Source organism: Neorhizobium sp. PAMB6630 (genome assembly GCF_058242775.1).
The window spans coordinates 2701059-2755399 of record NZ_CM177836.1 but is presented as its reverse complement, the minus strand read 5'-3'; the positions used below and the strand labels follow the sequence as shown (position 1 = coordinate 2755399).

The 54341-nt window shown below is 60.8% G+C and carries 56 protein-coding genes and 2 pseudogenes (1 of these 58 only partly in view); 35 read left to right on the top strand and 23 right to left on the bottom strand.

The features are described 5' to 3' along the window. The 5 genes from AC4CWF_RS13215 to AC4CWF_RS13195 all read right to left on the bottom strand — a co-directional run. Positions 1-558 carry the beginning of a GGDEF domain-containing protein gene (locus AC4CWF_RS13215; protein ID WP_491282107.1) on the bottom strand. The gene continues 1137 nt to the left of window position 1, outside the view, so only the first 558 of its 1695 coding nucleotides appear in the window; the start codon lies at positions 556-558; the stop codon falls past the left edge of the window. A 218-nt stretch (positions 559-776) separates the two neighbouring features. Then, positions 777-2039: a DUF2254 domain-containing protein gene (locus AC4CWF_RS13210; protein ID WP_491282106.1), complete on the bottom strand. Its 1263-nt coding sequence runs from the start codon at positions 2037-2039 to the stop codon at positions 777-779. Positions 2040-2129: 90 nt separating this feature from the next. Then, a complete protein-coding gene (locus tag AC4CWF_RS13205; protein ID WP_491282105.1) occupies positions 2130-4235 on the bottom strand; it encodes a S9 family peptidase in 2106 nt (701 codons plus the stop codon). 83 nt (positions 4236-4318) lie between these two features. Next, positions 4319-4651, bottom strand: a complete 333-nt coding sequence (locus tag AC4CWF_RS13200; RefSeq protein WP_491282104.1) for a type II toxin-antitoxin system YafQ family toxin — start codon at positions 4649-4651, stop codon at positions 4319-4321. Beyond that, positions 4641-4934, bottom strand: a complete 294-nt coding sequence (locus AC4CWF_RS13195; protein ID WP_491282103.1) for a type II toxin-antitoxin system RelB/DinJ family antitoxin — start codon at positions 4932-4934, stop codon at positions 4641-4643. Before AC4CWF_RS13195 ends, AC4CWF_RS13200 begins: the two co-directional genes overlap by 11 nt. A gap of 199 nt (positions 4935-5133) precedes the next feature. Here AC4CWF_RS13195 and AC4CWF_RS13190 point away from each other — a divergent pair, with 199 nt between their 5' ends. Further along, a complete protein-coding gene (locus tag AC4CWF_RS13190) occupies positions 5134-5523 on the top strand; it encodes a DUF930 domain-containing protein (RefSeq protein ID WP_491285396.1) in 390 nt (129 codons plus the stop codon). A 76-nt stretch (positions 5524-5599) separates the two neighbouring features. Here the strand turns inward: AC4CWF_RS13190 and AC4CWF_RS13185 are convergent, their stop codons facing one another. Both AC4CWF_RS13185 and AC4CWF_RS13180 read right to left on the bottom strand, forming a co-directional pair. Next, entirely contained in the window at positions 5600-6766 is a 1167-nt protein-coding gene (locus tag AC4CWF_RS13185; RefSeq protein ID WP_491282102.1) for an AI-2E family transporter, read from the bottom strand. Between the two features lie 67 nt (positions 6767-6833). Beyond that, the gene (locus AC4CWF_RS13180; protein WP_491285395.1) at positions 6834-7703 is read right to left on the bottom strand and encodes a VOC family protein; all 870 of its coding nucleotides are present in this window, start codon (positions 7701-7703) and stop codon (positions 6834-6836) included. Between the two features lie 200 nt (positions 7704-7903). Here AC4CWF_RS13180 and AC4CWF_RS13175 point away from each other — a divergent pair, with 200 nt between their 5' ends. The 5 genes from AC4CWF_RS13175 (at position 7904) to AC4CWF_RS13155 (ending at position 10420) form a co-directional block, all read left to right on the top strand. Further along, positions 7904-8314, top strand: a complete 411-nt coding sequence (locus tag AC4CWF_RS13175; protein ID WP_491282101.1) for a universal stress protein — start codon at positions 7904-7906, stop codon at positions 8312-8314. A 175-nt stretch (positions 8315-8489) separates the two neighbouring features. Next, positions 8490-9158, top strand: a complete 669-nt coding sequence (gene trhA / locus AC4CWF_RS13170; RefSeq protein ID WP_491282100.1) for a PAQR family membrane homeostasis protein TrhA — start codon at positions 8490-8492, stop codon at positions 9156-9158. A gap of 88 nt (positions 9159-9246) precedes the next feature. After that, on the top strand, positions 9247-9750 hold the full coding sequence (locus tag AC4CWF_RS13165) for a GNAT family N-acetyltransferase (protein WP_491282099.1): 504 nt from the start codon (positions 9247-9249) through the stop codon (positions 9748-9750). A 104-nt stretch (positions 9751-9854) separates the two neighbouring features. After that, positions 9855-10121, top strand: a complete 267-nt coding sequence (locus AC4CWF_RS13160) for a type II toxin-antitoxin system ParD family antitoxin (protein ID WP_491282098.1) — start codon at positions 9855-9857, stop codon at positions 10119-10121. Then, on the top strand, positions 10118-10420 hold the full coding sequence (locus AC4CWF_RS13155; RefSeq protein ID WP_491282097.1) for a type II toxin-antitoxin system RelE/ParE family toxin: 303 nt from the start codon (positions 10118-10120) through the stop codon (positions 10418-10420). The genes AC4CWF_RS13160 and AC4CWF_RS13155 overlap by 4 nt, the downstream gene beginning before the upstream one ends. Positions 10421-10439: 19 nt before the next feature. Here the strand turns inward: AC4CWF_RS13155 and msrB are convergent, their stop codons facing one another. Then, positions 10440-10847: a peptide-methionine (R)-S-oxide reductase MsrB gene (msrB, locus tag AC4CWF_RS13150; protein ID WP_491282096.1), complete on the bottom strand. Its 408-nt coding sequence runs from the start codon at positions 10845-10847 to the stop codon at positions 10440-10442. Positions 10848-11038: 191 nt separating this feature from the next. Between msrB and AC4CWF_RS13145 the strand changes: the two genes are divergently transcribed. The 10 genes from AC4CWF_RS13145 to AC4CWF_RS13100 all read left to right on the top strand — a co-directional run bounded on the left by AC4CWF_RS13145 (position 11039) and on the right by AC4CWF_RS13100 (position 19906). After that, the gene (locus AC4CWF_RS13145; protein ID WP_491282095.1) at positions 11039-13426 is read left to right on the top strand and encodes a putative monovalent cation/H+ antiporter subunit A; all 2388 of its coding nucleotides are present in this window, start codon (positions 11039-11041) and stop codon (positions 13424-13426) included. Continuing rightward, positions 13423-13842, top strand: coding sequence for a Na+/H+ antiporter subunit B (locus tag AC4CWF_RS13140; RefSeq protein ID WP_491282094.1), 420 nt, complete (start codon positions 13423-13425; stop codon positions 13840-13842). Before AC4CWF_RS13145 ends, AC4CWF_RS13140 begins: the two co-directional genes overlap by 4 nt. Then, the gene (locus AC4CWF_RS13135) at positions 13842-14219 is read left to right on the top strand and encodes a Na+/H+ antiporter subunit C (RefSeq protein ID WP_491282093.1); all 378 of its coding nucleotides are present in this window, start codon (positions 13842-13844) and stop codon (positions 14217-14219) included. Before AC4CWF_RS13140 ends, AC4CWF_RS13135 begins: the two co-directional genes overlap by 1 nt. An 18-nt stretch (positions 14220-14237) precedes the next feature. Continuing rightward, the gene (locus AC4CWF_RS13130; protein ID WP_491282092.1) at positions 14238-15803 is read left to right on the top strand and encodes a Na+/H+ antiporter subunit D; all 1566 of its coding nucleotides are present in this window, start codon (positions 14238-14240) and stop codon (positions 15801-15803) included. Continuing rightward, complete coding sequence (locus AC4CWF_RS13125) at positions 15800-16273, top strand: Na+/H+ antiporter subunit E (RefSeq protein WP_491282091.1); 474 nt, start codon at positions 15800-15802, stop codon at positions 16271-16273. Before AC4CWF_RS13130 ends, AC4CWF_RS13125 begins: the two co-directional genes overlap by 4 nt. Next, a complete protein-coding gene (locus AC4CWF_RS13120) occupies positions 16273-16650 on the top strand; it encodes a cation:proton antiporter (RefSeq protein ID WP_491282090.1) in 378 nt (125 codons plus the stop codon). The genes AC4CWF_RS13125 and AC4CWF_RS13120 overlap by 1 nt, the downstream gene beginning before the upstream one ends. After that, positions 16647-16982 (top strand): monovalent cation/H(+) antiporter subunit G, encoded by a 336-nt coding sequence (gene mnhG / locus AC4CWF_RS13115; protein WP_491282089.1) that lies wholly within the window; start codon positions 16647-16649, stop codon positions 16980-16982. Before AC4CWF_RS13120 ends, mnhG begins: the two co-directional genes overlap by 4 nt. Positions 16983-17399: 417 nt before the next feature. After that, positions 17400-17828: a Ros/MucR family transcriptional regulator gene (locus AC4CWF_RS13110; RefSeq protein ID WP_491282088.1), complete on the top strand. Its 429-nt coding sequence runs from the start codon at positions 17400-17402 to the stop codon at positions 17826-17828. A gap of 655 nt (positions 17829-18483) precedes the next feature. After that, complete coding sequence (locus tag AC4CWF_RS13105; RefSeq protein WP_491282087.1) at positions 18484-19011, top strand: helix-turn-helix domain-containing protein; 528 nt, start codon at positions 18484-18486, stop codon at positions 19009-19011. Continuing rightward, positions 19004-19906 carry a DUF6456 domain-containing protein gene (locus AC4CWF_RS13100; protein WP_491282086.1) on the top strand — a complete coding sequence of 301 codons (903 nt, stop codon included), beginning with the start codon at positions 19004-19006 and terminating at the stop codon, positions 19904-19906. The genes AC4CWF_RS13105 and AC4CWF_RS13100 overlap by 8 nt, the downstream gene beginning before the upstream one ends. Before the next feature lie 4 nt (positions 19907-19910). Here the strand turns inward: AC4CWF_RS13100 and AC4CWF_RS13095 are convergent, their stop codons facing one another. Continuing rightward, complete coding sequence (locus AC4CWF_RS13095) at positions 19911-20345, bottom strand: SufE family protein (RefSeq protein WP_491282085.1); 435 nt, start codon at positions 20343-20345, stop codon at positions 19911-19913. A 179-nt stretch (positions 20346-20524) separates the two neighbouring features. Next, entirely contained in the window at positions 20525-20950 is a 426-nt protein-coding gene (locus AC4CWF_RS13090; protein WP_491282084.1) for a DUF5330 domain-containing protein, read from the bottom strand. Between the two features lie 447 nt (positions 20951-21397). Between AC4CWF_RS13090 and AC4CWF_RS13085 the strand changes: the two genes are divergently transcribed. Both AC4CWF_RS13085 and AC4CWF_RS13080 read left to right on the top strand, forming a co-directional pair. Then, positions 21398-22981, top strand: coding sequence for a sensor histidine kinase (locus AC4CWF_RS13085; RefSeq protein ID WP_491282083.1), 1584 nt, complete (start codon positions 21398-21400; stop codon positions 22979-22981). Next, positions 22953-23864, top strand: a complete 912-nt coding sequence (locus AC4CWF_RS13080; protein WP_491282082.1) for a peptidoglycan-binding domain-containing protein — start codon at positions 22953-22955, stop codon at positions 23862-23864. The genes AC4CWF_RS13085 and AC4CWF_RS13080 overlap by 29 nt, the downstream gene beginning before the upstream one ends. Before the next feature lie 28 nt (positions 23865-23892). Here AC4CWF_RS13080 and AC4CWF_RS13075 read toward each other — a convergent pair whose 3' ends face one another. Further along, positions 23893-24126, bottom strand: a complete 234-nt coding sequence (locus tag AC4CWF_RS13075) for a hypothetical protein (RefSeq protein WP_491282081.1) — start codon at positions 24124-24126, stop codon at positions 23893-23895. A gap of 148 nt (positions 24127-24274) precedes the next feature. Between AC4CWF_RS13075 and AC4CWF_RS13070 the strand changes: the two genes are divergently transcribed. Next, on the top strand, positions 24275-24613 hold the full coding sequence (locus AC4CWF_RS13070; RefSeq protein ID WP_491282080.1) for a DUF1491 family protein: 339 nt from the start codon (positions 24275-24277) through the stop codon (positions 24611-24613). Here the strand turns inward: AC4CWF_RS13070 and AC4CWF_RS13065 are convergent, their stop codons facing one another. Further along, positions 24614-25648, bottom strand: a complete 1035-nt coding sequence (locus AC4CWF_RS13065) for a DUF2336 domain-containing protein (protein ID WP_491282079.1) — start codon at positions 25646-25648, stop codon at positions 24614-24616. Positions 25649-26372: 724 nt separating this feature from the next. Here AC4CWF_RS13065 and AC4CWF_RS13060 point away from each other — a divergent pair. Continuing rightward, on the top strand, positions 26373-26570 hold the full coding sequence (locus tag AC4CWF_RS13060; RefSeq protein WP_491282078.1) for a hypothetical protein: 198 nt from the start codon (positions 26373-26375) through the stop codon (positions 26568-26570). A 15-nt stretch (positions 26571-26585) separates the two neighbouring features. Here the strand turns inward: AC4CWF_RS13060 and AC4CWF_RS13055 are convergent, their stop codons facing one another. Both AC4CWF_RS13055 and AC4CWF_RS13050 read right to left on the bottom strand, forming a co-directional pair. Beyond that, complete coding sequence (locus AC4CWF_RS13055; protein ID WP_491282077.1) at positions 26586-27134, bottom strand: DUF1254 domain-containing protein; 549 nt, start codon at positions 27132-27134, stop codon at positions 26586-26588. Next, complete coding sequence (locus AC4CWF_RS13050; protein WP_491282076.1) at positions 27127-27714, bottom strand: DUF1214 domain-containing protein; 588 nt, start codon at positions 27712-27714, stop codon at positions 27127-27129. Before AC4CWF_RS13050 ends, AC4CWF_RS13055 begins: the two co-directional genes overlap by 8 nt. 129 nt (positions 27715-27843) lie before the next feature. Here AC4CWF_RS13050 and AC4CWF_RS13045 point away from each other — a divergent pair. Then, positions 27844-28182: pseudogene (locus AC4CWF_RS13045) on the top strand (HigA family addiction module antitoxin). A 17-nt stretch (positions 28183-28199) separates the two neighbouring features. On the opposite strand, the gene AC4CWF_RS13040 reads toward AC4CWF_RS13045, so the two are convergent. From AC4CWF_RS13040 to AC4CWF_RS13030, 3 genes and pseudogenes are all read right to left on the bottom strand, one after another. Beyond that, on the bottom strand, positions 28200-28496 hold the full coding sequence (locus AC4CWF_RS13040; protein ID WP_491282075.1) for a BrnA antitoxin family protein: 297 nt from the start codon (positions 28494-28496) through the stop codon (positions 28200-28202). Between the two features lie 32 nt (positions 28497-28528). After that, positions 28529-28809, bottom strand: a pseudogene (locus tag AC4CWF_RS13035) (BrnT family toxin). A 76-nt stretch (positions 28810-28885) separates the two neighbouring features. Then, positions 28886-31084: a transglycosylase domain-containing protein gene (locus tag AC4CWF_RS13030; protein WP_491282074.1), complete on the bottom strand. Its 2199-nt coding sequence runs from the start codon at positions 31082-31084 to the stop codon at positions 28886-28888. A 182-nt stretch (positions 31085-31266) separates the two neighbouring features. Between AC4CWF_RS13030 and AC4CWF_RS13025 the strand changes: the two genes are divergently transcribed. The 11 genes from AC4CWF_RS13025 to AC4CWF_RS12975 all read left to right on the top strand — a co-directional run bounded on the left by AC4CWF_RS13025 (position 31267) and on the right by AC4CWF_RS12975 (position 43669). Next, positions 31267-31737, top strand: a complete 471-nt coding sequence (locus AC4CWF_RS13025) for a YcgN family cysteine cluster protein (protein ID WP_491282073.1) — start codon at positions 31267-31269, stop codon at positions 31735-31737. Positions 31738-31859: 122 nt separating this feature from the next. Then, positions 31860-32045 carry a hypothetical protein gene (locus AC4CWF_RS13020; RefSeq protein ID WP_491282072.1) on the top strand — a complete coding sequence of 62 codons (186 nt, stop codon included), beginning with the start codon at positions 31860-31862 and terminating at the stop codon, positions 32043-32045. Next, positions 32046-32471 (top strand): type II toxin-antitoxin system VapC family toxin, encoded by a 426-nt coding sequence (locus AC4CWF_RS13015; RefSeq protein WP_491282071.1) that lies wholly within the window; start codon positions 32046-32048, stop codon positions 32469-32471. Between the two features lie 307 nt (positions 32472-32778). Beyond that, the gene (locus AC4CWF_RS13010) at positions 32779-36420 is read left to right on the top strand and encodes a hypothetical protein (RefSeq protein WP_491282070.1); all 3642 of its coding nucleotides are present in this window, start codon (positions 32779-32781) and stop codon (positions 36418-36420) included. A 206-nt stretch (positions 36421-36626) separates the two neighbouring features. Next, on the top strand, positions 36627-37520 hold the full coding sequence (locus AC4CWF_RS13005; RefSeq protein ID WP_491282069.1) for an NAD-dependent epimerase/dehydratase family protein: 894 nt from the start codon (positions 36627-36629) through the stop codon (positions 37518-37520). Positions 37521-37824: 304 nt separating this feature from the next. Further along, a complete protein-coding gene (locus AC4CWF_RS13000; RefSeq protein WP_491282068.1) occupies positions 37825-37977 on the top strand; it encodes a hypothetical protein in 153 nt (50 codons plus the stop codon). 323 nt (positions 37978-38300) lie between these two features. After that, positions 38301-39062, top strand: a complete 762-nt coding sequence (locus AC4CWF_RS12995; RefSeq protein WP_491282067.1) for a class I SAM-dependent methyltransferase — start codon at positions 38301-38303, stop codon at positions 39060-39062. Positions 39063-39138: 76 nt separating this feature from the next. Continuing rightward, positions 39139-41688 (top strand): heavy metal translocating P-type ATPase, encoded by a 2550-nt coding sequence (locus tag AC4CWF_RS12990; protein ID WP_491282066.1) that lies wholly within the window; start codon positions 39139-39141, stop codon positions 41686-41688. Then, entirely contained in the window at positions 41685-42119 is a 435-nt protein-coding gene (gene cueR, locus AC4CWF_RS12985) for a Cu(I)-responsive transcriptional regulator (RefSeq protein ID WP_491282065.1), read from the top strand. Before AC4CWF_RS12990 ends, cueR begins: the two co-directional genes overlap by 4 nt. 62 nt (positions 42120-42181) lie before the next feature. Further along, positions 42182-42388 carry a heavy-metal-associated domain-containing protein gene (locus AC4CWF_RS12980; protein ID WP_491282064.1) on the top strand — a complete coding sequence of 69 codons (207 nt, stop codon included), beginning with the start codon at positions 42182-42184 and terminating at the stop codon, positions 42386-42388. A 459-nt stretch (positions 42389-42847) separates the two neighbouring features. Continuing rightward, positions 42848-43669, top strand: coding sequence for a galactosyl transferase (locus AC4CWF_RS12975; RefSeq protein ID WP_491285394.1), 822 nt, complete (start codon positions 42848-42850; stop codon positions 43667-43669). Positions 43670-43749: 80 nt separating this feature from the next. Here the strand turns inward: AC4CWF_RS12975 and AC4CWF_RS12970 are convergent, their stop codons facing one another. Continuing rightward, a complete protein-coding gene (locus tag AC4CWF_RS12970; protein WP_491282063.1) occupies positions 43750-44385 on the bottom strand; it encodes an outer membrane protein in 636 nt (211 codons plus the stop codon). A gap of 235 nt (positions 44386-44620) precedes the next feature. Here AC4CWF_RS12970 and AC4CWF_RS12965 point away from each other — a divergent pair, with 235 nt between their 5' ends. Continuing rightward, positions 44621-46111 carry a protein adenylyltransferase SelO gene (locus AC4CWF_RS12965; RefSeq protein ID WP_491282062.1) on the top strand — a complete coding sequence of 497 codons (1491 nt, stop codon included), beginning with the start codon at positions 44621-44623 and terminating at the stop codon, positions 46109-46111. A 97-nt stretch (positions 46112-46208) separates the two neighbouring features. Here AC4CWF_RS12965 and AC4CWF_RS12960 read toward each other — a convergent pair whose 3' ends face one another. From AC4CWF_RS12960 to AC4CWF_RS12945, 4 genes are read right to left on the bottom strand one after another with little or no spacing between them, the layout of a single operon-like run. Continuing rightward, positions 46209-47360, bottom strand: coding sequence for a catalase family protein (locus AC4CWF_RS12960; RefSeq protein ID WP_491282061.1), 1152 nt, complete (start codon positions 47358-47360; stop codon positions 46209-46211). Then, complete coding sequence (locus tag AC4CWF_RS12955) at positions 47357-49642, bottom strand: xanthine dehydrogenase family protein molybdopterin-binding subunit (protein ID WP_491282060.1); 2286 nt, start codon at positions 49640-49642, stop codon at positions 47357-47359. Before AC4CWF_RS12955 ends, AC4CWF_RS12960 begins: the two co-directional genes overlap by 4 nt. An 11-nt stretch (positions 49643-49653) precedes the next feature. After that, on the bottom strand, positions 49654-50670 hold the full coding sequence (locus AC4CWF_RS12950; protein ID WP_491282059.1) for an FAD binding domain-containing protein: 1017 nt from the start codon (positions 50668-50670) through the stop codon (positions 49654-49656). Continuing rightward, a complete protein-coding gene (locus AC4CWF_RS12945) occupies positions 50667-51191 on the bottom strand; it encodes a (2Fe-2S)-binding protein (RefSeq protein WP_491282058.1) in 525 nt (174 codons plus the stop codon). The genes AC4CWF_RS12950 and AC4CWF_RS12945 overlap by 4 nt, the downstream gene beginning before the upstream one ends. 283 nt (positions 51192-51474) lie before the next feature. Here AC4CWF_RS12945 and AC4CWF_RS12940 point away from each other — a divergent pair, with 283 nt between their 5' ends. Together AC4CWF_RS12940 and AC4CWF_RS12935 are read left to right on the top strand one after the other, a co-directional pair. Further along, positions 51475-52143 carry a hypothetical protein gene (locus AC4CWF_RS12940; RefSeq protein ID WP_491282057.1) on the top strand — a complete coding sequence of 223 codons (669 nt, stop codon included), beginning with the start codon at positions 51475-51477 and terminating at the stop codon, positions 52141-52143. 322 nt (positions 52144-52465) lie between these two features. Then, positions 52466-53842: a DNA-packaging protein gene (locus tag AC4CWF_RS12935; protein WP_491285393.1), complete on the top strand. Its 1377-nt coding sequence runs from the start codon at positions 52466-52468 to the stop codon at positions 53840-53842. Between the two features lie 75 nt (positions 53843-53917). Here AC4CWF_RS12935 and AC4CWF_RS12930 read toward each other — a convergent pair whose 3' ends face one another. Next, the gene (locus tag AC4CWF_RS12930; RefSeq protein WP_491282056.1) at positions 53918-54058 is read right to left on the bottom strand and encodes a hypothetical protein; all 141 of its coding nucleotides are present in this window, start codon (positions 54056-54058) and stop codon (positions 53918-53920) included. Positions 54059-54341: the final 283 nt, after the last annotated feature.

Genomic DNA, 54341 nt, shown 5'->3' with positions numbered 1-54341 from the left:
GATATTGGCAGCAAGCGGCAAAAGTGCCGATACCAGCAGCGCCCAAAGCTGCCACTGGTGAATGCCGCGCGACCGCAGGGTCAGCACAATGCCGGAACAGCAGGAAATCGCCATGGCCGTATAGGCCAGCGCTTTCGCGACCGAATAGAGCCAGCCATGGCGAAACAGCATGGTTTTGGGGTCGAGCAGCTCGATATAGAGGCCGTGGTGCCAGTCGTTGGTCAGCGCCATGATGCCGAAGAACGCGCTGATCGCGCCAAGCGCGATGAGGTGCCAGCCCTTTTCCGATTCACGGCCGCGTGCATAACTTAAAAAACTCAAGGACCAGAAGAGTGGCGTGCCCATGATGCCGAACCAGGCAAGCTTGGAGGCCAGGATATGGGCCGCAAGATCTTCACTGCCGTGCCGGTATAGCACACATCCGGTCCACCACAGGGCCATCAGGATGGACAGGGCAAAGGCCTTGCGTCCGGGCGCATTGGGCGCCCGCACCGTGCCGATCATGATCAGCACGCCCATGACGATCACTGCTGCCAGCAGTCCGATCGATACACTCAAAGCTTCAAACCCCTGCCCTTGCACCAGTCCTGCTTCGGACGATGCGTTCCTGCGCTATACCACGGCATGCTGAATCGTGCATGTCTTCTTGCGCTTTTGCCAATAGAAACATCGGCCTTACGGATGGAAAATGGCACAGTCTGTTCCGCAACGGCACAAGGAAAGCGCTGTTGTCGGGGCGTCAGGAGGATTGTGGGCGGGTGCGGCGCGAAGGGCGCTCAGTTGTGGTTGAAAAGCCGCGCGTATTCGTCCTCGATCCTCTTTCGATCCTCGCCGAAAGTCAGCGATTCGCGCGCCCGGGCAAGGGCGGAGGCGGCCATGCGGCGGGCGGCGGCGCTGGCCTGCGCCGAGGAATGGGCAGAAATTGCCGCCAGCGATTTCTGCAGGCGGATTGCCACTTCGAGAAGTCCCGCGCCATCACGCGATATCGGCATGAACGCGGCCTCCATGAGGTCGTCTTCGGCAATATCACGGAGATAGATGCGCTCATGGAGAATTTTGGACGGTTCTTCGGGGCCGGTGTCGGCGGCCATCAGCCGTGTCAGCGTGGCCAGCACATCGATGGCCGTGCCGGGATCGTTGATGCCAGGAGATAGCGCCTTCGAGCCGATTTCCGAGAGCGCGATCAGGGCAAACCGCGGGTCCTGGTCAAAGGAGCGGCGGTTGCCGATGGTGAAGGCGGAGGCGATGCGGCCGGGCACGGTGTCTTCCAGCGTGCGGCTTTTGTCGCTGAGCGTCAGGTAGGCGATGGGCACCGTCGGGTCGCAATGGCTGCCGGGCCGGCGCTCCACGTGAAGGGTCGCATCGAGTTCCCCGGCAATATCCGAGAGGGTCGCGATGTCGAGATGCTGGAGATAACCGATGCGCGGATGGTAGATGGCAATTGCACCGACAGCGGGCGGTGTCCACGGATTGGCGCCAAAAATCAGGGCGGCACGATAGGCGCTGAACGCCTTCTGCGCGGCTTCCTCGACGCGCGAAATGGTTTCGCCCATGCGCCCGAGGCCTGCCAGATGATCGATCCAGCGCAGAAGCGTCACGACGATCAGCGCCACCATGATGAGCGTTGCGATAAACAGCACAAAACGGCCGCGCTCGCCGTAAAGTTCTGTATTCAGCGCAATCAGCCCGACCAGTGAAAACAGGAAGGCGCCGAGAAAGGTGGAGAGCGCCCGCTGCGCCGTGCGGTCTTCCAGAAGCAGGCTGGTGGCGCGGGGCGTTGCGGCATCGGCGGCCGCACTCGTTGCCGAGACAAGTGTCGTCAGCGAGAACGTCGTGACGGCCAGCATGCTGGACGCGATGATCGACAAAATGCTGTCGACGGCGCTGGAACCGAAGGTTCGCGGCAGTTCATCCGGCAGGTAAGGCGCGATCCAGATGGCGGCAAGCGCCGAGACCACGCCGAACAGGCAATAAAGCGTTGCGGTGAACCACAGCCGCCGCATCATGTGCGAGATGAACCACCACTGCCTGGAAAACATCGGATCTCCTCGCCGCCTCAGCCGTCTCGGCCGACTATCGCGATGGCGAAGATTTGCCGCCATCGCGAGGTCTTGATCATCATGCCGCCCTTACATGCGGCCCGCCATCTTGATGGCGAAGGCATATTCGAAGGCGATTTCCTCCAGCCGCTGGAAACGGCCGGACTTTCCGCCATGACCCGCCGCCATATTCGTCTTCAACAGGTAAGGGCCGGCGTCGGGTGCCTTGTCACGCAGTTTCGCCACCCATTTCGTCGGTTCCCAATAGGTGACGCGGGGGTCGGTCAGGCCGGAAATGGCGAGGATAGGCGGGTAGGATTTTGTTCCTACGTTGTCATAAGGCGAATAGGCGGCAATCCATTGATACTCTTCGGCCGAGTCGAGCGGGTTACCCCATTCCGGCCATTCCGGCGGCGTCAGCGGCAGCGTATCGTCGAGCATGGTGGTGAGCACGTCGACAAAGGGGACGGCTGCGATAATGCCGGCAAACTTTTCCGGCGCCATATTGGCAATTGCGCCCATCAGCATGCCGCCGGCCGAACCGCCCTCGGCAATGATGTTGTCGTAGGCAGTAAAGCCTTCCGCCACCAGATGATCGGCCGCCGCGATGAAATCCTTGAAGGTGTTTTCCTTCATTTCCATCTTGCCGTCTTCGTACCAGGAAAAGCCCTTGTCCTTGCCGCCGCGCACATGGGCGATGGCATAGATGAAGCCGCGGTCGGCCAGCGACAGGTTGGTTGTCGAAAACGATGCGGGAATGCTGATGCCATAGGCGCCGTAGCCGTAGAGCAGGCAGGGCGCGGAGCCGTCGAGCTTTACGTCCTTGCGATAAAGCAGCGAGATCGGCACCAGCGCGCCATCATGCGACACTGCCATGACGCGGCGCGTGACGTAATCGTCCGGGTTATGGCCGGAGGGAACCTCCTGCGTTTTCAACAAGGTACGCTCGCGCGTTGCCATGTTGTAATCGTAAAGCTGCGAGGGTGTCGTCATCGAAGAATAGGAAAAACGGATGACGTCGGTGTCATATTCGGCAGCGCCGGAAAGGCCGAGCGAATAGGCTTCTTCGGCAAAGGCGATCGAATGTTCCTCGCCGCTTTTGCGGTCGCGGACGACGATGCGCGGCAGGCCGTCGCGCCGTTCCAGCCAGACGAGATGGCGGGCAAAGGCCATATGGTTGAGGATGAGGCGGCCCGGCTCGTGGGCCACCAGATCCGTCCAGTTTTCCTTGCCCGGCGCATCAAACGGGGCCTCGACGATCTTGAAATCCTTGGCGCCATCGGCGTTGGTGAGGATGTAGAAGACATCGCCGCCCTCGGTCATCGAATATTCGATACCCTCTTCGCGCTCGGCCACCAGAACAGGCTCGGCGGTCAGATCCTTGGTGGAGAGAATGCGGTATTCAGACGTCTCGTGGTCGTGGATGTCGATATAGATGACATCATCGAGCAGCGAGCCGCCAACGCCCATGAAGAAGCCCGGATCGGTTTCCTCAAACACCAGCCGGTCGGCCGATTGCGGTTCGCCGACGATGTGGTGGAAGACTTTTGACGGACGGTGGTTCTCGTCCTGCAGCGTATAAAAGAAGCTCTTGCCATCGGGCGCCCAGACGCCGCCGCCGGCGGTGTTTTCGATGACATCGGGCAGATCCTCTCCGCTCGAGAGATCGCGCACCCGCAGGGTAAAATATTCAGAACCCTTGTCGTCATAACCCCAGATGCCGAAGGCATGGTTGGAGGAATGGTCAATGCCGGACAGGCGGAAATAATCCTTGCCCGTGGCCTCACGGTCGCCGTCGAGCAGCAGTTCGCGGTCGCCGCCGTCGCGCGGCGTGCGGAAATAATGCGCCTGCTCGCCGCCGGTGACATAAAGCGTGCCATAGGCAAACGGCCCGTCCTTCATCGGAACCGACGAATCGTCTTCCTTGATGCGGCCCTTCATCTCCGCAAACAGCGTCTTCTGCAGGTCTTTCGTATCGCCAAGGGCCGCCTCCATATAGGCGTTTTCCGCCTCCAGATGAGCGCGGATCTCCGGGTCGAGCAGGCTCGGATCCTTGAACATCGCCTGCCAGTTGTCGGCGCGCATCCAGGCATAATCATCCGTGCGGGTCATGCCATGGTGGGTATCGCTCACCGGCTTCTTCGGCGCAATCGGAGGGGAAGGGAGGTTCTGGAAAACGGCTTTGGAACGGGCCAAGGGACACTCCGGCATCTGGGGAACAGGAGAGCCAGAGATAGGCGGGGCGGGGGCGAAGGGCAAGGCGCGATCGTGGGACACGACTATTCGAAGAGTTCCGCATGGCTTCCGGCACGCGTAAACACGACAAGATTTTTTGTCTCGTCAATGGTGTAGATCAGAAGGAAGTCGCCGCCCACATGACATTCGCGGTGATCGGCGAAATTGCCGGTCAGCGCGTGATCCTTCCACTCGGCCGGCAATGGTGCAGCATTGGCGATAATCAGCAGCATGACCTCGCGAAGCTGTGCCATGTTATAGCGCCCCGTTCGCTCCAGCCTCAGCCAGTCTTTCTCGAAGCTTCTGGTGAAATCGGATCTTCGCGGGATCCGCGCCCGCCGGGATTTAGGACCCCCACTTTGCGGATCAGGTGGCATTTTCGCCGTTTTCGGTGGAAGCCTTGAGAGACGCGAACAACTGATCGTCGCTCGTAAAACCGGCACTGCCGGATGCCTTGATGGCCCGTGCCTCTTCCATTGCCGCGATGGTCTGCGGATTGGGGCGAGCAAGCTCAAGGGGAAGCGCCTTTTCCCGAGCAATCCGGGTCAGCGTCATGCGCATCACATCGGAAATCGTCAGCCCGAGACTGTCGAGTACAAGCGCTGCCTCTTCTTTCAGCGAGGGATCGATCCGGGCTCGGACATAGGCATTGGCAGCCATGATAGCCTCCTTGTGAATAGAGGCCATATGTAGCTCAATTGAGCATCATATTCAATCGATGATCCCGCCGTTGCCATGAGTCGGCGGCGGGGCGGGTGAACAAAAACAGGGTAATTCTCGTCATGGTGGGTGGTCAATCGGCCCTACCTTTCCTAGTTTCCCCCACGTCCGACCTCTATTGGATGAGAATGCCATGACAATGACCGCGAGGATCGTCGCTCTGACGATCGTATTTTTTCCCGCCCTTCAAGCCCATGCCATCGATAGCAGCATCGTGCGCCAGCTGGATGCGCTGACACCAGAGGAGCGGCGCGAGCAGCGTTGCGACATCGAGGCGATGAACCGGATCGCCAAGGAAGCGGACGGTTTCAAGCCCGACAAGGTGATCGCCTATACGTTTGGCGATACGATCGAAAAGGGTGACCTGATCCGGGCGCCGGGTGCCGTCTTTCGCAGCGGCGGCAACTGGTATCGCCTGAAATACAAGTGCCAGACGGCCAATGATGGTCTTGCCATCACCACGTTCGACTACAAGCTGGGCTCAAAAATTCCGCGCGAGCAGTGGCCGGAATATTATCTCTACGATTGAGATTTTCCGACCGAATACGAAAGCCCGAGGATCCGGTCGGATCCTCGGGCTTTTCTGTTTCTGTCGTCTGCGCCGCTCAGTCCGGCAGTTGCGGCACGGTCTTGCGGTCTGGAAACATCTCGTGGAACATCGTCATGACAATCAGCGACAGCGGCAGCGCCAGCATGGCGCCAACGGCCCCCCACATCCATGTCCAGAACAGGATGGCGACAAAAACCACGAAAGGATTGATTTCCCACTGGCGGCCCATCACGGCGGGAAAAGCAAGGTTTTCCATGATGAGATGGACCATGAAGAAGCAGATCGCCGGCAACAACCCGATCATCAGCGTATCATGCACGAGGATGCCGGCAACCGCGACGGAAAACGTCATGACGGTGATGCCGAGAAAGGGGATGAAGCTGGACAGAAAGGCAAACACGCCCCAGAGAATGGGCATGGGCAGGCCGCCGGCATAGGCGATCAACGTCATCACCACGCCGAGGCCGAGATACATCAGGCTGGCGGTTGCGAAATAATAACCGAGCACTTCTTCCACCGCATTGAAGATGCGGATGGACAAAAGCCTCTGGCGACGGGTCGGGAAGGCCATGATGATGGTGCGGCGCAGTTTCAGGCGCCCATAGAGGAAGAGCAGCAGGGCTGCAAAGAAGATCAACCCCTGCACGATTGCCGGCGTCAGGTTTGCCGAGACAACACTCAGCACGTTGCCGCTGTTTTCCAGGAGCTTTTCCATCGACATCGGCCCGCTGTTGAACGTGGCCGGCGTGATGTTCAGCCAGTGGTGTTTTTCGAGGAAGGGCGTGATGCGGGCAAAGGTCTCCTCCACCACGCGCGGCCCCTCGCCAATCAGCGTCGCCACCGGTTCGGCGAGCGCATTGACGAGCAGGAAGAGGCAGGCCATCACCAAGGTTGACAGGATGAGCGCAATGCCGAAACGGGGAATGCCGAATTCCCCCATGCGCTCGGCCACCATGCCAAGGATCATGCCGATGACGATGGCAAGCGCCACGGGCTTCAGGATCAGTGACAGCTGATGAACCACGGCAAAACCGATGATGAGGAAAATCCCGATCACCGCCCAGGCCTTGGCCACTTCCAGCGCATCTCGGCCCAGCGGCATAAATTCGGTTGCATCGGCGCTGTAGCCGGCAATCTCGTCCTGTCGCGCACCTTCATGCTCGATCGTGCGTCGCTTGGCTTTGCCGTTTTGCCTGGCCACGCGGGCCGCTGTGGTTGTCATATTCGCTATCCCCTTTGCGCGGCATCAACGCGCGAGGGTTGCAGCGGTTCCAGCGGGAAATGATGCGTCAGGCGGCAAGTGTCAGGCCGATGCCCCAGGGATCGGAAAGCGTGATGCCAGCGGCAGTCCGGGAGGTGGCGATCTCCAGCTTTTCCAGGCCCTGCAGCGCCGTTTCAAGCGCTGCCGCATCGGTAAATTTCAGCGTGTAATCGGAAAGGCCGCTCATGCTCTTCTGGCGCATCCCGGCACCCCGGCTGTTCCAGATGTTGGCGGCGAGGTGATGGTGATAACCGCCGGTCGCGAAAAAGCTGGCGCCCGGATAACGTGCCATGATCTTCAGGCCGAGCACATCGCGGTAAAAGGCATCGGCGTCTGCCACATTGCCCACCTGAAGGTGGATATGGCCGATGGCAGTGCCGGGCGCCATTCCGCTCCAGCTTTCCTTTTTGGCGCTGTCGTAGAGCGCCTGCAGGTCCAGCCGCTCGGTCGCCATCGCAACCATGCCATCCGGCTGATAGTTCCATTCGAGCGGCGAGCGATCGCGGTAGATCTCGATGCCGTTGCCTTCGGGGTCGGAGAGATAGATCGCCTCGCTCACCAGATGGTCGGAAGCGCCTTCGAGCCTGATACCTCGGTGGACGGCATGGGCAAGCCAGGCGGCAAGTTCTGCCCGGTTGGGCACCAGGAAAGCGGTGTGGAAAAGGCCGGCAGCTGTTCGTGGCGCACGGGCAATGCCGGTGCCGGTGGAAAGCGTCAGAAGCGGCACGCCATCGACACCCAGAACCAGGCCGCTTGGGCGTTCCTCCAGCAGCGAAAGCCCGATGATGTCGCGGTAGAAGGCGCCAGTGCCGGCAAGATCGGTCACCACCAGATGCGCGCCCTCCACATGGGCGGGGCGGGTGAGGGCAAAGGAGGGCGTTGCTGCGGCAGTCGTCATCTTGCGGATCTCGCTATTCTCAATCATTGCCACCACTATGCACGCGCCGTATCGTTCACGAAAGATCCGGATATGGCGACATCCCGTTCGCAAAAAGAGAACGATCTTCTGAAACCCGCAATCCTTGACGATTTGACCTGCCTCAAGGCGCCCGCACGTGTGGCGTGAGAAACATCCTGGCACACTCCAGGGAGAATGCCATGTACAGTTCCATCATCGTTGCCATCGATGTCGCACAGTTGGACAAGGCCGAGCGCCTTGCGGCAAAGGCCGCCATGCTCGCGGATGCCGGCGCAAAGATCACCCTTGTCAACGTGGTCGAGGAAGTGCCGGGTTATCTCACCATCGATATCCCCACCGACCTGATGGGGCAGGCGCGTGCCGATAGCCAGGCAAAGCTCGGCGCGCTGCGTGACAAACTGGGGCTCGATGCGCAGATCGAGATACGCCAGGGGGCACCGGCGCACGAGATTCTGGCCTCTGCCTCCGCCAATAAGGCCGATCTCATCATGCTCGCATCGCATGTCCCGGATTTTTCCAATTATCTGATCGGCGCCACCGCCGACCGCGTCGTGCGTCATGCCAAATGTTCGGTTCTGGTCGAGCGCTGAACGTAGCAGATGATCCGTCCGTGACGCCTGTATGAAGGAAATCTGAACAGGCTGTCATGCGGATTTGAAAAGTCGTAAACGCTCATAACGGAATGTGATGGCGCCGATGGCGCCGACCCGGTTGCGTCTTTTTGCCCTTACCTTCATGGTGGGCGGCAAAGGAGACCGGGCATTTATGAGCGACCTGCTGCGATTCGGACGAGCCTATGATTTTCACGAGATCGTCGCCGATGGTGTCGTGCACGGCGTTGGCATCGTGTTTGCGCTGATCGGCGCAACCGCGCTCATCTTCTACGCGACGCTCTGGTCAAGCCATGGCGAACTGTTTGCCGCCTGGACCTATGGCATCGGGCTGGTGCTCTGCCTCTCGGTGTCGTTCACCTATAATATCTGGCCGCATTCGCGCACCAAATGGCTGCTGCGACGGTTCGATCATTCGGCGATCTTTGTGCTGATTGCCGCGACCTATACGCCGTTTCTTGAGCGTGGCTCGTCGGATCCGCTGGTCTTTGCCATGCTGATCTTCGTCTGGGCGGTGGCGCTGTTCGGCATCACGCTGAAATGCGTCTTTCCCGGTCGTTTCGATCGGCTGACCATCCTGCTTTATCTCGGCATGGGCTGGAGCGGCGTGGTGGTCATTTCGCCGCTGTCGCAGCAACTGCCCTCGATCACGCTGTGGCTGATCGTTGCCGGCGGCATCATTTATTCGCTCGGCGTGATCTTTCACGTCTGGGAACGGTTGCGCTTCCAGAATGCCATCTGGCACGCCTTCGTCATTGCCGCCGCCGCCGTGCATTATTCGGCCGTCGTCACCTGTTTCAGCCTGCCGTCGCCCAGCATCTGACCGAGCTTGCGCGGCAGGAGACGGCACTGGACGTCTGCGCCGACTGTCTGCTATGGAAGACGATACGTTTATTATAGTGGATTTTCAAATGGCAGCCGAACTCCTTCTGCGGGACGCTGAAGACGCGGATCTTCCCGCGATCCGCGACATCTATAATGATGCAGTGGCGAATACGACGGCGATCTGGAACGACAATCTTGTCGATCTTGCCAACCGACAGGACTGGTATGCGGCGCGCCTCGCCCGCGGCTTTCCGGTTCTGGTGGCAGAGGTGGACGGGCAGATTGCCGGCTACGCCTCCTATGGCGACTGGCGCGCGTTCGAAGGTTTTCGACACACGGTGGAACATTCGGTCTATGTCCATAGGGATCATCGCGGTGCAGGCCTTGGCAAGCAGTTGATGCAGGCGCTTGTGGCGCGGGCGGAAGCGGGCGGCATTCACGTGATGGTCGCCTGTATCGAAGCGCAAAACAGCGCCTCCATCCGCCTGCACGAAGCCTTGGGCTTTCGCACCGCCGGCACGTTTTCCGAGGTGGGCACCAAGTTCGGCCGTTGGCTGGATCTCACCTGCATGGAAAAGCGGCTGGGGTGATCAGGCGGGTCGGGGCAGCGACGGGAACAGGTCCGTTCTGTCCCGGCGTTACAGCGCTTTGCCAGCCTTGTTTTGAGTGTTATCGTGTCCGTCAGGAGCATCCGATGAGCATCAAGGCAGACCTTGGCCAACCTCTGGAAGACTATGTCGCGTCCCTCGTCAGCGAAGGGCGTTTTCGATCGCGTGACGAAGCGCTTCAGGAGGGTGTCCGGTTGCTGGAGATGCAGGAAAAGCGTCTTTCAGAGCTTGATTCTGCAATCGCAGAAGGCCTTGCCGACGCCGATGCCGGGCGCGTGACATCCTCTGCGGATATGCGGGCGCATTTTCGCGCGAAACTGCATCCGGGCTCTCGATCCACGACATCGCGATGAAGGTCGTCTTTTCAGATCGTGCCAGGGACGATCTGGACGCGATCTGGCAGGCTATTGCGGCAGAAAATTCGGTCCGTGCGACAAGTTTTGTCGAAGAACTGATCGATCTCGGTGAATGCCTCGCCACCATGCCCTATCGCTTTGCCTTGGTGAGGCGCTATTCGGCAAAAGGCATCCGCCGCGCTGCCCATGGCAATTACCTGATGTTTTACCGGGTGCTCGATAACCGTATCGAGATCATCCACGTGCTGCATGCGGCCCGCGATATCGACCGCATGCTGTTTGGGGAAGGCGAGTGAGCCTCTTCGTGAGCCGGCATCACACCGGCTCGAACACCATCGAATAACCGTTGATGCAGTAGCGCAGGCCGGTCGGGGGCGGGCCGTCGGTGAAGACGTGGCCGAGATGGCCGTCGCAGGAGGCGCAGCGGATTTCGGTGCGCACCATGCCATGGCTGATGTCGCGCAGTTCCACCACGGCATCCGGCGTCACCGGCTCGAAATAACTCGGCCAGCCGCAGCCGGAATCAAACTTGGTGTCGGAGATGAACAGGGGCTCGTTGCAGCCGGCGCAGCGGTAAAGCCCCTTGTCCTTGCTGTTCCAATAAGGGCCGGTGAAGGCCCGTTCCGTGCCATGTTCGCGCAGGATGCGGTATTGTTCCGGGCTCAACTGTTCGCGCCAGTCCCGATCGCTCTTGATAACCTTCGGCGTTTTGATATCCGACATGGAGCACTCCTTTGTTTCCCCGGATATAGGCGTTCACATTGTCATCAAAAAGGGTGGGCGGATGTCGTTTTTCGACAACAAAGCGTTGAGACTGACAAACCCATGCCTTAAGTAGGGCTCTCTTGTCTCGGCCTGGGTGCGGAGATGTATAACGGGTGCGAAGGCGCCGACAGGAGGATGATATCGCCGCAATGACCTTGGTATGTCTGTTCCTGCCATTCATCGCGGCTGTTGCTGCACCTCCTCTGACGCGCGCTCTTGGCGCAAATGCCGCCTGGCTACTGGCGCTGGCGCCGGCTTTATCTTTTTTCTACTTTGCCGGCTATCTGCCGGAAATTGCGGCCGGTGAGGTGGTCACGGGCGGTTATGCCTGGGTGCCCAGCCTCAATCTGTCATTTTCCTGGTTTCTCGACGGGCTGTCGCTGACATTTGCCCTTCTCATCACCGGCATCGGCACGCTGATCGTGCTTTATTCCGGCGGTTACATGAAGGGCCACCCGCAGCAGGGGCGGTTTTTCGCTTTCATCCTTCTCTTCATGGGCGCCATGCTCGGCGTCGTCGTCTCCGACAGTTTCCTGATGCTCTTCGTCTATTGGGAGCTGACCTCGATCACCTCCTTCCTGCTGATCGGTTTCGATCACACGCGGGAAGCCGCGCGCCGCTCGGCGTTGCAGGCGCTGGTGGTGACAGGCGGCGGCGGGCTCTGCCTGCTCGCCGGTCTCATCTTCATCTGGAACATCACCGGCGTCACCCAGCTGTCGCTCGTCGTCCACCAGGGCGAGCTGATGCGCCAAAGCCCGTTTTATCTGGCAGCGCTGCTGCTTGTGCTCGGTGGCTGCTTTACCAAGTCGGCGCAGTTTCCCTTCCATTTCTGGCTGCCGAACGCCATGGAAGCGCCAACGCCCGTTTCGGCCTACCTGCATTCCGCCACCATGGTGAAGGCCGGCGTCTATCTGCTGATGCGGCTCAACCCGACACTTGGGGGCACACCCGCCTGGGAAATTCTGCTGCCCTTCTTCGGCGGCGTGACGCTCATCGTCGGTACGGTTCTCGGGCTTCGCCAGACGGACCTGAAGCTGATGCTCGCCTATACGACGCTCGCCTCGCTCGGGCTTCTGGTGATGCTGACCGGCTTTGATTCCGAACACGCGATTTCCGCGGCCGTGCTTTATCTGGTGGCGCATTCGCTGTTTAAAGGTGCGCTGTTCATGGTGGCGGGCCTCATCGACCACGAGGCCGGCACGCGCGACGTGACCAAACTGTCAGGTCTTGCGAAAGCCATGCCGATCACCTTTGCGGCCGCCCTTCTGGCGGCGCTGTCCATGGGTGGCCTGCCGCTGTTCTTCGGTTTTCTGGCCAAGGAAGAGATCTATTATGCGCTGGCCGGTGGCGATTTGCGCTCGATCCTCTTCACCACGGTCGCCGTTGTCGGCAACGGGTTGATGTTTGCGCTGGCCTTTGCCGTGGCGCTGAAACCCTTTCTCGGCAAAAAGGTGGAAACGCCTAGACATGCCCATGAAGGCCCGGTTCTGCTGTGGCTTGGCCCGCTGGTGCTGGCCGTTCTCGGCCTTGTCAGTGGCGTGTTTTCAACCATTGCGCATCGCTTCATCTCCTCGCCGATGGCGAGCGCCGTGGAAGGTGCTGCAACGCAAGTGACGATTTCCACCATCCCCCATTGGGGCGCACCACTTGCCCTGTCGCTGGTCACGGTCGCCTTCGGTCTCCTTACCTATCTTCAGCTTTCGCGTATTCGCGCCCTGATGGTGCGCTTCATCGATGCGCTGGGCCCGGGGCCGGATCGTGGTTTTGATGCAGCGATTGCCGGGCTCGTCAAGTTTTCGGTTGCCGTCTCGCGTTTCGTCCAGCCCGGTCGGCTGGAAGTCTATGTGACCGCGACCTTCATTCTTCTGGCGCTGACGCTTCTCGTGCCGCCCTTCGTTTACGATGAACTGCCGGCAATGCCGTCTTTCCCCGCCGATGTGATGGTGCAGGAATGGGCGTTCTTTGCCATCGCCCTTATCGGCCTTGTCGCCGTGCTGCGCGCCAGCAACCGGCTGACGGCGATCGTCTCGCTCGGCATCCAGGGCTTTGCGGTGGCCGTTATCTTCCTGCTGTTTGGCGCGCCGGACCTGTCGTTTACGCAGTTCATGGTGGAAACGCTGTCGGTGGTCATCCTCGCGCTTGCCATGACGCGGCTTCGTGTGCTGCCAACCGACCACCGGCCGGTCCGCCAGATGCTGGGCGACGCGGTGATCGCCATTTCCTGTGGCATTGGCTTCATGCTGCTGTTGATGAAATCCGTCGAAGGCGTTTTTGACACGCGGCTCACCGATTTCTTCAATACCTATTCCAAGGTCATCGCCCACGGCGCCAATGTGGTGAATGTCATCATCGTCGATTTCCGCGGCACGGACACGCTGGGCGAAATCGCCGTGGTGATGGTGACCGGCCTTGCGATCCTTGCCCTCATTCGTGTCCGCGTCGGGGCGATAAAACCTGCCGATAACGATCCGGATGCTCCCGATCCGACACCCAAGCCGGCCGGCACCGTTGCGATGAACGAAGGAGCGCGCCCATGAACACGCTGATCTTTCGCACCGTCGCTCCTTTCCTCACCGCGCTGATGCTGGTCTTTTCGGTTTTCGTGCTCTTGCGTGGCCATAACGAACCGGGCGGCGGCTTTATCGGCGGGCTGATTGCAGCCTCCGCCTTTGCCATTTACGGCATTGCCTATGGCGTGGCCGCCGTGCGCCGCGCCATCTGGTTTCATCCGATGTCGGTTGCCGGTTTCGGCCTTCTTGTCTCGACGCTGTCCGGTTTCCTGTCGATCTTTGCCGGCGTGCCGTTCATGACCGGTCTCTGGATCTATCCGCATTTCTTCGGCGTCGAAATCGCGCTGTCGAGCGTCATGTCCTTCGATATCGGGGTTTATCTCGTTGTGGTCGGGGCCATCACCTCCATTGCGCTGGCACTGGAAGAAAAGGAGAGCGACTGATGGAGTTTCTTGCCGCAATCCTCGTCGGTGCGTTCTTTTCGGCCGCCATCTATCTGATGTTGTCAAAACATTCGGTGCGCATGCTGCTCGGCATCGCCATTCTCGGCAATGCCGTCAACCTCTTGCTGTTTACCGGCGGACGGCTGACGCGCGAAGTGCCGCCGATCATCGGGGCAGGCATGGATACGCTGCCGGCCGGTGCCGCCAACCCGCTGCCGCAGGCGCTCATCCTCACGGCCATCGTCATTTCGTTTTCGTTCTTCGCCTTCCTCTTGGTGCTGACCTACCGCGCCTATCAGGAACTCGGCACCGACAATACCGACGAGATGCGGCTTGCCGAGCCGAAGGATGATCCCATGCCGCCCATCGGCTACTGAGGAGGTTTTCAGACACCCATGGCCTCCACCACCTCGACGCCTGTCGATCTTTCCCTCGCCTTTGTCATGACACCGCCTCCGCTCGGTGACTGGCTGGTCATTCTGCCGCCGGCCCTGATGATCGGGCTTGGCGCCGTGCTGATGATGATGCGCCATTCGGTGCGTCTGCATGGTTTTGTCGCCGTGCCGGGTCTGACACTTCTGGTGCTGCTCGATGCCCTTCTGTTGTGGAAGGTGTCGGTGGAAGGGCCTGTGACCATGGTGATGGGCCGCTGGCTGCCGCCCTTCGGCATCGCTTTTACCGTCGATGTCTTCGGCGCGCTGATGGCACTGGTCTCTGCCGTCGCCGCCCTTGCCGCAGGCATTGCAGCACTTTCCGATATCAGCGCGACGGGCCGCCGTTACGGTTTCTTTCCCTTCCTGATGCTGCTGATGGCCGGTGTCTCCGGCGCCTTCCTGACGGGGGACCTGTTTAACCTCTATGTCTGGTTCGAGGTGCTGCTGATCTCCTCCTTCGGCCTGCTGATCTTAGGCTCCGAGCGGGAGCAGATCGATGGCGCGCTGAAATATGCCGTCTTGAACCTTCTCGGCACCACGTTCTTCCTGATTGCCGTCGGTTATACCTATGCCATCTTCGGCACGCTCAACATGGCAGACCTGACGCTGCGGGCGCGGGACATTTCCGGCGCGCCGCTGATGACGCTGGGTGGCCTGTTCATTCTGGCCTTTGCCATGAAGGCTGCCGCCTTTCCGGTTAATTTCTGGCTGCCGGCCTCTTATCACACGCCGCGCATCACAGTGTCGGCGCTGTTCGGCGGTCTTTTGACCAAGGTCGGAATTTATGCGCTGATGCGGGTGATGATCATGCTGTTTCCGGTGCAGCATGAGGAGTGGAGCCTCGTCGTCGGCATGGTGGCGCTTCTGACCATGGTCTTGGCAAGCCTTGGCATGCTGGCGCAAAACGACCTGCGCCGTCTTGCCGGGTATGCCGTCATTCTCGGTATCGGCAATATGCTGGCCGGTATTGCGACGGGCACGGTGGCCGGTCTTGCCGGCGCCGTGCTTTACGCGCTGCATTCGATCCTGGCGATGACGGCGCTTTATCTGGTTGTCGGCCGTGCCGCCGCGCTGTCTGGGCATTTCACGCTGCAATCGATCGGCGGGATTTACCGGCGGGCGCCGGGTTTTGCCTTTGTCTCTCTCGCGCTCCTGCTGGCGGTTGCCGGCCTGCCGCCGTTTTCCGGCCTCTGGCCAAAGATCATGCTTGTGAAGGCCTCGATCGATATCGGTGCCTGGTGGCTGGCGGCGGGCATTCTCGTCTCCGGATTTCTCTCCACCATCGCGCTTGGCCGTGTGTTCCTCTTGGCCTATTGGCGCCCGGCGCCGGGTGGGGATGTCCCTGATGGGGCAGCGGAGCCGACCGGCTGGACATCCTTCGGCCCGATCCTTGGCCTTACCGCCATCGTCACGCTGTTCGGGCTCTTTCCGGAATGGCCGCTGGTGTTGTCGCAGGCAGCCGCCATCGGGCTGATGGAACCGGCTGCCTATATCGGCTCGGTCTTTCAGGGAGGTGTTGCCCCATGACGGCTTTTTCCATGAACGTGCTGTTTGCCGTCGTCTGGGTGGCGGTGAGCGGCAGCGCCACCTTTCTCAACTTCCTCTTCGGTTTCGTGATTTCCGCCTTTGCCATCGGCCTCATCCGCGAGCAGGCGCATGGCGTGAGTTATCTCGGGCGCATAAGGCGCATCCTGTCGCTGCTGATGCTGTTCTTCAAGGAACTGGCGCTCTCGGCGTGGAAGGTTGCGGTCCTTGTTACCCGGCCGAAGCTTGACGCCAAGCCCGGCATTTTTGCCTTTCCGCTGACGGTGGACCGCGATTTCGAGATCGCGCTTCTCGCCAACATGATCACGCTGACGCCGGGCACGCTTTCCATCGATGTCTCCGAGGATCGTCGTTTCCTCTATGTCCATGCCATCGACTGTTCCGACATCGAGGGCACCAAGCGCGATATCCGCGAAGGTTTTGAGGCCAAGATCATGGAGGCGTTCCGCTGATGACCGAACAGGCTCTGCTTGCCGTGGCGATCTGGATCGCCAATGCGCTGCTCGCGATCTCCTTCCTGCTGACGGTGGCGCGCGTGGTGCGCGGCCCGACCCTTGCCGACCGGGTGGTGGCGCTCGACATGCTTGTCGGCATCGCCATCGGTTTTATCGCGCTCATCGCCATCAAGACCGGCTTTGTTCTTTACATCGATGTTGCCATTGCGCTTGGGCTGGTCGGTTTCCTTGCTACGGTCGCATTTGCGCGGTTTATCCTCTCGCGCCGCACGGCCGACGAGGAGGGCGAGGCGGATAATCGGTCGATGGATGTCGATTCGGCGGGGTTTGATGTCAGTCGGCGTACCAAAACGACACAGGAAGGTCGCGGATGAGCTGGTTGTTTACGCTTCTGACAGTCATTCTGATTATTACTGGCAGTTTATTCGCGCTGATTGCGTCTGTGGGCCTGCTGCGGCTGCCCGACGTATTCTCCCGTATGCATGCGGCCTCCAAGGCCGGCACCGTCGGATCCGGCCTGCTGTTGATTGCGGTTGGCATTCATTCCGGGGATATATCCATATTTGTCAGGGCCTTGGCGGGTGGGGTGTTCTTCATTCTCACGGCCCCCATTTCCGCGCATCTGCTGGCGCGGGCGGCGCATAAGGTGGGATACGTGCTGCATCACTCAACCGTCGTGGACGAGATGAGAAACGGTCCCCCTTGAATATCAGAGGTCCTGACACATCTACTTCGCCGCCTTGAGGGCTGTCCGATAATCAATCAGTAAGTGTGGAAATAGCTCGCGCATCTCCACAATAGAACAAATACTTAAAGATTGTATTTGGACTTTGCGCCAAACAATGTTAATCGCATTTCAGTAGAGCACGAATATCGATGGCATTCGTTGTGTCTCTCGTGGCGAAAACGGCATCGTACGTGATGTCGGGAAGCAACCGGGAGGCCTTCGGGTGGTTGATGTTGCCGAAAACGTGGGAAAGTCCGCCGTATCTGTGGGGATCTAGGGGTGGATCCTTCTTCGTTCGCGAAGTGCGGATCACGGATCAGGGCTTTCCGGCGTCGCTTTACGGAGTTTGTGTGTCAAGGTGATACATGCTCCAGTGAATCGAACAGGAGATATGAAATGACAGAAACACTCGCAGTTAAGGGGTCGGATCTTCTCGTTGAACTGACCGCCGATATCGTTGCCGCCTATGTCAGCAACCACGTTGTGCCCGTCGGCGATCTCGCCGGCCTGATTTCCGACGTTCATGGCGCACTGAACAACACCGCATCGCCGGTTCAGGTTCCCGCCGCCGTCGAAAAGCCGAAGCCGCCCGTGCCGATCCGCAAGTCGATCGAAGACGACTACCTGATCTGCCTGGAAGACGGCCAGAAGTTCAAGTCGCTGAAGCGCCACCTGATGACCCATTACAACATGACGCCCGAGGAATATCGCGAGAAGTGGGGCCTGCCGTCCGACTATCCGATGGTTGCTCCGGCCTATGCGGAAGCCCGTTCGCGGCTTGCCAAGGAAATGGGCCTCGGCCAGCGCCGCAAGCGCGCCAAATAACTGCGCCCCAAATAACTGCGCCCCAAGTAACTTCGTCCCAGGTCACTGCGGGCAAAGTCACTGCAGGCCAGGGTTTTCAGGTCAAGTTCCTGCAGGACATGTGCTTGCGGGACAAGTCACGCGAGACGGCGTGACGGAAGGTGAGGGCGTGCCAAGGCCGCCACATCTGAACCGGCCTGGATCTTGCCGCCACATCAAGGTCACCGGCGCTGAACATGCGCGGTGATTGAAAACCATGCAGCGTGCGAAGTTTTTCGCACGTTTCGCACGTCTTCGGCCCATCTGCCTTAAGGCGCATGATGGGTGCGAAGCCAGCGGCCAGACTTTTCGACGGTCGTCCGTGCGGCACTCCTTCCCGCGTCCCACGCTTCCAGCCACCATATGTCTGCCGGCACCAGACGCCTGAACAATATCCAACCGGCGTTCGCGGCCTTATCCCCTCCCGCATATCCAGCCCCGCCTTCCGCGCATCTCGCCTCCCGGGATATTTTTGCGCGTGATTGTTTCATCAGGGGTGAGGAAAATAATCCCAGAATTTTTGCGCGTAACATCAAAAAACACACCAAAAACAAGTGGAAGTGTCCGTGTTGGGCTTTCGCTCATCCCCCATCTGCGCATAGGGTGTATGAATTAATTCCTATTAGAGGAGTTGTTCATGTCTTTTGAAACCAAAAGCGGGCCTTCCCCCGCAATCATCCCAGCCGGGCCCGGCCGTTATCCGGCCTCTTCGCCCAATGACGCGGGTGCCGCCCTGTCGGCCGCTGTGCATCAGCCGGACGGCCATTGCGGCGATCCGGCAGCTGCCGCCGACAGCCCGGCACCGCATCCGGCATCGCAGCTCGCATCGCCTTCCGGCATGTCGCCGGTTCAGGCCTGCGGCATCGTGCGCCATCTCGTCGACGAGTTGCTGATGCTGATCGGCGACCGCGTGCAGATGCGGCGCGACCGTCGTCGGGCGCTCTGCCACATCCGCCAGATCGCCATGTATGTCTGCCACGTCTCGCTTGGCATAGCCCAGAGCGATATTGGCGAGGCGTTCGGGCGGGACCGCACCACGGTCGGCCATGCCTGCGGCGTGGTGGAGGAGAGGCGCGAAAATGCCGCTTTCGACGATTTCGTCTCCACCGTCGAGCGGATCGCCAACACCGTGTTTGGCCGCAGCGAGGTGCCGCGGCATGACTAAGGTGATTGCACGAACCACCGGGCAGATCCTGCCGGCAACCCGCCCGCTGCTGCGCCTGTTGCGCCAGCTTTCGCGCGGGTCCTGCGCCATCGAACCGGGCGAGACGCCGGCGCAGATTTTCCTCTGCGGCAACGGCGTCCGCCATGGCCATTCCCTTGACATCATTGAGGCGGCCGCCACCGCCGGTCTTGTGCAGAAGAAAGGGGAAAAACTTCTTGCGCGTCCGGAAACGCTGTCCTTCCTGCGGCGGCATCTGGGCGTTGGCGAGTCCGAAAACGTCGACGGGCGGGCAAAAACGACGGCGGGAAAATCGGCAGCGCGCGACAAGGGGATCGGCGGTCCTGCCGACGGCATGGATTTTGCCGGTCAGCATCGCGCCATCGTGTCCGATACGGTCGAGTTTGAGGGGGGCCGCGAAAGGGTGCGGCGCAACCTTCTGGAATCGCCACTCTCGGGCCTTGCGCGCTTGAAGGATCGCGAGGGCCGGCCGTTTCTTCCCCAAGAGGCCATCGAGGCGGGGGAGCGGCTGGCAGGCGATTTCGAGCGCGGCCATCTGCAACCGAAGATCACCGCCAGTTGGGAGCCGCGTTTGTCTCAACGTGGCAGGGGCGAGGCGGGCGGCAAGGTGGATCTCACCGAAAGCGCCATGGCGGCAAGAGCCCGGGTCACCAGGGCCATCGAGGCCATGGGGCCGGAACTCTCCGGCGTGGCGCTTGATATCTGCTGCTTTGAAAAAGGCCTGGAACTGGTGGAACGCGAGCGCGGCTGGCCGGTGCGCTCGGCAAAACTGATGCTGCGCACCGCGCTTCTGGCGCTTGCCCGCCATTATGCGCCGCCGTCCACGCCCCGCTTCAACCACAGCTGGGGTGCGGAAGGGTTTCGCCCGCAGATGTAAAACCTCAGGCGGGCGCCGACAGGCGGGCCTCGTCGCGGATGCGCTTCACCATGGAGCGCAGGCCGTTTGCCCGCTGGGAGGAGAGGTTTTCGACAAGCCCGATGCGGTTGAACGTGTCGATGACATCATAAGTGGCAATCTGCGAGGCGTGCTTGCCGGAATAGGCGGCGAGCACGATGGCGACGAGGCCGCGCACGATATGCGCATCCGAATCCCCCTCGAAGGTCAGCACCGGATCTTCCCCATCACCGTGATGGGAGACGAGCCAGACCTGGCTTGCACAGCCGTTGACCTTGTTCTCCGCCGTCTTTTTTTCGTCGGCGAGGTCAGGCAGCGCCTTGCCCAGCTCGATCACGTAACGGTAGCGGTCTTCCCATTCCTCGAGATAGGCGAAATCATCGATGATCTGGTCGATGCCGGGGGTGGAAGGGCTCGTCATGAAGGGCTCCAGCTTTTGTCCTGCACGTCATGCATCAAGGCCGCATGACGTGGGTGTCACGTCCTGGCCCGGTGTTTGCCGCAGCATCGGCCGCCGGGCCTTCTCCTCCATATAGGGGCGAGATGGCCGGACGAAAACGAAAAACGGAGATTGGACGCAAAGATTGACGGGAATGGCTGTCAGTGCAGCGGGCGGCTCAGCGGCACCGGCACGGAACCGGTTGCCAGTCCATCGTCAGTGGCAAAATTCTGGTTGCTCACCAGTTTGTCCGGCATCGGCTGACGCGGTGAGGTCTTGCTGTTCACCACCGGCGCTTCAGGCTCATTGCCTGAAAACTGGCTGTCGAGGAACCGGAAGGCCACAAGCGCGCCTTCCTTGGCGCGGTAACCGAGCGCGGTGAAGGTTTCCGAGCCCTTTTCGCAGACATCGGGTTTTTCGACGCAGATGGCGCTGATGTAATGATAGGCGTCGGTGACAGCGGAAAACGTGTCGGAGAGGGGAACCGGCTTTTGATCGGGCGCGGCGATATGCGGGTTCGTGCTGAAATAGGACAGCACCACCAGACCCATCGCAAAAAACACGCTACCCTTGATCAGGAACCACATCTGCCTTTACCCGCCCGCTTCACATGCCCACCGGTCTTGTCCGGGGCCATGCCATGAAGCTTAGGAACTCTGGAAAAACACGCCGTTACGCCACTCGCTAAAGTTTAATCGACATTTGAACTGCATTTTAAATATCGCGCTCGGGAAAGCCTTCAAGCGGCATTTCAATCAAACTTTACCCGATCACATTCATCATATTTATGGCAGTTGTGCCAAAATACAAAGAGAATCTTGCACGCGGTTGCGTCAAATCCTAACAGGCTCGATAAAATTGAAAAAGTTCCGATGCTTACGCCCTGTTAACCATATTTGGAACTGCATCGTACCGAAACACCGAAAGCCCCGCTTTGAACGCCTTGAGGGCCGTTCGGGCTCTCGTTTTTAGAGTTTCCTTAAGTCGCTGACGCCTATGTTCGGGCCTGACAGAGTTCGCGGTAAGGTATAGGCGTGCGCGTATTCAATTCCATTGGCGGCAGAGCGGTCCATGTGCTGGATCATCTGGCCCTCGGCTGGCTCGGCCCGTTCGGCGATCGTGATCAGCCACGCGGCGCCGACATTGCGACCTTGCGCCTGATGACGGCAACAGGGCTTGCCTGCCTTGTGGCTGTGCCGGCAGCGCTTGCACTTCTGGTTGGTCCCGCCCTTGCGCTGCCGCTCGGGGTCGCCTTTGTCGGCGCCGGCATGCTTGCCGTTTCCGCCGCCGCCATGACCGTCTCGCGGCTTTCCCGTGCCGAGACACAGGACACAGAAAGCGGGCGCGAAGCGCTGGCCGGCGATCTTGCCTTTGAAGCCTGCCCCGGTGTGCTTCTCTCTTGTGATACGCAAGGCACGATCCTGCGCACCGGCGGCCGCGACCGTCATCTTCTGCCGTCCTCCATGCGCGAGCGTCCGGGTCTGACGCTTGCCGAACTCGTGCATGTCTCCGATCGGATCGCCGTCTTGCAGGCGCTGGACAGCCTGCGCCAGGGTGCGCCGTCCGCTGTTGTCGAGGTGCGCATCGAGCAGGGGCTCTGCCCGCTCGGCGGTCGGCAGTTTCTGGCTGTGCGGCTTGATCTTTCGTCGCTCACCGGCGGTGACGGCGCCCTGCAGCAGGTTCTGGTGCAGTTGACCGACATTTCCTGGGAACAGTGCCTGCGCGACGAGGTGGAAGCCTGCGCCGTCGAGGTGCAGTCGGCAAACGAAGCAAAGTCGCGGTTTCTGGCGGCCGTCAGCCATGAGATGCGCACGCCGCTCAACGCTATCCTGGGCTTTTCCGATGTGCTCGCCGGTGAATATTTCGGCCGGCTGGAAAACGACCGCCAGCGCGAATATGTGGCGCTGATCCGCCAGTCGGGCGCGCATCTGCTTTCCGTCGTCAACACCATGCTGGACATGAGCCGCATCGAGGCCGGCCGTTATTGCCTGCTGACCGAGCCCTTTCGCATTGCAGACGCGGTGGAAAGCTGCCGGGCGATGCTGGACCTGCAGGCCCGCAACAAGGGTGTCACGCTTGCCACCCGCATCCCGCGGGGCCTTGGTGATGTCGTGGCGGACCGGCGTGCCGTGCAGCAGATCCTCATCAATCTCGCCGGCAACGCGATCAAGTTTACCGAGGCCGGCGGCGCGGTCACCATTGATGCGCTGGTGGAAGAGGGCATGCTGAAACTGGTCGTCAGCGATACCGGCATCGGCATTGCCAGCGACAAGGTGGCGCTTCTCGGCCAGCCCTTCATGCAGGTGGAAGACAATCTTGCCCGCGCTTACGAGGGCACCGGCCTTGGCCTGTCGCTGGTGAAGGGTCTGGTCTCTCTCCACGGTGGACAGATGCGGATCGAAAGTCGCCTTGGCGAGGGAACTGTGGTAACGGTCAGCTTTCCAGTGGATGGAAAACCGGTCGATGAACGGCCGCTCGATGGTGCGGATGCGCCAGATGGCGTGGCGCGCATTGCCGAGCCGCTGGAATTTCCGCCACGCCTGCGCCAACCGGCAGACGGCAGCGTAACGGGTAGACAGGGATTTGCGCATGACCGCGCGAAAGCGAAAGCCGGCTGAACGCAGACGGGCGCCGTTGAAGCGCCCGGCTCTTGCCCTGCGGGTCCTCTCCGGGGCGGCAGGGCTTGTGGCGCGGTATCCGCGCACGCTCGGCGGCAGCGTGGCGCTGTTCGTGGTGTTTTCCTTCGTTGCCGCCAATGCGCTCTGGTATCAGCCGCGCAACCATCCGCACCCTTTCCTTGCCACCCGCGACCCGCAGGATCCGAACGCCATTGCCGGCTACCAGCCGCAACGGCGAGCAGCCCCCGAAGACGTCACGACATTCCGCATCGAACGCGCGCCCGACGTGGCGCCGGAGCAGACCGCAGCCCTTGACGCCGTGCCGCAACCGGCCTCTTCCGTTGAACCATCGCAAACCAGCGTCGCGGATGTGATCGGCGATGACACGCCGGCCGCTGCCCCCAATGTCGTGCCTTTGCCGCGCCCGAGCGTGACGGTAAACCCTGCCGCCGGCGCTGGCGATCCTGTAGCCGCGGCGATCCGGGCCGCCGAACTTCGGCCAGAGCCTGCTGCCCGCCCGTCGTCACCGGCCGCTCAGCCCAATAGCCAGCAAGCCACTAACCAGCAAGCCAGTCGCCAGCAGGCGAGCCGCGCGCAACCTTCGCCACCGGCCGATATTCCAGCCGCCGCGCGTGCCAGCAAGGCGCGTCAGGCAGCAGACATGAAGGCAACGCCGGTGTCGCTTGGCTCGGAGGCGCAGCTAGTGTTGCAGATCCAGCAGGGGCTTTCCAACATCGCCTATACGGATGTATCGATCGATGGTGTTGCTGGCGAGCAGACGCGCGCCGCCATCCGCCATTTCCAGAAACATTACCGTCTGCCGGTCGATGGCGAACCGTCCGAGGCGGTGCTTTCCAAGCTGAAATCCATCGGCGCGCTGTAGGCCAAGGCGCCGCCGAAATCCCGAAAACCTATTTCGGGTGTTCCTGGGCAAAGACCAGCATCGTCCAGACAACGGGGCCGAGCACCGTGTGCTGGTGATGGCCATTGGGCAGCGGCTGGCCTTTTCCGACGGCAATTTCATCGCCGCAGTTCTTGCAGCGATAGATGCCGGCATTCGGCGGCACCTGTCCCGGTTGCCATTCCTTGTCAAAGGCCGGGACGTTGGTCTCGACCAGATGCTGACTGTATTTGTATTTCGCCATGTCACCTCCTGTTGCGGGATGCAGAGCCTGTGGCTTTGCCTGCCATAGAGGCTGAAGCTTGCCCGAGGCGCGAGGCATTCGTTTTCACGCCGCTGTCGGCCGTGACGCCTGGTTTCCTTCGCGGCCAAAACCCTCTACATCTGCCCCCATGCGTTTGAGATCCGATATTTTTGTTGCAGCGCTCACCCGGCGCGTATTTTCGCAAGGCGGTTTTGCCGCCGTCGAACAGCGCGGCGCTGATCAGGCCGGCGCCATTTTTGTGCGGCTGAGATATCGCGACGGCCGCGAGGATCTTTACGGTCCGGCACCACAGATGATGATCGAGGAGGATGGCGAGCGCCGGTTCGAAAAGCGCCTCAGCCTTGCCGAGCGTGACGACGTGGAGGCGGCGATCGTGCGCGAGCGCCGTTTCGACAGCGATCTCTGGCTGGTGGAAATTGAAACCGATGCGCTTGGCGATCTTTTGACGGTGATCGAAACCGGTTGATCAGCGCGCGGCGCGCAGGCGAAGCGGCAGCGGTTCAACTGCCGTGGTGCGGATGACGTTGCCCGTTTCTGCCGCGCTGCGGCCGTTTTCATTCTCATGCTCGGTTGCAGGGTCTGCATGGGTATGGCGATCGGCGCGGCGCCAGGCTTCCAGGCGCCGGCCGCAGTCGTCTTCCTGCAAAGACTGCCAGAGGATGAGGCTGCGGCGTGTGTCGCCGATCGGCTCCTGCAACGGATTGTAGAACCGTTCGAGCACGGCGACCGCTTCGTCCTGGCGCATGCCGATGCCCTTCAGCGTGGTTGCCAGCTGGTGGCCGGAAATATCCAGCATGATGCGTTCGGCAAGCCAGCGGCTGGCAGAAAGCGTATCGGCAAGCGTGGTGGCAAAACCATCGGCCTCTCGGGCGCGGGCAAAACGCACCAGCAGCGCTTCCTGCACGTCGGTCAGCGTACGAAGCCCCAGGCGGTCGCCGGGGGCGCGGTGCAGGTGGGCGGCCATTCGCTTGATCTGCTGGCGAAGAGTTTCCTCGCGCTGATGGCGCGCCTCGGCCTCGTCCTGTTCGGCAGCGGCTTGGGCGGCCGTCGGGGCAGACAGACTGTCGTCTTCTTCGGCCGGATGGCGGGCGTGACGCATTCCGACCAGCGCATCGATGACCATCGGCGACAGGTTTTCGCGCCGCACGATGGCGCGGGCATGTTCGGCGCCTTGCGTGCGGGCAATGGCAATCAGTGTTTCATCATCGAGGCAAGCGGAGCAGGCCAGAAAAGGGGCGGCAATGGAAATCGGCTGGCTGGCGATGAAAAAGGCGACTGCGGAGGGCACGTGACGGGAGCGGGAAAGGGCGGCAACCGCCTGGCGTCTTGCCTCGTCGCTGGAGGCCTGGAAAAGCGGCAGGAACAGTTCGGCAAATTGGCGCAGCTCTGACCGTGTGGGATGCTCGAGTTCCTCGAAACTCGTGACGGTCGCCATGAGCACCACATCCTTTCTGCGCATGGCCTGCGGCCTTTCAAGTTCACGATACCGATCCACGGTCATATCCACCGACGCAATACAAAAGATACAGACTTCAAGGTTCGGCGTGGCAGGGCTCCGCCACGAAGATGTTCATGCGGGCATGCCGGGCAAGGAGGCGGTGGGCGCGGTTGAAACGCTGCGCTGCACGGCGTCGTTTACAGTCTGGCATGGTTAAAAACACGCTACCGGAACGAGGTTAATGTCTGGTGAAGGAGTGTGGCAGCATTAGACTTATCCCCAGCCGCTGTTTCAAAGCGCGGCAGGTTTTGGCAACGGGATGCCGTGGTTTTGAGCGCTGGCCGCCGGAGTGGCGGAAGAGGGCAGGGCGCGCCTTCTGGCGCCCGCGCCGACCGGCCTGCCGGGAGGGTTTTCGGTCGCTTTACAAGTTTTGAGGATGCGAAACAGGTTTATTAGAATTAGTGACTTGTTAACGACCCTATGGCTCAATCCGCAACAGACAGCATGGCGCGAATCGCTGCCTGCCCCCACCGGTTTTCCGGTGCGGGCAGGGCCGTTGAAGCAAAGGGAAAACCCGGTTTGAACCCGGTATCATTCTCTTTGATCCCTCGGTGAAACCAGTTGCCGTTTCATGTGTTGTCTGTGTCGCTGGAGCCCATGGCGAAAAAGCCTGGGCGCTGACGAGAAAGGCGCACAATGCCTCGTTTCGAGGATGCGCCGGCCCCCCATGGGGCAGGGTGAAATCGGTCCGTCCTTCATCCGTCTCGAACCCTTTGAGGAGACGAGCATGGCAGACATCGTTCAAATGAAGACATGGCGGGATGCCCATCCGCATCGCGGGTTGTTGTCACGTCCGCAGCAGGAGAAGGCTTCCTCCGCGCCGGGTGCGGCTCTGCTGATGTTTACCGGCGTGCGCTACGAGCGGCCGGCGGAACTGACGCATCGCGGCATGGACGAGACGGCAATGCGCCTCGACAGCCATTGATGCCTAGCGAAGGCGTCAGCGCAATTCCAGCGTTGAGCAATCGGCGCCGGCCAGAAACTTTGTCGTCATCGGCTTGTAGCTTGCCTGCGGCGCCATGGCGCGCAGAACCGCATAACCCTGCACCGCGCGGGTTTCGACAATGATCGATTGCGCAAGCGGCGAAGGCTGCGCCTTGCGCAGGGCCGTGGCCTGAACAGGCGTTGCCAGCAGCACATCGAGCCCGTTGCCCACAGAGGTCCGGTCATTGATGCTGAAGATTTCATTCGAGGCACTGTCGAACGTCGCAAGCGACCAGAAGGGCAGGGCGCCGGCAGCTGTCAGCCGCACCGGATTTTCCGAGAGATCGAAGGCACAGACGGCGGTGTCGAGAAACGGATCGGTCTTTTGCAGGCCGGCTGCATCCACCCGCGCCGCCAGCACATGAAACCGATGCGGCGGTCCTTCCCCGAGCACCCGGCTATAGGCATCGCGCTCGCTGAACGAGGGCAGCGACAGGATGATGACGAGGTGCAGCAGGCCCGCCCCGACAAGACCGATGAGAAGCGCAAGGATAACCTTAAGCATTGCCGCATCCGATCCTGTCGATGCGCGGCATGGCAAGGTCGATCAGCCCGGAACTGCCGGCGGTCGGCGTGTCGAGAAGGGTCAGCGTCAGGCGAAAGGGTTCGCCCGGCGGCACGGCAAGCCAGTTGCGTGGTGCCGCCTGCGGCGCAATGGTGATGACGAAAGCGCCATTGCCATCGCGCAGCACGGTGCGCGAGTTGAGCGCCACCGGCAGGTCCTGGCCCGTGGCCGGCGCTTCGCCATTGGCGTGGCTGGCAAACAGCGTCCAGAGGCGCGCCACCGGCGTCTGGCCGGAAATGAGATAGGTGCAGCGCCCGGAGAGCCGCTCACCCTTCTGATCCACCGTTGCGGTAAAACTCAAGCCTTCGGCACTGCCATACAGCAGCCGTCCGCCATTGGCGCGGTGCGCTTTGGCATAAGGATCGGCATCGGCGGTCTGCGCCTGCGGAAACGCCTCCCAGGCGCCAAGCCGGATCGCGCCGAAACCGGTGGTGGCATCCAGCGCCACAAGCGTCGACCAGATCCCGCCGCCAAAAGCGACGGTCAAGGCGATGAGCACGAGAAACGGAAGACGAAACAAGCGGGCCAGAACCTTTTGCAAATCAGCTCAGACGGATAACATTGTTTGAAGGGCTGGAAAATGGCGAAGGGCAAGGTTTGCCATTGATAACGCGATGCGATATTTTTCGATGTGCGGGAAGTGCCTCAAATGTCGAAATCGTCGATTATCATGACTGATGACGAACTCCTGCCAAATCCAAATCCAGGCGAAATCCTGCGGGAGGAATTTTTAAAGCCGATGGGCATCAGCCCGTATCGGCTTGCCCGGGATATCGATGTCCGCCACGCCGGATCAACGATATCGTGCTTGGAAAGCGTGCGGTGACGGCCGACCGATCTTAGGCTTGCGAGTCTGTTCTGGCTATCCGAAGGCTTTTTTCTCGGCCTGCAGATCGATCACCACCTGATGAACCGCCGTCGCGAACTTGGCCCGCATCCAGCCTTACGCTGCGTGAAGGAGGGGGCCGTCCTGTTCGTCTCAAGCTGAGGTTTGAGCGCCGGCGCTCAAAGCCCGACGGCCTTGCGCAACGCGTCGTTCATTCGGGCTTGCCAGCCTTTTCCGCTTTCGCGGAAGCGCGCGACAACCTCTTCGTCCAATCGCAGCGTCACCTGCTTTTTGGGGTTCTCCAGCGCGGGACGTCCACGGCGCCCCCGTTGCTCGTCGATGGCCTTGAAGAAGGCTTCCGGAAGCACCTCGCGGGCCGGACGCATGGCCTCTAGTTCCGCATCGGTCATTTCGGGAAAATCGACGCTATCCCATTCTTCCCGACTATACTCTGCGCCAGCGCGCGGGGTCGTCATTGTGGGTGTCTTTGTCACTGGGGTTGTCTTTGTCACTGGGGTTGTCTTGGCCATGCCAGTCTCCTTGCTTCCTTGGCACTGGCTGGCGAAAACTGATGATCGAGATTGCCTCGACACCCAGGCTGGCAAAAATCACTGCCGCAGTACCATCCTGAAAATAGCCGATCGCCTTTAGTCGCCGCTTCCCCGTCGCATCCGGCTTGGCATCTTCCACCAGCGCATTGGCCCAGTCGAGGTCGACAACGTCCGCGAAGTCCAGCCCGTGCTTGGCAAGATTGATGTGTCGCTTGCGTTCGTCCCAGACGATTTTCATGAATTAATGTAGCTACATTAATTTTGATTTGCAAGGCAGTCCATGTATCCAAACGGCCATGGCCGGAAAGATCCCCTCACAACCCGTCGCTCACCTTCACCACCTGCGCCTTGCCGCCTGCAAGCTTTTGCGGCGTAGGGCTGAGCGGCGTGGCGGTGGAGAAGGATTTGGCGATGCGGCGCAGAAGCCGTGTTGTTTCGGCTGACAGCGAGCGGGGGCGGCTGAGGGACGGCAGGCCGCCTGCATCGCCTTTTGTCGCCACAGCCGGACCCTTGACATGGGTGCCTGAGGGCAGCGGGTTTTCGATGCCGGGAATGGGTTTCAGCTCGATGCCCTGATGGGCGTAATCCATCAGCTTCTTGAAGGTCATCGCCGGCAGCGAGCCGCCGGTCATGTTGTTCATCGAGGTGAAATCGTCGTTTCCGAACCAGACGGCGGTGGTGTAATTGCCGGTAAAGCCGATGAACCAGGCATCGCGATAACTCTGCGACGTGCCGGTCTTGCCACCCGTGACGATGCCGCCATCGAGCGCTGCGCGCTTGGCGGTGCCGATCACGGGGATCTGCGTCAGGATGCGGTTCATCGAGGATGTCGCCTGTTCGCTGACGATACGGGCCGGCGGTGGTTCGTCGCGGGCAAAATCGTAGAGCACGTCACCTTCGTAATCCATCACCTGGGCAAGCCCGTGCCGGCGCGATTGCACGCCGCCGGCCGGCATGACCGCATAGGCCGTCGCCTGATCCATGACGGTCACTTCCGATGTGCCGAGCGGAATGGTCTTGTCGGTGCGAAGCGGGGTTTCGACGCCCATCTTTTTTGCCGTTTCGGCAATGATTTCCGTGCCCAATTCCTCCTTGGCAAGGCGCACCGGCACCGTGTTCAAGGATTGCGCCATGGCCGACAGAAGCGTGACGCGGCCCTTGTAGGAGCGGGCATAGTTTTGCGGAGACCAGCCGCGCCAGGTGATCGGCGCATCGGAAATCATGGTTTCCGGTGTAAAGCCCTTCTCCATGGCGGCCGTATAGGTAAAGAGCTTGAACGAGGAACCCGGCTGGCGCTGCGCCTTCGTTGCGCGGTTGAACTGGCTTTCGCCGTAATCGCGACCGCCGACCATGGCACGCACGGCGCCACCGTTTTCGATCATGACCAGCGCGCCCTGCTTCACGCGATAACTCTCGCCATATTCGCGAAGGCCCGATTCCATCGCCTCCTCAGCGGCCTGCTGCAGACCCATGTCGATTGTGGTGCGCACGATGACGGAATGTTTTTTCAGCTTGCCGGCATCCGCCAGCTTCTGCACTTCCTCAAACGCCCAGTCGAGAAAATAGTCGGGTGCCGTGGCGGCTGCACGGTCGATGACGCTGGCCGGGTTGCGCCGCGCGGCGACCACCTGTCCCTCGCTCATCAGCCCGCCCTGCACGAGGTTGGTGAGAACCTCGTTGGCGCGGGCACGCGCGGCCGGCAGGTTGACGTGGGGGGCGTATTTCGCCGGCGCCTTGAAAAGGCCGGCGAGCATGGCGGCTTCCGCAAGGTTCACCTGCGTGATGTTTTTGCCGAAATAGAACTGGGCGGCGGCTGCCGCGCCAAACGTGCCGCCGCCCATATAGGCGCGGTCGAGATAAAGCGACAGGATTTCCTTTTTCGACAGGTTGGCTTCCAGCCAGAGCGCCAAAAACGCTTCCTTGATCTTGCGCTCCAGCGAGCGCTCATTGGTGAGGAAGAGGTTTTTTGCCAGCTGCTGGGTCAGCGTCGAGCCGCCCTGCACGACGCCGCCGGCCTTGGCGTTTTCGTTCATGGCGCGGGCAAGACCCAAAAAGTCGATGCCGAAATGGCTGAAGAAACGGCGATCTTCGGTGGCCAGAACCGCCTTCACCAGATGGTCCGGCAGCTGGTCGAAGGGCACGCTGTCTTCATGGATGATGCCGCGATGGCCCACCACATTGCCGTAACGATCGAGAAAGGTGACGGCAAAATCGCCGCGCGAACGCCAGTCTTCCTTGGTTTCCTCAAAGGCCGGAAGCGCCAGGGCCAGAAGCAGCACAAAACCGGCGGTGCCAAACGTCATGGCCTCGTCGGCCACTTCCACCACGATACGCTTCCAGCCGCGCACGCGAAATTTTCGCGAAAAGATGGTAATTTCTTCCCAGATCTCGGACAGCTTGAAGCCGAGGTTCCAGACGGTGGAATCGATCCAGCTATCGGCGCGCAGCAGAAGGTGGCGCTTGGCGCGGCGCGGTCTTTTCGATTTGTCCGGGCTGTGGGGATCGTCCGGCACCGTGGATCTTCCTCGTTTGGACCTGGAGAGCTTGACGCTTGGCGAACAAACGACGAAAAGCCTCGGGACTGCTTTAGGCAGCAATGGCTGATAAATGGTTGACGCGCGGTTTATGCCGCCGGTTCATCCCATTCAAATCTGTGTTCAGCGAAATATGTTCAGCCGGTGCTAAAAAAGACAAGATGGAAAATCAGTTCTGGAAAACGAAAAGCCTGGAGGAGATGAGCCAGGCCGAATGGGAAAGCCTCTGCGACGGCTGTGGGCTCTGTTGTCTCAACAAGCTGGAGGATTGGGACACCGGCGAGGTGGCCTTCACCTCCGTTGCCTGTCGGCTTCTGGACGGCACAAGCTGTCGCTGCTCGGACTATGAAAACCGGCAGGACATCGTGCCCGAATGCATCCAGCTGACGGTGGAAGCGGTGCGCGACATCCCCTGGCTTCCCCCCACCTGCGGTTACCGCCTGATCCGCGACGGCGAAGACCTTTACTGGTGGCACCCGCTCGTTTCGGGCAGCGCCGACACCGTGCATCAGGCCGGCATTTCGGCCAAAAACCGCACGGTGAGCGAAATGGACGTGCCCGCCGAGGATTTTGAGGACTATCTCGTCGATTGGCCGCTGCATGTGGGCGAAACGGCGCAGGCGCGGCGGTGAGGGGGCAAGATCCGGCAGAGGTTGAAGGGGCCGTCATCTGCGCGACCCTATAACGGATCGAAGGCAGCATATTCGCATTCTGCCGACTTGAAGAGCGCACGGTTTCGGCTCATGTTAGGGCCATGGCACAGCTGAAGATGAAACCGTCCAGCATGACAGTCCGCAATTCGCGGACCGGGCAGGTTGTGACTGTGCAAGGGGCCGGCGCCTTGAAGGACAACAAGCTCTCCATTCAGCCCGGCCTTGACCTGACCAAGCCCATTGCCAGCCAGGCTCTCGGCCAAACGGTCCGCAAGAAGCCCAAGTAGTTGGCGGGCGTCGTCCTCGATACGCACGCACTGTTGTGGTTGGTCACGCAGCCCGAAACACTTCCTGAAGACGCATTGGTTGCGATTGCCGCTGCACAGGAGAGCGGGACACTGTTTGTGTCGCCGATCACGGCATGGGAACTGGCCATCGCCGTCAACAAGAGGGCGAACGCACCTGATATCGGAAATGTCGCTGTGAGGGACTGGTTCAGGGCGGCCGTTGCGGCAACGTCCTGCAAACTTGTGCCCATCGGTTCAGCGGTGGCTCTTGAAGCCGCAACCATGATTGCAGTGACCGGACATAAAGATCCGGGCGATTGTTACATCATGGCAACCGCGCGATACAAAAAAGCCCCGGTCGTCAGCCGCGATGCCACCATCGGCAAGATAGCCGCAGGCGGTTACATTGATATCATTCGGTGTTGAGCCGCAAACCTCGCCCCCGCCTTTTCCCCGTTGCCTCCACCTGTGCGATGCTTATGATCGCGGCGCAAGACAAAGGGGAAACGCGTGGACGTGCAGGCAAGGGTTGAGGCATTCATCAAGCGCTGGCAGGGGCAGGAGGGTGGCGGTGCCTGAGCCCTTTCGCGTCGAGGCCTCTCACATAAAACTGCTTAATGATGAACAAGCCAGAGAGCTTGTCGCGCGCTTGTGCAAAGCCGAATGCCAAAGGTTCGGACGGCCTGAATCATCCGTCATATGGGGTGGAGATCAGAGGGCGGCAGACGGCGGGGTGGATGTAAGCGTCGATCTGACCGGGGACACTGCCGGACTTGATTTTATTGCTCGACGTAACACCATCTATCAGGTCAAAGCCGAACCATTTCCACCAAGCAAAATCAGCAACGAAGTGGCTCCGAAAGGCACCATTCGCGATTTCTTTTCGAAACTATCCGCGGCGAACGGAGCGTACGTCATCGTCTCCACGCAAGATGATTGTTCCCAAACGGCGTTAAATGCTCGGCGTACAAAGATAGTCGAAGTCTTGTCGAGTTCAGGCTATGCGGATACTGTTTACACAGATTTCTATTGCGCTCGCCGGCTTGCCGATTGGGTGGAAAAATATCCGAGTGTCGTCTTATGGCTGCGCAGCGCAATCAATCAGCCGATTACTGGTTGGCGCGGTTATGGTGCCTGGGCCTACCAGGAATCTGATGTCAATTCGGAGTATTTGGTCGATGATCGCGTGAGGGTCCGAATGCCGGGCGCGCCGGATCGGGTCGAAATCGCTGAGGCATTACGACATATTAGATCGGAGTTGCAATCTACCTGTGCGATCAGGATCGTTGGCTTGTCAGGTGTCGGAAAGACGCGCTTTGCCCAAGCAGTGTTTGACCACAGACTGCAACAAGACGCACCTCCGCCAAGCGCGAACAGTGTTATCTACTGCGATCTTGGTGACGAAGTGGCTCCGGCACCGCGCCGGTTGATCGACGACCTGCTGGCGAGAAAGGCCCATTCCGTCATCATCGTGGACAACTGCAACCCGAGTGAACATTCACGACTTGCGGAGGCGATAAAGCGACCGGGTTCAAACGTTAAGCTGATAACCATCGAGTACGATATCCGCGACGACCTGCCGGAAGAGACATCTGTCTACGCCCTGGAAGGAGCCTCAAGCGACACCATCGTGAGGTTGTTAAGTCGCCGGAACGCCTTGCTGTCACGCGCCGATGCATACCGGATCGCAGAGTATTCTGATGGAAACGCGCGCGTTGCCTTCGCACTTGCAAGCACTGCCGAAAGTACGGGTGATTTTGCAACCTTGAACGATGCTGACCTGTTCGACAGGCTGTTTCGGCAAAAGAAAACGGAAGACATAGGTCTATTGCAGTCTGCTGAAGTCGCCAGCCTCCTATTTTCGTTTGATGTGGAAACATTGGGCCAAGGTTCGGAAGCGGGGTTACTTGCCGAAATCGCTGATATCACACCGACAAAATTTCGGCGCCACATGCTTGAACTGCAAGAGCGTGGGATCCTTCAGAAACGTGGTGTCTGGCGTGCAGTCCTGCCTCACGCGATTGCAAACAAGCTTGCAAGCAAGGCACTAAGTTACTTAGATCTTGCGGCAATTAAGAGGGCGTTATTCGATGACGCGAGTGATCGCGTTTCCAAGTCGCTGACAAAGCGCCTTAATTTTCTCCACGCCTCTCCTCATGCGGTGAGTATCGCGACATCGATTTTACAAGAAGGCGGCCCGGCTGGGTGGTCCGGCAAGTCAAAACTTAATGTCCGCAGCATTTTTCGGAACTTGGCGCCGCACGCTCCCGCGTTGGCGATCGAGCGGGTGTCGGACGCTCTGAAAGCGAATGGTTTTGTAGAGGCATGGCCGTATGCTCGTCAGGAATATGTGGAAATTCTAGCTGGGTTGGCTTACGAGGCATCGGATTTCGAGGCCGCTTTCTCCGTGTTGGTCGAGTTTGCGACGTGCGAGAAAGACAAGAAACAGAATGAAGCCGCAACAAAGGCACTCTGTCAGTTGAGCCAGATCCATGTCTCGGGAACTATGGCTCCTCCGTCCTTGAGGCGGCGACTTGTTGTCGGTCTCCTGTCCAGCCTGGATTTGGAGCATCGCCGCGTAGGCATTCTTGCTCTTAGCGCAGCACTTCGGACGGCCAATTTCGATTTCGGCGCGGTGCCAGAGTTGACGCCCAAATCGGGAGACTATGGCTGGAAACCTGCCAGCGAGGCGGAGACGCTGGATTGGTATTTTGGGTGGCTTGACATCATTGAGGAAAAATTGGCTTCGGAAGAGGCCCGTGTTGCCTTGGCGGATGCATTCCGGGGGCTCTGGGGCTTGCCAGGTTTAAGGCAAAATCTGACGGTCTTAGCCGAAAAGGCGGCAGGCACAGCTGGTTGGCCGGAGGGTTGGTTGGCGCTCAAGCAGATCCTGAAATGGGACAAAAAACGCCTCAGCCAGCTTGAGATTTATGAGGTTTCACAATTGGCGAACCGGATTGCCCCAAGATCCTTGCAAAAGCGCATTATGGCTTTCGTCTTCGCCAAAGGATTGGTTGGAGATATCTGGACTGATCCGGAAGATACAGAGGATGAGGATTTAGGTTCTTGGGAGCGATTGCAGAAAAAGGTGGAGGCCCTTGGTCGGCAAGCGGCAGAGGAGCCCGATGTTATCAGAGCCATCCTTCCCGATATCATGACCAAAAGCGGTCAGAATGCCTTCGCGTTCGGCCGCTCCTTGGGACAGGCATTGAAGGAGATAGACTGGCTCCTCGCTGCTATTGAGGTGTACGCCGCTGAAAAAGGGGCGAGAGACCTCAACTTGGTCATTTTCCGTGGAATTCTGTCAGGTCATTGGGAAAAACGGCCTGCAACGGTTGAGGCCTTTCTTGCCTGCTTGAAGAGGGATGAACGGTGGGCAGGGAGATTGATTGAGCTTCAAACCAGCGTTCCTCCAAATGAGGAAGGTTGGCCGCGTGTCTTTAATGCAATTCGGGAAGGTGGTGAGGAGTTGGCATATCTCAACTACTTGCTGAATTTGCCCGATCTCACACCGGAATCGCTGCGCATTTATGAGCAGCTTATTGATTCGCTGATCGCTGCAGGACCCAACGGTATTTCGCATGCATGGCGGATACTAGGGGAACTCTTCCGCAGAGGCGATACAGTTGCAAACATCAACTCGGATCGCCTTACTCGGATGTCGACCAATCTGGTTTTCCATACGTCGTGGGGGGATCAAGCCTATCTTAACGACCTTCGAGATCATTCGATTGGCGTTGTATTGAAGTATCTGTCGACCTGCGCACACAGTTCAGATGTACGAAAGATGCTTGGTAGCATTCTGAGGGCCGAGCGCGAAAATCACGGATACATTCCGCGCGATAACTTGAAGTATGCGTCACGCTTCTTTCGAAATTATACATTCGAATCTGTGGATGCATTATGGGAAGCCGTCGGGCGCCAGTCACAGACTTTTCTAAAATATTCGATGGATGGCCTCGGAAGCACTACATCGTCATGCAGGTTCAATATGAATACGGATCAACTGATAGCGTGGTGTAGACAAGATCCCGTAGAACGATTTCCGTTTGCTTCAGAGATATGTAACCTGTTTGAACGTGATGAAACCATTGGTCGGCTGGTGATCACGGAACAGGCTCTTTCCATTCTCAGTTCAGCACCAGACAAGCGAGCAATCGTTCAAATCTACGTCGGGCGATTCCGACCATCATCATGGAGTGAACCACTCTTCGAGATCTTGGAGACACGACTGGGGCTGTTCAACGACTTGAAAGGAGATCCGAACCTTGAAGAGATGATCGCTGACGCTGAACGCGAGTTCCGAAATGATATCATTGAGTCGCGGCGCAGCGATGCCATAAGAGAAAGAGCGGAAGCGCAGAGCTTTGAGTAGGGGCTTCAAGTATGGTCTGATGGTGATCCGCGAGGAACTGAAGAAAAGCTCGATGCAACGATAGCGGAAGCCGGTGGCTTTCCGGTCAAACTTGCAAAGAAGGCCCCGCCGGCCGTCAAGACCGTCATCGGCCGGCCCGCCTTCCCATTTCCGGTCTCACACCCTATGTCTTGCCCAACCAGACACATCAGGGAGGATTTTTCATCATGGGCAAGCGGGTCATTTTTACCGGCGGCAGCGGCAAGGCGGGGCGGCATGCGGTGCCTTATCTGCGCGACAAGGGATTTGAGGTGTTCAACCTCGATCTGGTGCCGCTCGATTGCGATGGCGTGACGACGCTCAACGTGGATCTCACCGATAGCGGGCAGGTGTTTAACGCGCTGTGCATGCATTTTGATTTTTCCGGTCTCGAAACCGGCAAGGGCCCGGCACCCGTCGATGCCGTGGTGCATTTTGCCGCCGTGCCGCGCATTCTTTTAAAACCCGATAACACCACCTTTGCCGCCAACACGCTCTCCACCTACAATGTCATTGAAGCTGCGATGAAGCTTGGCATCAGAAAGGTCATCATCGCCTCCAGCGAAACGACCTATGGCGTGTGTTTTGCCGAGGGCGACAAGGATTATCACCAGTTTCCGCTGACGGAAGACTATGACGTCGACCCGATGGACAGTTATGGCCTGTCCAAGGTGGTCAACGAAAAGACCGCCCGCGCCTTTGCCATGCGCTACAAGGCCGATATCTATGCGCTGCGCATCGGCAATGTCATTTCGCCCGAGGATTACGCCAATTTTCCGGGTTTTCTGGCAAAGCCCGAAAGCCGCAAGCGCAATGCCTGGAGTTATATCGACGCGCGCGATCTCGGCCAGATCGTCTGGCGCGGCATCGAGACGGATGGTTTGGGGTTCCAGGTGTTCAACGCCGTCAACGACACGATCACCGCGAACGAGCCGACCCGCGCGTTTCTGGGCAAATATGCGCCGGGAACGCCGATCACGGGCGCGCTCGAAGGGTATGCGGCGCCGATCAGCAACGCAAAAATCCGCGACGTGCTGGGCTTTGTCGAGGAGCATGACTGGCGCAATTATGTGAAGGGGTGAGGGGGATTTTTGGGGGGGCGAGGCCCTCTCTGCCCTGCCGGGCATCTCCCCCACAAGGGGGGAGAACCGACGTGACAACCGCCCCATTCCTGAAACAGAGGGTGCGGCCGGGTTAAGCCCTCCCCCTTGTGGGGAGGGTTTGGGAGGGGACTTGTCTCCTATGCGATAGTCCCCACCTTGCGGGGCGGGCAGGGCCGAGAGGGCGCGTCCGGCGGACGTGGATGTCGCAAGGCCGCTTGCGGATTGGAACTCGGGCGGCAAGGCGGCAGTTGGATGGTCTGATGGTTAGAGCATTGGAGACATCATGGACACGCGAAAGAGCAATCCGCGCATCGACCGGCCCAGACAGAAATTTGCCGGCGGCAGCCTTCTTCTGATCGGCTGCTGCGTTGCCGTGGCCGTCCTCGGCATCTTCATCGGCATCATCGTCATCTATGGCGGCATGCACGCGGTTTAAGCGCTGCGCCAACCTTTTCTCGGCCAGAGGGCCGGTCCCGGTTTCCCTTCTCCTCGTGACACCGGGGAAAAGGTCGCGGCTGCGGGATGAGGGACTTTTTGCACGCGGCATCAGCCGCTTGAGAGGAAGGGCCCCTCTCTCCGCGGCTAGTCTAAGGAGAGGGGGGAGGAGGCGCTGAAAATGCCGCCCGTCAGGGGGCGCCGGGAGTGTCACCATGCCTGCGGCGGGCCTGCCACCAGAACAGGGCTCGACATCTCCCGGAAAACCGCTTGTGTTCCGCCCGGCGTTTTCGCACAACCGTGCCACACGCCCGCCGGTTGCCGATGAACACGATTCGCCAAATTCCCATTCTTGCCGCAATCCTTGCCCAGCTGGTGGCGGGGGTGGCGACGTTTGGCCTGGCGGTTCTGCTGGCAGGGTTTTGGGCGCCCGAAACGGCCCTGCTGGTGCTGGTTGCGGTGCAGGCGCTTTTGGCGGCGGGGGTGAGTTATTTATTGCGGCTGCAGGTCTGGTGGCTGTGGATCGCGGCGCTGTTTCCGCTTGCCCTTTACCTCGGGCTGAACCTTCACGATGTGCCCGCCTGGCCGTTCGGGCTGGCCTTTGTGGTGCTTTATCTGTTTTTTTCCAACACGGCGCGCGAGCGGGTGCCGCTTTACCTCAGCAACCGGCAGACTGCGCAGGCGCTCTGCCAGCTGATGCGCGACCGGGGTGCACACCGCTTCATCGATCTCGGCTGCGGTTTTGGCGGCGTGGTGCGCACTGTCGCCGGCAATGGTTATACGGCAAGCGGCGTCGAGACGGCACCGATGGCGTTCTTGATTGCCCGCGTGCTGTCCAGCCTGAAGCGGCGCGGCACCATCCTTCGCCGGGATCTGTGGACGGTCGATCTGTCGGATATGGATGTCGTCTACACCTTCCTGTCGCCCGAGCCGATGCCGGCGCTTTACAGGAAGGCAAACGCCGAGATGAAACCCGGCAGCCTTCTCGTCTCCAACAGCTTTGCCGTGGAGGGCATCGAGCCGCTCGAAGTCTGGGAGCTTCCCGACCGGCGCCGCACGCAGCTTTTTCTCTACCGCATGGGGTGAGTTTCTGCGCCCTGTGCCCTTGACCTTCCCATGATGGGAAGCCCTACATGGGGTGGGTAACATGAGGACCCCCGCCATGACTGCCATTTCAGCCGCACCCGCTCGCCATTCCCCGCAAGACCCGATCGTCATTGCCGTGGAGGGGATGACCTGCGCCTCCTGCGTACGCCGCGTTGAAATGGCGGCCGGCAAGGTGGAGGGGGTGGCCTCCAGCGCGGTGAATTTTGCAACCGAAAGCCTGACCGTGGAGCCCGGCGCCGGCTTTTCCGCCGAAAAGCTGGCCGCCGCCATTCGAAAGGCCGGTTACGAGCCGAAGGCGGAGCGGATTTCGCTGACGCTGGCCAAGGCGCCCGACGCGCCGGCGGCGGCCCGGCTTCAGGCCGCGCTGATGGCGGTGCGCGGTGTCGTTTCCACTGAAATCGAGGTGGGACGCGCAGAGGTTTCTATCGACATGTTCGGGCGCGACGGCAAGCGGGCGCTGACTTCAGCCTTGACGGCGGCGGGCTTTGCCCTTGCAGCGCCAAGGGGTTCTGCCGGGACCGAGGCGGGAAAGCCGGCCGGGCATGAACATCCGGCAGGCGGCCACGCGCATAACCATCACGACGAGGATGCCGGCATCCTCAAACGCGATCTGGGGATTGCCGGCGTGCTGACGTTGCCGCTGTTCGTTCTGGAAATGGGCGGCCATCTTTATCCACCCTTCCACCACACGCTGATGGGGGCCGTGGACCAGCAGGTGCTCTATTATGTCTACGCGGCGCTCTCCACCGGCGTGATTTTCGGGCCGGGCTGGCGGTTCCTCAAGGCGGGAATTCCAGCGCTGTTGCGCGGCCATCCGGAAATGAACTCGCTGGTCGCGGTCGGGGTGACGGCGGCCTATCTCTATTCGCTGGTGGTGACGTTTTTGCCCGGGCTTTTGCCGGAACAGTCCCGCTTTGTCTATTACGAGGCGGCAACCGTCATCGTGACGCTGATCCTGCTCGGCCGGCTGCTGGAGGCGCGGGCCCGCGGGCGCACCGGCCTTGCCATCCGCCGGCTGATGGGCCTCCAGGCAAAAACCGCACGGGTGGAGCGCGGCGGGCAAACTTTTGATATCCCGACCGACGAGGTCATGGCCGGTGATGTGGTGATCGTGCGGCCGGGCGAGCGCGTGGCGGTGGATGGCACGGTTGTCGACGGGGCCTCCAATATCGACGAATCGATGATTTCCGGCGAGCCGCTGCCGGTGGAAAAGACGGCGGGTTCACCGGTGACCGGCGGCACGATCAATGGCAGCGGCAGTTTTCGGTTTCGCGCCGAAAAGGTCGGGGCCGAGACGGTGCTGTCGCAGATCATTGCGCTGGTGGAGGCGGCGCAAGGGGCAAAGCTGCCGATCCAGGCGGTGGTGGACCGGGTGACCGGCTGGTTCGTGCCGGCGGTGATTGCGGTGGCCTTGCTCACCTTCGCCGTCTGGCTGATGGTGGGACCGGAGCCTGCCTTGCCGCATGCGCTGGTGGCAGCCGTTGCCGTGCTGATCATTGCCTGCCCCTGCGCCATGGGGCTTGCAACGCCGACGTCCATCATGGTCGGCACCGGGCGTGCGGCAGAGCTTGGCGTGCTGTTTCGCAAAGGCGATGCGCTGCAGGCGCTCTCAGGTGTCACCACCGTGGTTCTCGACAAGACTGGCACGGTGACGCAAGGGCGCCCGCAACTCACGGATATTCTGGTGACCGGCGGCTTCGAGGAGGATGCGGTTCTCTCAGCGGTGGCCGCCGTCGAGGCGCGCTCGGAACATCCGGTGGCAGAGGCGATCGTCGCGTCTGTCAAAGCCCGCGGGCTTATGATCGCTGAGGCTAAGGCGGTGAAGGCCGAACCCGGTTATGGCATCGAGGCTGAGGTGGAGGGGGTGATCGTCTGCGTCGGGGCCGATCGTTTTATGGAAAAACTCGGGCTTTCGGTGGTCGAGTTTGCGCACATGGCGGCGCGGCTGGGCGATGAGGGCAAGACGCCGCTTTATGCGGCGATCGGCGGCAGGCTGGCGGCGATCCTCGCCGTTGCCGATCCGCTGAAGCCGACGAGCATGGCTGCGATTGCGCAGTTGAAGGCGATGGGTCTATCGGTTGCCATGGTGACCGGCGACAATGCCCGCACGGCCAATGCCATTGCCCGTCAGGTCGGCATAACCCATGTCGTGGCAGAGGTTCTGCCTGTTGGCAAGGTGGAGGCGATCCGGGATATCCGGGCCGCTGAGGGCGGGGCAGGCGCGGACAAAAAGATCGCCTTTGTCGGTGATGGCATCAATGATGCGCCGGCGCTGGCCTTTGCCGATATCGGCATTGCCATCGGCACAGGCACGGATGTCGCCATCGAAAGCGCCGATGTGGTTTTATCGAACGGTGCGCTGACGGGCGTTGTGTCGGCCATCGCCGTCAGCCGCGCCACGATGAAAAACATTCGCCAGAACCTGTTCTGGGCTTTTGGTTACAATGTGGCGCTGATCCCGCTTGCTGCCGGCGCGCTTTATCCGAGCTTCGGCATTCAGCTGTCGCCGATGATCGGCGCCGGCGCCATGGCGCTCTCCAGCGTTTTCGTTCTCTCCAACGCGCTCAGGCTGAAGCGCCTTGCCGTGCAGAAAGAGGTTGCATGAATATCGGGCAGGCATCCGGCGCATCGGGCGTTTCCGCCAAGATGATCCGGTATTACGAGGAGATCGGGCTGATCCGGCCGAGCGCCCGCACGGCCAACAATTACCGGGTCTACAGCGACGGCGACGTGCATGTGCTGCGTTTCATCAAGCGGGCGCGTTCGCTCGGCTTTTCGCTGGAGGAAACCGAACGCCTGCTGGCGCTCTGGCAGGACCGGGAGCGGGAAAGTGCCGCCGTCAAGGCGGTGGCGACAAGCCATATCGAGGATCTGGAACGGCGCATCGGCGAGATGCAGGCAATGGTGAAAACGCTCAAACATCTCGCCCATTGCTGCAGCGGCAATGCGCGGCCCGATTGCCCGATCCTCGAAGATCTCGCCGGCACCGGACCGGGCGGTCCAGAACCCGTTGTCGCCCACACAAAAGACGGTTGACCTTCCCGCAGTGGGAAGGATTAGACGTCGCCACTGACAGTCATCAACAGGAGACATCGATCATGACAACGACATTCCTCGTGCCGGACATGACCTGCGGCCATTGTGAAAAGGCGGTCAAACAAGCACTCGACGAGGTGCTGCCGGGCGTACCCGTTGCGGTGGACCTTGCCCAGCACCGGGTGAGCCTTGAGGGCGGCAATGCCGCGGTTGCGGAAGCTGCCATTCGCGATGCGGGTTATACGCCACAGAAACTGGCGAACGCCTGACAGGGTTTGTCGCCGAAAGGGTGGCGGTTCTCTTATCCCCAGGGGCCTTTGCCGCCGTCTTTAAGTTTGCCCCAGAACGGGCGTGTCAGAGCGCCTGTTCGCCCCCCTTTACGATCCTCCCATGACGGCCGATGCCTGCAATCTTAGGCAGGGGTGAGCGCGCTTGAAAATCGCGCCAGAATAGAAATTCTATTCTGGCATGATTTTGACGCATTTGAGCCGCTTCATCTGGCCGCTTCAGGTAGGATATTCCAATGCACGTATCCTGCGGCGAAGCGCAACCCATCGTTGGCGCCTGATATCGCCAATGCTGTTCAGAAGCAGACAGGCTGTTGCCGTCGGTGCGCATGTGCGCCGGCGCCGGTTTTTTCGTGGCCGCCTGTCGCGTTCGCAAAACCTGGGGGAGTGCCTATGGTTGATGTCCTGCCGACCCGCGAAAATCCCGCAATCCTGGCGCCGATGCCCCGGTTTGCCGAGGACAAGACGGTGGCCTTTATCATTCCGGTGCGCCATCCCGCCAATGCCCGGGACTGGCCGCGCCTGATGGAACGGCTGAAGCAGACGATGCGGTCCATTTCTGCGCAACGCTCTAATCGCTGGACCGGCGTCATCGTCGCCAATCGCGAGGCCCGCCTGCCGGACCTGCCGCCGGGTTTTGTGGCGGTTCGTGTCGATCTGCCGCCCAATCCGCTCTACGAAATGGACCCTTCCAACCGCGAGGCGATCTATGAGGCGGTGCGCACCGACAAGGGCAAACGGGTGCTATCGGGCATGCTGGCGGCCCGCGGCGCGCGTTTCCTGATGGTGGTCGACGACGACGATTTCGTCAGCCGCGACCTTGTCTCCTTTGCCGAACAACACCGGGACAGCAATGGCTGGTATGTCGAGCACGGTTATCTGTGGACGGAAGGCAGTTCCTTCCTGATGCGGCGCGGCGCCTTCAACACGCTTTGCGGCACCTCGCATCTGGTGCGGGCTGACCTTTATGACCTGCCGGAGCGCGCCGAAGAGGCGTCGATCGACTGGGTGAAGGCGATGATGGGAAGCCATATCAAGATCGAGGATATTTTGCGCGCGCGCGCAAGTGCCCTTCAACCACTGCCGTTTGCGGGGGCGATCTACCGTGTCGGCCATGGTGAGGCGCATAGCCGCTCGAAGGGTGTGTTGCGGGCACACCTTCTCAACCGCGAGACGCTAAAACATCCGGCCCGCCTGCTTGCCAATGCGCGGGCGCTGACACGGCTTGACGCCGCGCGCCGGCAGGAATTCGGCATGGACTGAGAAACGGCGTTCTGCCGGCATTCGGGCATAAAAAAGCCGGGTCTGGAAACCAGACCCGGCCATGTTTTCAAGATCGATGATCAGAACTTGACGCCGAGGCCGACATTGACCACGTGCTGGTCGAAATCGACGTTCGTGCCGGCAATGTTCTTGTCGCCGTAATCGTTGTAACGGTATTCCAGACGGCCGAACATCTTGTCGGTGAAGGCGTAATCGACGCCACCGCCAACGGTCCAGCCGCTGAAGGTCTTGTCTTCATCGACGCCTGCGCCATCGACGTAACCGTTGGTGGCCGTCCAGCCGCCGGCTGCGAAGATGACAGCGCGGTCCATGGCGTAACCGACGCGGCCACGAACGGAGCCCGAGAAATCGGTGCCGACATCGGCGCCGGCAACGGTTTCTTCGTTCCAGTCGTAGTTTACGTCGCCTTCGAGGCCGAGCAGGAAGCCGGAGGACATTTCCCAGTTATAACCGACGAAACCACCGATGCGGCCGCCGTCAAAGTCTTCCGAACCGTTGACACCGCCGGAAAAGTCGCCGTTGCCCCAGCCGTAACCGCCGAGAACACCGATATACGCGCCGGTCCAGGTGAAGGCCGGTGCGGCAACTTCCTGAGCCACAGGCGCCTGCGGTGCTTCGTAAATGGCATCAGCGGCAAAGGCAGCGGACGAGCCGAAGAGTGCGACACTCGATGCGAGGAAGAGGATCTTTTTCATGGTGCATTCCCTTTTTTGAAGACAAGGGGGCATGTAGTGCATGAGAGAGAAAAAGCTGTAGCTAAAATACAACAGAGTATCAGCAATGCTCGAAAACGCGCCGGTCGCACAAGAAAGAGGCGGTAGCGGAAGAATGGCAAGACGCCTTGCGGGCGGCTTTGGCGACCCCATATCGTGACGGAAACCAGACGGCAGCGGCTGTTCTTGCAAGCCTGCGCCGACAAGGAGCAAGACATTGTTTAACTTTGATAATTCCTATGCGCGCCTGCCGGAAAAATTCCATGCGGCAGTCTATCCGGAGGCAGTCGAAGGGCCGGCCCTGATCAAATTCAATGGGGCGCTGGCAAAAAAATTGCAGCTTGCGCTGGACGCTGACGACACCGGGCGACTGGCGGCAATTTTTTCCGGGAATGTCTTGCCTTCGGGCGCCGAGCCTCTCGCCATGGCCTATGCGGGCCACCAGTTCGGCAATTTCGTGCCGCGGCTGGGGGATGGAAGGGCGATTCTTCTCGGCGAAGTGGTGGACACTGACGGGGTGCGCCGCGACATCCAGCTGAAGGGGGCAGGGCCGACGCCGTTTTCGCGCCGGGGCGACGGGCGCGCCGCACTCGGGCCGGTGCTGCGCGAATATATCGTCTCCGAAGCGATGGCGGGGCTTGGCATTCCCGCAACAAGGGCGCTGGCCGCCGTTGCGACCGGCGAGGGGGTTCAGCGCGAAACCATGCTGCCGGGAGCCGTTTTCGTGCGGGTGGCGGCAAGCCATGTGCGCATCGGCACGTTCCAGTATTTTGCCGCGCAAGGCGATACGGAAGCGCTTCGCACGCTCGCCGATTACGTCATCGACCGGCATTACCCTGATCTGGCACAGGCGGACAATCCGTATCTCGCCCTGCTTGATGCCGTCTCGATGCGCCAGGCAAACCTGATTGCGCGCTGGCTTGGCGCAGGTTTCATCCATGGCGTGATGAACACCGACAATATGACGATCTCAGGCGAAACGATCGACTTTGGCCCCTGCGCGTTTCTTGACGAGTATGATCCGATGAAGGTGTTTTCCTCCATCGACCAGCAGGGCCGTTATGCCTATCGCAACCAGCCGGGCATTGCCCAATGGAATATCGCGCGGCTGGCCGAATGCCTGCTGCCGCTGCTCGACGACGACGAGGAAAAGGCGGTGGAGGCGGCAAATGGCGTGCTGAAGGCGTTTGGCGAACGGTTCCAGGCGGCCTGGCTGGACGTGTTCAGGCAGAAGATCGGCATTACCGGTCTGTCAGAGCCCGGCGACGCCGAACTGGTGCAGGACCTGCTGGCCGCCATGCATGCCGGTCGCGCCGATTTCACGCTGACGTTTCGCCGGCTGACGAAGCTCGCGCTTGCCGATGCGAAGGGCGGCGACGACAAGGCTCGGCTGGATGCGGAAGCCGCCTTCCTCGAAGGTTTTGCCCCCTGGGACAAGGCGGAAACCTGGCTGCCGCTCTGGCGCGCCCGGCTGGGCGACCAGGTAGGCGATGCGGGTGCCCTGATGCGCTCGGTCAATCCCGCACTCATTCCCCGCAACCACCGCATCGAGGAAGCGATTGTTGCCGCCATGGCCGGCGATCTCCAGCCCTTCGAGACGCTGGTGGCAGCCGTTGCGGAGCCTTACGAGGACCGGGCGGAGTTTGAGGCGCTGACACAGGCACCACGTGACGAGGAACGGGTGCTTCGGACGTTTTGCGGGACGTGAGGCCGTAGTAGCTACGGGGGCGAAAAGGCCCTCACTCTCTCCGGGCAAGCGCTGAGAGGGTGAGGGCGGCAGGGCGAGTTGAGAGGGTTGAACCCCTTTATGGAAACACCCGTGCCCCCGTTTCCTCCACCACGCTTGCGGGTGTGGTTGACGCAAACGGACAGGTGATGGGTTCGGTGACGGCTGTTGGGTTTCGCTCTGACCGAAAAGCGGCGGAGCGGGTGTAGGCGAGTTTGCGCAGGCGCATGATCTGGCCGAGTGGCTGGTGGGCGGCAAGGCCGTTCCAGGGAGAGAATTTCATGCCGTCATCCACCTGGCGTGAGCGCTCTTCGCTCCAGGCGGTCTGCGGGCCGGCGGTGATGGTGGCGACCGTGACATAGGGGCTTTTGTCCTCGTCCCACGGCGTCATCGGATCCTCGACCGGGGTGGATTGGAGATCGGTCGCAAGTTGCACCTGGAGATGCCAGACGGCGGTTTCGGTTTCGAAAAATTCCTCGATGAGGTGGCGGAATGTTTCGGCGTCGTTTGCCACATCGACACTTTGATCGATCAGCCCCTTCAGGTTTTCCGAGGCGGGGACGACGCCGAGTTTGGCGATATAATCGCCATAACGGACGGGCACCTGGGTGAAGAAACTTTCGCCGAGCATATGCGTGAGCGGCTGGCCGCCCATGACCTTCAGAGTGGTGTTTTCGTGGCCGATGGTTTCCAGTGCCCCTTCGATGCCGCGCAGCACCTTGGAGAGAAGTTTCTTGGCGCCTTCCACGCGGTCGGTGGTGGCAGACAGAAGCTTCAGGCTGCCGAGAAAGGCTTCGCCGCTCGGCGAATTGAACACCTTGCCATTGACCATGACGAAATCCTGCGAGCGCGAGCGTTCCGAACCCGGCAGGCGTTCGCCTTCGACATCGAGGATTTTCAGCGCCATGCCGCGCGGGGCCGAGACGCTGTCATGCAGGATATCGCCCGGCGTGGTGGAGAGGCGCAGGATCGCCTCATAGGTGCCGGGATTGGCAAACAGGCCTTGGGAAAGCTGGGGGGGGAGGTCTTCGAAGATCTCGACTTCGGCAGACAGAAGACCATGGCTCTTGGCGTGGACGGCGCGGATGGCATGGGCGCTGTCGGCATAGGTCTTGTAGGAAATCGACAGCATGGTCTCCGCCAGCGCTTCGGCGAGCTGCGGTTCGTCGGGGCTGATATCCTCGACATCTTGCGTGTAGCGCAGCAGATTTTGCGGGATCGGACGGGTCATTCGGCAGCCTCCTTGGCGTAAAACACCTTGTCGATGGTCATGGGCAGATGGCGCACGCGGGTGCCGGTCGCGTGATAGATGGCGTTGGCAACGGCGGCGGCGATGCCGACAATGCCGATTTCGCCCAAGCCCTTGACGCCGATCGGGCTTGCCTTGTCATCGTGTTCTTCCACGAAGATCACCTCGATATCCTGGATATCGGCATGAACAGGCACATGATATTCCGCGAGATTGTGGTTCATGATGCGCCCGGTGCGGTGGTCCACCATGCCTTCCTCATGCAGCGCCATGCCGATGCCCATGACGACGCCGCCAAGGATCTGGCTGCGGGCGGTTTTGGGATTGAGGATGCGGCCGGCGGCAATTGAGGTGACGACGCGGGTGACGCGGATGACGCCGAGTTCCTCATCGATCATCACTTCGACGAAATGGGCGGCATGGGTGTAGCTGACGAATTTTTTCGCCTGCTGCTGGTCGGGGGCGACCTTGGCCTCTTCCTCGATGAAGGAAAGGTTTTTGGACGCCATGATATCGGCAATGGCGATGCCGACCTGATCGTTGATTTCAAGCACAAGGCGGCCATCGCGGATGGCGGTCTGGGCGACCGTGATCTCCCTGCCGAAGGGTGAGGTGTCCATCTCCCTGGCATGATCGAGCAGGGTCTGGCGCACGGCGGTGGCGGCGGCAGCAACGGCCGAACCGCTGGAGGCGGCCGTCCACGAGCCGCCTTCGACAGAAGTCTGGGGAAGGCTGCTATCGCCGATCCTGACGGTGACATTTTTGGGGTCGGTGCCGAAGGATTCGGCGCCGATCTGGGCAAGGATCGTATAGGTGCCGGTGCCGATATCGGAGGCGGCAGCGGAGACCGTGACGCTGCCATCGACGTTCAGCCTCGCCCTGGCGGCAGCGTTTGTCAGCTGTGCCTCCCAGACGCCGGTTGCCATACCCCAGCCGACGAGATCTGGACCGTCATGCATGGAGCGCGGGGCATGCAGGCGCTTTTCCCAGCCGAACCGCTCGGCACCCTGCCGGTAACAGGCGTGCAGCGCCTTCGAGGTCAGCTGCAGGTCCATGTTCTGGTCGACATGGACGAAATTGCGCACGCGCATTTCCAAGGGATCAAGGCCGATCTGGTAGGAGAGTTCGTCAATCGCCGATTCCAGCGCAAAAACGCCGGTGGCGGCGCCGGGGGCGCGCATGTCTCCGGGGGTGGAGACGGTCATTTCCGCCAGTTCATAGGTGAGCTTGACGTTGTCGCATTTGTAGAGGAGGCCCGACCAGTTGACGACGACCTCCTGGTAATCCTCGTAAAGCGAGGTGGCCTGTACGGCGTGGTGGAGGATGGCGGTGAGGTGGCCGTTTTCGTCGGCGGCCATCTTGACCGTCTGGACGGTTGCCGGGCGCCAGGTGAGATAAAACATCTCGCGGCGGCTAATCTCCAGCTGCACCGATTGTTTCAGGTCAAGCGCTGCCATGGTGGCGAGGAACAGCTGGTGCTTGGGGCGAAGGCCTGAGCCGAAGGCGCCGCCGACATAGGAGTTGAAGACGCGGACATTTTCGGGTTTCAACTCGAAAATGCCGCAGACATAACCCTGGCTGTTCTGCGAGCCTTGCGTCTTGTCGTGGATGGTGAGGCGCCCGTCGCCTTCGTAGAGCACGGTGGTCGCGAAAAGCTCCATCGGGTTATGGTGCTCGCCTTCCAGCGTATAGGCCGACGACACCTTGAAGGGGGCTGCTGCATAGGCTTCGTCCGCATTGCCGCGCGGAGGGGGCGGCGGGGCGATGCCGGAGCGCTTTTCCTTCGGCACGTAGGATTTTGCGCTCTCGACCTCGATGCTGGTGTGCGGCTGATCTTCCTCATAAGTGACGCGGATCAGCGCTGCTGCATCGCGGGCAGCCTCGAACGTGTTTGCGATAACGAAGGCGACCGGCTGGCCATCGTAGAGGATCCGGTCACTTTCGAGCGGGCGGAACGGGTGGCCGGGAAGAGCGACTTCATCCTTCCAGGCGCTATCCCACCAGGCGGTGCGTGGCCGGTTTTCGTGGGTGTAGATCTTGATCACACCGGGAAAGGTTGCGGCATCGGCGGTATCGATGCGGGTGATGCGGCCGGCTGCGATGGTGGCAAGCGCCACAAAACCGTGCAGCATGCCATATCCCTGATGCTCGGCGGCATAAGGGGCGGTGCCGGTGACTTTCAGCGGTCCGTCAATGCGCGACAGCGGGAAACCGATGACGCGATCTGCGGTTTCAAGCGGGCCGGTTTTAGTGTTTGTGGTCATGGGTGTTCTCCTCAGCGCACGCGCTTTTGCGACTGCACCTGCGGGCGGCCGGAGGCGGCCTGCGTCAGAGCGCGGACGATGGCTTTTTGAGCCATGGGGATCTTGAAATCATTGTGGCCCTGGCCTTCAGCACCCATGAGAAGGCGCGCGGCAAAGGCCTCGAAGGTTTCGCGGGTGGCGGGTTGGCCGGAGAGTTCTGCTTCGGCCAGCGGATCGCGCCACGGCTTGTGGGCAACCCCGCCAAGTGCGACGCGGGCGTCGAGGATCGTGCTGCCATCAAGATCAAGGGCTGCGGCAACCGATACCAGCGCGAAGGCGTAAGACAGCCGGTCGCGTAGTTTCAGGTACCTGTGATGGGCGGCAAAGCGGCCACCTTCGACACGGATGCCGGTGACGATTTCGCCCCGTTGCAGCGTGTTGTCCCGTTCCGGATGATCGCCGGGGAGGCGGTGGAAATCGAGGAAGGGGATGGTGCGGGCACCGGTGGGGCCGGTGACCTCGACCGTTGCATCAAGCGCTGCCAGCGCCACGCACATGTCTGACGGGTGGGTGGCGATGCAGGCCTCGGACGTGCCTAGAATGGCATGGATGCGGTTGATGCCACCGATGGCGGAACAGCCGGAGCCGGGCTCGCGCTTGTTGCAGGGGGTGGAGGGATCGTAGAAATAATAACACCGCGTGCGCTGCAAAAGGTTGCCGCCAGACGTGGCGGCGTTGCGCAATTGCGGCGAGGCGCCGGCAAGGATGGCCGACGACAGGAGCGGCACGTCCTTTGCGATGCGCGCGTCATAGGCGACCTGGCTGTTTGTGGTGAGTGCGCCGATGCGATAGGCGCCATCCTCCAGAACCTCGATCTCCTTCAGGGGAAGACCGTTGATATCGATGACGGCGCTTGGCTGGGCGACATCGTATTTCATGAGGTCGACGAGATTGGTGCCGCCGGCAAGAAGCTGGGCGGTGGGTTCGGCCGCAAGGGCTGCCACGGCATCGGAAATCGCGGCCGGGCGCAGATAGCTGAACTGTCTCATTCGGCGGCCTCCCGGATGGTATCGCGAGTTTCAGCGCCCATGACCTCCTCGATCGCATCGGCGATGTTGGTGTAGGCGCCGCAGCGACAGAGATTGCCGCTCATCAGTTCGCGGATTTCTTCGCGGGATTTTGCATGGCCTTCTGCGAGAAGGCCGGCGGCGGAACAGATCTGGCCGGGCGTGCAGTAACCGCACTGATAGGCGTCGTGCTCGACAAAGGCTTTTTGCAGCGGATGCAGATGATCCGGCGTGCCGAGCCCTTCAATGGTGGTGATTTCGGTGCCATCAAGGCTGACGGCGAATTTCAGGCAGGAATTGATCCTGACGCCATCGACCAGAACGGTGCAGGCACCACACTGGCCGTGATCGCAGCCCTTTTTGGTGCCGGTGAGATGTAACTGGCCGCGCAAAAGATCGAGCAGCGTGACGAAAGGCGGGATGTCGAGCGAATGGCTCGTTCCGTTGATGGTGAGCGTGACGGGTACGGTGGGAGAGGGCGCGCGGGCCGGGCCGAGATCCATGGACTTTTCCTTTGCGTGCGGGTCTGCGCTTGGAGCGGTTGACTGGCAGAACGGCAGGTCCGGCGCGATTGTTCCGATGAAGCTGCGGTGGATGCCTCGAAGCTGCCGATAAAACTTTCCGTGATAGGAAAATAATCCTTGACGGCGTGACGGTGGTTTGATAGTGTCTGGGCATAGTCGAAGAATTGCGACCGGCCGCAGACGCCGGACGCCAAACACCTCCAGTCACGGCCTTCAGGTTTTCCCAGACCTGGGGCCGTTTTTTTATCCGGCAGTTTCAGCAATGGCAGACGCGGGCAGGTTTTTGCCGGCGGCTGCATTCGGCTGTCTTTGCGACAATGAAGAGGGACTTCTCGTCATGCAGGATTTTGCGGCGGTGGATCTTGCGCTGTTCGGCTGTTTTGACGGCGAGGCGGTACGCGCAACGTTTCCCGTGGAGACGGCAGCGGAAAAGGCAGAGCGGGTTCTGCTCGAGAGGAAGTCGGCGGATGCGCTGGCGGCAGCCTGCGAGGGTTCTGGTGCCGAGGAGCTTCGGCTGCTGCTGAACGAGATGACACGCGAGATGCGGGCGCAGTTTCTGGCGTTTCGCGCGCTTCGCGCGGCAGCCGAAATTACGACGGCCGGCGCTGAGGGAACCGACGATGCCGCGCAGAAGCTGGCGCGGGCGGACCTGAAGGCGGCAACCGATGCGATGTCGCTGATCGTGCGCACGCTGGAAAAGGTCGACAGCCTGCAGCGCCAACTGGCGCGCGACCGGGCAGCAGACGCGGAGCGGCAAGCGGACGAGGGCGGTTATGAAGAAGCCATGCGCACGGTGGAGGCGCTTATCGAGGCGCGGGCGAGCGAGCGGGCTGAGGCACGTTTTGTGGAATGGCAGCGCAACGGGCGCGCTGATGGCGGCGAGCCGGGCAGTGCGGCTTGGGCCATACCCGGTGGTGCTGACAGCGGATGAACAGAGATTGCTGGACGCGGTGCTGGACCTGATGGCCGAACATGGGCGGGACATGGCGACAGTGAAGGACGGTTGGCAGGAGGAGAGGGCGACGGCCGGCGTCGGCAGCGGCTTTGTGCGGGAGATGGGGGCGGCGCGCTCTTTGGCAGCCATGTCTCCGGCGAGCCCCGCTCTGGAACTGGACGGCGAACCGGCAGAGGGTGTGGTTCAGACGGCGGTGGCGGCTGAGACGCAGACGGCCGAGACTACGCAGGCGGTGGTGACTACGGTGACGGCCCAGACGGCCCAGACGGATCAGACGCAGACGGCGCAGGCGGCGGCGATGGCGGGGCTCCAAATTCCCGGATCGGCTGGCCGGCTTCCCATCAGCGGTGCGACTGAAACGGATGGCGCGGTTTTGGGGCTGCGGCTTCCGGCCATTATCGAGCGGCATGCGCTGCGTGTGCAGCGGGACTGGGAAGTAGCCGGACGCGACGACCAGAAGCCGCCGGAAGGGGACTGGCGCACCTGGCTGATCATGGGCGGGCGCGGATCCGGCAAGACACGGGCGGGCGCCGAATGGGTGCATCAGCTGGCCAGTGCCGGACCCCGTTCCGACATCCGCATTGCGCTGGTGGCGGAGACGCTGGGCGATGCGCGCGAGGTGATGATCGACGGCGTTTCCGGCATCTGCCGGATTGCCGGCAGCCATGCGCCGGATTTCGAGATCACGCGCCGGCGGCTTGTGTGGCCGAACGGGGCGATGGCGCAGATCTTTTCCTCCGAAGACCCGGAAAGCCTGCGCGGGCCGCAGTTTCATTATGCCTGGTGCGACGAACTGGCGAAGTGGAAACATGCACAGGAAACTTTTGACATGCTGCAGTTCGGCCTGCGGCTGGGGCAGGATCCACGCCAGCTGGTGACAACGACGCCGCGGCCGGTGCCGATCCTCAAACAGTTGATCGCCGACCCCGGCACGCGGCTGGTCAAAATTTCGACGCGCGACAATGCCCGGAACCTGGCGCCCGGCTTTTTGACCGCGCTGGAAGGGCGTTATGGCGGAACGCGCCTCGGACGCCAGGAACTGGACGGCGAACTGATCGAGGACCGCGCGGATGCCTTGTGGAAACGGGCGCAGCTGGAGGCCTTGACGCAGCGCGCAACCGGTGCGCTTGGCCGTATCGTGGTGGCGGTCGATCCGCCCTCGGGCATGGGGGCCCATTCCTGCTGCGGTATCGTCGTGGCGGGCCTTGAGACGGGGGTGCTGGCCGATGGCGGCACGGCGTCCAAGGGCAGCGTCAGCGGTCAACGGGCTGTGGTGCTGGCGGATTGTTCGGTCGAGGGGTTAAGTCCCTCCGGCTGGGCACTTGCGGTGGTGAAGGCATTCCACCGGTTCGGCGCAGACCGGGTGGTGGCGGAAGTCAACCAGGGCGGCGAGATGGTGGCGGCGATGCTGAAAAGCATCGACGAAAAACTGCCGCTGACGCAGGTGCGGGCAACGCGCGGCAAGTTTTTACGCGCGGAACCGGTGGCCGCTCTTTACGAACAGGGGCGTGTGCTGCACGCGGCGCGCTTTCGCGAGATGGAAGACCAGATGTGTGATTTTGGCCCGGACGGGCTGTCGTCCGGCCGTTCTCCCGACCGGCTGGATGCGCTGGTCTGGGCGCTGACGGCGCTGATGCTGGAGGGGGTGGCCGAGCCGCGCGTGCGCGGGTTGTGACAGGCGGCGGATCCTTGCATCAACAAAACGGCCCGCGGTGAGGCGGGCTGGTAAGGCATGATCAGAGGCTGGAAATCAGCGGGCCGGGACCGGCACGGCGGCGCTTTCGCGCATCTGCTTCCATTCCTGTTCCAGACGTTCGACCAGATGCTGGGGGATCTGCTGCTTGGTGTTTGCTGCACTGCCTGCGGCGGGTACGGTCTGCTGCATCATCATGATCTCCTTCTGGTGACTACGGGGCTGGTGACTGCGGGGCTGGTGACTGCGGGGCTGGTGACTGCCGGGCCATATAACGAGCCTGTTGCGCTTAGGTTCCATAACGTTAGCTGTTTGTAAAGAACGACTAAACGCTTAAACCGATTAGCAAAATTAAAAATCGATTGAAATTTTCACCGAATGCTGCGCTGCGGCATATGCATTAAAACGAGACAGCGATCTGACCAAGAACAAGGCAGTTCTCGTCCCGCAATGGGGCGTGCATTCAAAAGCGAATGTGGCA

What these genes read in the sequence shown, in the direction of transcription:
- AC4CWF_RS12930 (WP_491282056.1), bottom strand. Translation starts at nt 54,058, where the DNA reads ATGATGATGCAGCAGACCGTACCCGCCGCAGGCAGTGCAGCAAACACC.
- AC4CWF_RS12950 (WP_491282059.1), bottom strand. Translation starts at nt 50,670, where the DNA reads ATGAGACAGTTCAGCTATCTGCGCCCGGCCGCGATTTCCGATGCCGTG.
- AC4CWF_RS13070 (WP_491282080.1), top strand. Translation starts at nt 24,275, where the DNA reads ATGCGTTTGAGATCCGATATTTTTGTTGCAGCGCTCACCCGGCGCGTA.
- AC4CWF_RS13145 (WP_491282095.1), top strand. Translation starts at nt 11,039, where the DNA reads ATGACCTTGGTATGTCTGTTCCTGCCATTCATCGCGGCTGTTGCTGCA.
- cueR (WP_491282065.1), top strand. Translation starts at nt 41,685, where the DNA reads ATGAATATCGGGCAGGCATCCGGCGCATCGGGCGTTTCCGCCAAGATG.
- AC4CWF_RS12940 (WP_491282057.1), top strand. Translation starts at nt 51,475, where the DNA reads ATGGCAGACGCGGGCAGGTTTTTGCCGGCGGCTGCATTCGGCTGTCTT.
- AC4CWF_RS12975 (WP_491285394.1), top strand. Translation starts at nt 42,848, where the DNA reads ATGCCCCGGTTTGCCGAGGACAAGACGGTGGCCTTTATCATTCCGGTG.
- AC4CWF_RS12980 (WP_491282064.1), top strand. Translation starts at nt 42,182, where the DNA reads ATGACAACGACATTCCTCGTGCCGGACATGACCTGCGGCCATTGTGAA.
- AC4CWF_RS12945 (WP_491282058.1), bottom strand. Translation starts at nt 51,191, where the DNA reads ATGGATCTCGGCCCGGCCCGCGCGCCCTCTCCCACCGTACCCGTCACG.
- AC4CWF_RS13080 (WP_491282082.1), top strand. Translation starts at nt 22,953, where the DNA reads ATGACCGCGCGAAAGCGAAAGCCGGCTGAACGCAGACGGGCGCCGTTG.
- AC4CWF_RS13025 (WP_491282073.1), top strand. Translation starts at nt 31,267, where the DNA reads ATGGAAAATCAGTTCTGGAAAACGAAAAGCCTGGAGGAGATGAGCCAG.
- AC4CWF_RS13005 (WP_491282069.1), top strand. Translation starts at nt 36,627, where the DNA reads ATGGGCAAGCGGGTCATTTTTACCGGCGGCAGCGGCAAGGCGGGGCGG.
- AC4CWF_RS13125 (WP_491282091.1), top strand. Translation starts at nt 15,800, where the DNA reads ATGACGGCTTTTTCCATGAACGTGCTGTTTGCCGTCGTCTGGGTGGCG.
- msrB (WP_491282096.1), bottom strand. Translation starts at nt 10,847, where the DNA reads ATGTCGGATATCAAAACGCCGAAGGTTATCAAGAGCGATCGGGACTGG.
- AC4CWF_RS13155 (WP_491282097.1), top strand. Translation starts at nt 10,118, where the DNA reads ATGAAGGTCGTCTTTTCAGATCGTGCCAGGGACGATCTGGACGCGATC.
- AC4CWF_RS13160 (WP_491282098.1), top strand. Translation starts at nt 9,855, where the DNA reads ATGAGCATCAAGGCAGACCTTGGCCAACCTCTGGAAGACTATGTCGCG.
- AC4CWF_RS13020 (WP_491282072.1), top strand. Translation starts at nt 31,860, where the DNA reads ATGGCACAGCTGAAGATGAAACCGTCCAGCATGACAGTCCGCAATTCG.
- AC4CWF_RS13140 (WP_491282094.1), top strand. Translation starts at nt 13,423, where the DNA reads ATGAACACGCTGATCTTTCGCACCGTCGCTCCTTTCCTCACCGCGCTG.
- AC4CWF_RS13175 (WP_491282101.1), top strand. Translation starts at nt 7,904, where the DNA reads ATGTACAGTTCCATCATCGTTGCCATCGATGTCGCACAGTTGGACAAG.
- AC4CWF_RS12970 (WP_491282063.1), bottom strand. Translation starts at nt 44,385, where the DNA reads ATGAAAAAGATCCTCTTCCTCGCATCGAGTGTCGCACTCTTCGGCTCG.
- AC4CWF_RS13135 (WP_491282093.1), top strand. Translation starts at nt 13,842, where the DNA reads ATGGAGTTTCTTGCCGCAATCCTCGTCGGTGCGTTCTTTTCGGCCGCC.
- AC4CWF_RS13075 (WP_491282081.1), bottom strand. Translation starts at nt 24,126, where the DNA reads ATGGCGAAATACAAATACAGTCAGCATCTGGTCGAGACCAACGTCCCG.
- AC4CWF_RS12995 (WP_491282067.1), top strand. Translation starts at nt 38,301, where the DNA reads ATGAACACGATTCGCCAAATTCCCATTCTTGCCGCAATCCTTGCCCAG.
- AC4CWF_RS13095 (WP_491282085.1), bottom strand. Translation starts at nt 20,345, where the DNA reads ATGACGAGCCCTTCCACCCCCGGCATCGACCAGATCATCGATGATTTC.
- AC4CWF_RS13190 (WP_491285396.1), top strand. Translation starts at nt 5,134, where the DNA reads ATGACCGCGAGGATCGTCGCTCTGACGATCGTATTTTTTCCCGCCCTT.
- AC4CWF_RS13180 (WP_491285395.1), bottom strand. Translation starts at nt 7,703, where the DNA reads ATGACGACTGCCGCAGCAACGCCCTCCTTTGCCCTCACCCGCCCCGCC.
- AC4CWF_RS13110 (WP_491282088.1), top strand. Translation starts at nt 17,400, where the DNA reads ATGACAGAAACACTCGCAGTTAAGGGGTCGGATCTTCTCGTTGAACTG.
- AC4CWF_RS13105 (WP_491282087.1), top strand. Translation starts at nt 18,484, where the DNA reads ATGTCTTTTGAAACCAAAAGCGGGCCTTCCCCCGCAATCATCCCAGCC.
- AC4CWF_RS13100 (WP_491282086.1), top strand. Translation starts at nt 19,004, where the DNA reads ATGACTAAGGTGATTGCACGAACCACCGGGCAGATCCTGCCGGCAACC.
- AC4CWF_RS13120 (WP_491282090.1), top strand. Translation starts at nt 16,273, where the DNA reads ATGACCGAACAGGCTCTGCTTGCCGTGGCGATCTGGATCGCCAATGCG.
- trhA (WP_491282100.1), top strand. Translation starts at nt 8,490, where the DNA reads ATGAGCGACCTGCTGCGATTCGGACGAGCCTATGATTTTCACGAGATC.
- AC4CWF_RS13200 (WP_491282104.1), bottom strand. Translation starts at nt 4,651, where the DNA reads ATGCCACCTGATCCGCAAAGTGGGGGTCCTAAATCCCGGCGGGCGCGG.
- AC4CWF_RS13185 (WP_491282102.1), bottom strand. Translation starts at nt 6,766, where the DNA reads ATGACAACCACAGCGGCCCGCGTGGCCAGGCAAAACGGCAAAGCCAAG.
- AC4CWF_RS13060 (WP_491282078.1), top strand. Translation starts at nt 26,373, where the DNA reads ATGGCAGACATCGTTCAAATGAAGACATGGCGGGATGCCCATCCGCAT.
- AC4CWF_RS12990 (WP_491282066.1), top strand. Translation starts at nt 39,139, where the DNA reads ATGACTGCCATTTCAGCCGCACCCGCTCGCCATTCCCCGCAAGACCCG.
- AC4CWF_RS13000 (WP_491282068.1), top strand. Translation starts at nt 37,825, where the DNA reads ATGGACACGCGAAAGAGCAATCCGCGCATCGACCGGCCCAGACAGAAA.
- AC4CWF_RS13165 (WP_491282099.1), top strand. Translation starts at nt 9,247, where the DNA reads ATGGCAGCCGAACTCCTTCTGCGGGACGCTGAAGACGCGGATCTTCCC.
- AC4CWF_RS12955 (WP_491282060.1), bottom strand. Translation starts at nt 49,642, where the DNA reads ATGACCACAAACACTAAAACCGGCCCGCTTGAAACCGCAGATCGCGTC.
- AC4CWF_RS13055 (WP_491282077.1), bottom strand. Translation starts at nt 27,134, where the DNA reads ATGCTTAAGGTTATCCTTGCGCTTCTCATCGGTCTTGTCGGGGCGGGC.
- AC4CWF_RS12960 (WP_491282061.1), bottom strand. Translation starts at nt 47,360, where the DNA reads ATGACCCGTCCGATCCCGCAAAATCTGCTGCGCTACACGCAAGATGTC.
- AC4CWF_RS13065 (WP_491282079.1), bottom strand. Translation starts at nt 25,648, where the DNA reads ATGACCGTGGATCGGTATCGTGAACTTGAAAGGCCGCAGGCCATGCGC.
- AC4CWF_RS13130 (WP_491282092.1), top strand. Translation starts at nt 14,238, where the DNA reads ATGGCCTCCACCACCTCGACGCCTGTCGATCTTTCCCTCGCCTTTGTC.
- AC4CWF_RS13210 (WP_491282106.1), bottom strand. Translation starts at nt 2,039, where the DNA reads ATGTTTTCCAGGCAGTGGTGGTTCATCTCGCACATGATGCGGCGGCTG.
- AC4CWF_RS13195 (WP_491282103.1), bottom strand. Translation starts at nt 4,934, where the DNA reads ATGGCTGCCAATGCCTATGTCCGAGCCCGGATCGATCCCTCGCTGAAA.
- mnhG (WP_491282089.1), top strand. Translation starts at nt 16,647, where the DNA reads ATGAGCTGGTTGTTTACGCTTCTGACAGTCATTCTGATTATTACTGGC.
- AC4CWF_RS12935 (WP_491285393.1), top strand. Translation starts at nt 52,466, where the DNA reads ATGGCGGGGCTCCAAATTCCCGGATCGGCTGGCCGGCTTCCCATCAGC.
- AC4CWF_RS13090 (WP_491282084.1), bottom strand. Translation starts at nt 20,950, where the DNA reads ATGTGGTTCCTGATCAAGGGTAGCGTGTTTTTTGCGATGGGTCTGGTG.
- AC4CWF_RS13040 (WP_491282075.1), bottom strand. Translation starts at nt 28,496, where the DNA reads ATGACGACCCCGCGCGCTGGCGCAGAGTATAGTCGGGAAGAATGGGAT.